Origin of the sequence: Bowmanella sp. JS7-9 (assembly GCF_004329715.1) — a bacterium.
Taxonomy (GTDB): Bacteria; Pseudomonadota; Gammaproteobacteria; order Enterobacterales; family Alteromonadaceae; genus Pseudobowmanella; species Pseudobowmanella zhangzhouensis.
Genome location: NZ_JXSY01000024.1, coordinates 56746 through 114416 on the forward strand (window position 1 = coordinate 56746; position 57671 = coordinate 114416).

The following is a 57671-nucleotide window of genomic DNA, read 5'->3' on the forward strand; positions in this document are numbered from 1 at the left end:
GCATTTGCTCACTGTCCCGCCCCCACAACAGCGTATCAACGCCGTTACGGGCAAAACATATAGCAAGGGCGGTGCCGTAAGACCCCGCCCCCAAAACCGTTAACGTTTTGTTCTGCATTGCAATTACGCGTCAAGCTTCGGCGCTTCGCCGCCTTGTTGCGCATCCTGCATACGTTTTTGCATGTACGCTGCGAAGACTGCTTCAAAGTTTACCGGTGTCAGGTTCAGTACCGGGAATGAACCACGGTTAACCAGGCTGGCAATCGCTTCACGGGCATATGGGAACAGGATATTTGGACAAGCCACACCCAGAGTGTGTACTTTGTGCGCATCTTCCATACCGCCGATAGTGAAGATACCTGCCTGCTGTACTTCAACCAGAAACGCCACATCATCACCGAGTTTGGCAGTAACCGTAACTGACAGCACCACTTCGAATAAATCGTTCCCTAATGGGTTGCTCTTGGTGTCCAGATCCAAATTGATATCCGGTTTCCACTCTTTCTGGAACATCATAGGGGTGTTTGGCGCTTCGTAGGAAATATCTTTTACATAGATGCGCTGGATGGCGAATTGTGGGCCTTGTTGCGGCGCTGCGCCGTTCTCATTTACTTGTTCTGTCATGGTTTTTCCTAGTTATTATTGTCCGGCCTGGCCGGTTAAAAGGGCGTCTAACTGACCCCGAGCGTCCAGCGCATATAAATCATCGCAACCACCAATGTGTTGCGCATCGATAAAGATTTGCGGAACCGACGTGCGCCCATTGGCACGATCCAGCATTTCACTGCGGCGGGCGGGCTCACTCTCGATATCATATTCGGTAAAATCTAAGCCCTTTTGGCTTAACAGCGCTTTGGCCCGGCGGCAATAACCACACCAGTCCCGGGTATAAATTTCAACGTTCGACATAAATTACTTACTCACTGGTAAGCTGGCACTGGTCCAGCTGCCCATGCCACCTTTCAATACACTCACCTGCTCAAAGCCGGCTTTGTGTAAACGGTTAGCCACAGGCTTGGCACTAATACCCATATTACATACCACGATAATGGGCTTAGATTTGTACTTTTCAACCTCAGCCAGGTCACCTTTAAGGATTTTATCCGACGCGACATTTTTGGCGCCCAGAATATGGCCTTTACGAAAATCGGCCTGACCACGGATATCCAGTACCACCCCATCATGCTTGTTCATCAGCTCGGTGGTTTGGTGATTATTGATTTCTTTTACTTTGGATAACGCGCCAGCGATAAAGCTATAAATCAGTGCCACGAACAACACGATCCACAGGCCACTAAGTACAAAATTAGCGGTTAGAAACTCTACAAACTCTTCCATTTCGGCTATTTCCCCTGAAAATGGTGCGAAAAACAGTAAAAAACGACCGCAGAGTATATAGAAATCGCCGCCTGATTACAGTCCCTTGCTTTTGATCCACGTTAGTTTCTTCACAATTGGAGCATCTGTGGCAGAATGCATCTGAAATACAAGTGAGTAGGATCAATAACTTGCAGGCTCGTCGCGTCTTTTTGCTATTTTTTTTAAGCTGGAATCTGCTCTGCGCCGGATACGCCGTGGCGCAGCAGGAAGAAGAAAAACTGACCGAAATCCAGCAACAAATTCGCGAAAAGCAGGCCTCACTGCAACAAGATCTGGCTAGCGCCAAGAGCCTGCAGGCACAACTTAAACAGGATGAATTGCGCGTCGCCGAAGCGGCCAAACGCCTCAATCACACGCAGACGGCCCTGCAACAAAACCAGACAGAAACAAAAAAACTCAATGCAGAGCGACAGACCCTGCAGCAACAGCTCAATCAGCAGCAAGCAGTATTAGCCGAGCAATTGCGCAGCGCCTACATGGCCGGCGATCATGACTACGCCAAGATGTTGTTTAACCTGAATAAAGCCGGTGAATTCGAGCGCATGCTTAGTTACTACCAGTACCTGAGCAAAGAGCGCCAGCAACAAATCGATACCTTCCGCACCCTCGGTGAACAGCTTGCCGCAGTCGTCGCCGAGCTGGCGTCCAGGCAGCAAGAACTGGAGACACTGGCCAGCACCCAACTGCAACAAAAATCTGAGCTGGATAAGCAACAAAAGCTGCGTGAAATTACCCTTGGCAAGCTTAACCAGCAAATCGCTTCGCAGGCGGCGCAGGTAGAGCAGTTACAAATCAACGAACAATCCCTGTTGCAGGCTCTGCAGGAAGCCCAGCAACAGCAACAATCCAGCAATCAGCAACCTGTGGCACTCAATGGTCTGGCCCGTCTGCAGGGTAAATTACCTAAGCCGGTCAGTGGCCGAATGGATACGCTGTTCGGTAAACGTCGCCAGGGACAAGTGCGCTGGAAAGGTGTGATGATTTACGCCAATGCCGGAGATCAGGTCAAAGCGGTAGACGATGCAAGGGTATTATATGCCGACTGGCTGAAAGGCTTTGGACTGGTTATCGCGTTGGATCACGGTGATGGTTATATGAGCCTGTACGGGCACAATCAGGCGCTGTTGCTTAATGCCGGCGATACCGTTCGCGGCGGGGATACCATTGCACTGGTGGGTCAAAGCGGGGGGCAAAGTTTACCCGGACTGTATTTTGAAATCCGTCACAAAGGCGAACCCGTCAACCCGGGTAAATGGCTGGTCAGATAAATGGACTAAACCGAATTGCCAGAAAACCAACCAGCACCCACAGCAGATACATCACAATACTCAACGCTTTGGCGAGCCCTTTGGTGTAACCAAAATGCAAAAACGTACGCTGGATCCGCTGTGCTGAATTTGCGCCTAACCCACCGAACACCACCATGGTAAACAGCATCATCGACGAGGCTAGCGTGGCGTCCCCGGAGATTGTCGAAGCCATCCACAACACACTGACGGCAAACACGGCACCCGATAGCATGGTCGCTATTTGTGCAAAGGATAATCGGGGGATTTTTATCGGCATGCTGAAACTCGCCAAGTCAATTGGGGGTGTTATACTCACTGCCCGTAACCTTAACCCAAACCGGTGGATGTTGTCTTGCCAAGGACGCTGATTTTCCTGCTCTCGCTGTGCATGTCCTGTTATGCCTCAGCCGCTAAAGTCGCCATCATTATGGATGACATTGGCTACCGTCAGTCTGATATAAACACCCTAAGCTTACCGGTTGCAGTGACCTTTTCGATATTGCCCTATACCCCACTTGGACAACAGATTGCCCAGCAGGCGGCGCAGCAGCAGCGTGAAATCATGTTGCATATGCCGATGGAAGCGGACAATGGCAAATATCCGGGCCCCGGGGCAGTGATGGCGAATATGTCAGCCCAATCGATTCAACAGCAATTGCAGTTAGCATTGAATGACTTACCTCAGGCAGTGGGTCTGAATAATCATATGGGCAGTAAGGTTACCCAAATGCCCGCGGCGATGCAGGCCATGGCAGAGTGGCTTGCAAAGCAGAATCTGTATTTCGTTGATAGTCGCACTACCGTGCGTACCCGAGCGGAGCAAGCGGCCCGCGCCAAAGGCATCGCGACCCTGCATCGCCATGTTTTTCTGGATAATCAGCTCAGTGAGGCTGAAATGCAGGCGCAGTTGCGTCGACTCATCGCCCTGGCAAAAAAGCAAAATAATGCCATTGCCATTGCGCACCCCCATCCACAAACCGTGGCGTTTTTGGCGGATGTTGAGCTGCGCCTGCGCAAGCATGACATCGAGCTGGTACCGGTGAGTCAATTATTCCCACCGAAGCAATTGGTACAACAATCCCACAAGCCACCAGCAGGTGACAAAGTCCATGCAACTGCGCGATAAAACGGTCTGGATCACGGGTGCGTCATCAGGCATTGGTAAAGCCCTGGCGCAGGCATGCGCTGCACAAGGCGCAAGCCTGATTCTGTCTGCCAGACGAATAGATGCGTTAGAACAGGTCAGACAAACCCTGCCTAACAGTCAGCAACATTGGGTTATTCCGCTTGATTTGGCGTTACCTGAACTGGCTGCCAAGACAATTAACGACAACCTGCCCGCGCTGCCACCCGTGGACATACTGATAAATAATGCGGGCATTTCGCAACGTAGTCGTATCGCCGATACTCAGCTTGATGTGTACCGACAAGTCATGGAAGTGGATTACTTCGGCACGGTTGCTGTGACTCAGGCACTATTGCCGATGTTAATCGCGCGCAAAGGAATGGTCGTCACGATTGCCAGCGTGGCGGGCAAAGTCGCCGGACAGGGTATGTCAGGTTATAGCGCGGCCAAGCACGCCATCGTGGCGTTTATGGATAGCCTGAGGGCAGAGACAGCAACTGACGGATTACAGGTATTAACTGTGTGCCCGGGATTCGTGCAAACCGATATCTCACGTAACAGTCTGACCGGCGATGGCAGCCAGTTCGGTGAGCTTTCGTCCTCCATTGCTAACGGCATATCCGCACAGGACTGCGCCACGCAAATTATCCGAGGCATAGAGCACAACAAACGGGAAATCATCATAGGTAAAGGACTCAGTCGCTGGGCGCCATTGATTAAGCGTTTGTTTCCGCTGTGGTTTATGTCACTTAGTGCGAAAATGGCCGGGCGCGACTAATTTTTACCCGAAGGGTGGCTTTCGCTAACCCGGGTTTTGTTATAATATAACATCCCTTTAGCCATCGACATTTATCCTATGAGCATCAGTAAAAACGGTCTTCTGGACAGATTTGGTATCTGGATCAGCAGCTTATGTGCATTGCACTGCTTGCTGTTACCTGTCCTGCTGCCAATTTTACCGCTCATTGGCGCATCCATCTTCGCAGAGGTATGGTTCGAACGTACGATCCTTACCCTGTCATTATTAGTCGGTAGCTGGGCACTGATATCCGGTTATAGCCGCTTTCACCGCCAGGCCTACCCCTTGGGGCTATTACTGGCTGGCGGCCTGATTTACTGGAACAAAGACATGTTTGGCGAGTCGATGGAGCCCTTCACCATTGCCGTTGGAGCATTACTGCTGATTACTGCCCATGTCAGCAATCTGCGTTTGTGCAACCGCTGTCAGGATTGCGAAGAATAACTCAGGGGTGACGGTTGTGCTTCTGCCGTTTGTAAATGATGAGCACGTCTGACTAACGCTCGACTGGGAACATTAGTAAACACGCCGTTAACCCCCATTGCCGCCATATCATCCAAATCCTCGATTTCATCTACCGTATAGACATAGACAGGCAAGCCCCGCTGATGGGCGTCGAAAACGAAATCAGCACTCAGACAGTCGATATCAATATGCACCGAATAGGCATTCAGTTGCTGAGCAAACGCCGCGTAATCCAGCGGACAACTGGCGGTTAGTGCACCGATCTGAATGGATGGCCGCAGTTGTTTAACGTTGAACAACAAGTGGTGATTAAACGACGACAAGATAAATTGCTCGAGACGGAAATCCAGTTCATTTACTGCCCTGTCGATATGTTGCAATACAGGCAAGACATCACTGATCCCCTTCAACTCAATATTCAGTACGCAGGCGCCATTGATGCATTGCAGGGTTTGCCATAGCGTGGGTACAACCTGACCGTTGCCGGCATCCAGCAGAGCCATTATGGCTTTGCTCTGATCTTTCACTCGCCCGGAGCCAGACGTCGTGCGGTGTAGCCAGCGATCGTGAATCACATAGAGTTCATCTTCCACTGCATGCACATCGATTTCGATGCCATCTACGCCACGTTCAATCGCAATTTGAAACGCTTCAAGGGTATTTTCAGGCGCTTCACTACTGGCGCCCCGATGAGCAAAAATCAGCATAACCGACCTTGTTACTTGGAATGTAATTTATGTGCGTTAACAGTCTCGTACAGGGCAGCACAGATAACCAGTGCCCCACCAACAAATGTTTGCCAGGTCGGTTGCTCATTGAGTACCAGCATCGCCAGAATCACCCCGTATAGTGGCTGCATACAGGCCACCAGTGAAAAGGTTTTCGCCCGGAGGTGTTTGAGGGTAGTGGCGATCAACGCATGGGGGGCGGCGGTACAAAGCGTGCCAAGGATCAGCAGTTTCCAGTAGGTTGCGGGCTCGGCTTGTGCCAGATTCGGGGACACAAACCAGATCAACACCAACACAATCACCAGCGTCTGCCAGGCCATCGCTTTGGGTCCGGAATAATGAGAAAAGTACTTACGATGCAATAGGTTGCGTAGTGCGTACAGCAGGGCCGACAACACGCCTACGGCGATTCCGAGCGTCACGTCGTTATCCAGGGAAACCTCAGGCACAATCAGAAATATCCCAATAAATACGACCAGTGCACTGACTAAATCCTGCCAAACGAGCCTGATGCCCTCAAATAATGGCTCCAGTAACACAGTGATCACCGGGAAGGTAAACAGCGCAATCATGCCCACCGATACCGATGAGTACTGCATTGAAGCAAAATAACTGACCCAGTGTGTCGCCATCAGAATGCCCAGCAACAACGCCATCAGATAATCTTTGCCACGATTAAGCCGCCAGTCACCGCCGAGCATTCGTAATAAGCCAAATAAGCACACACAGGCGATGATCGCCCGCGCTAACGTGATATCCAGCGCGGACAGAGGGATAAGTTTAGAGAACAGCGCTGTGACGCCCAGCAACACAACGGCTAGATGCAGGGCGTACAGACTTTTTTGTGCGTGATTCACGCTGGGGTGTTCAGCTCAGCGAATTTTTCACCCAGACGGGTTACCTGGCCTGCGCCCACATCAGTAAACTCCAGCATGTCTTTTTCGAACAACATGACCACAGTGGAACCCAGCTTGAAGCGTCCCATTTCGTCGCCTTTCTGCAGTTTAATTGCATTCAGGCCACTGGCCGGATATTGCCAGTGATTCACATTGGTACCGGTTGGCGGCGTCACTGTGCCTGACCAGACGGTTTCAATGCTGGCAACAATGGTTGCGCCTACTAACACCATGGCCATTTTGCCATGGGGCGTGTCGAACAGGGTCACCACGCGCTCGTTACGAGCGAACAAACCTGGCACGTTTGCTGTGGTTAACGGGTTCACCGAAAATAATTCACCCGGCACATACAGCATGTCAGTCAACTGACCCTCGACTGGCATGTGAATGCGATGGTAATCACTTGGAGATAAGTAAATCGTGGCGAATTTGCCCCCGATAAATTGCTCAGCCAGTTTGGCATCACCGCCGAGCAACGCCTGTGCGGTGTAATCGTGGCCTTTGGCCTGAAAAATCCGCCCCTGCTCAATATCGCCTAACTGACTAATCGCCCCATCCACCGGATAGACCAATACATCATCCGCTTGCTCAATTGGGCGCACGCCCTCTTTCAATTCACGGGTAAAGAAATCGTTAAAGGTTTTAAAATCTTCGGCGCGACTGAGCTTGGCTTCCGACATATTGACTTTGTATTGCTTGATGAACAATTTAATCAACGCTGTTGTCAGCCAGCCGGCGCGCGCTGCCGCGAGTTTGCCCACTAAACGTGACAACAAATGCTTTGGCAGGATGTACTGCAACTTAACTTTCAGATCGTCCAAAATCATGCTTCCTGAACTAATTAAACATACCAAACACCCAATCGGTGTCCGGATCAATTTTCGCTGTTGCGCTTATGTTTAGCACCAGCAAATGCGGGACGTTGCTCCTGCAACGCATCGCGAATTTTATGAAAGCTATCAAAGCGGCGCAGATCGATATCCCCGCGTTCAACGGCCTCCCGTAATATACAGCCGGGGTCATTTTTATGCTTACAATCACGAAATTTGCAGCCGCCGAGATAGTCACGAAACTCAATAAAGCCATTTTGCAGACGTTCTTCGGGCAAGTGCCACAGCGCAAATTCGCGCACCCCCGGCGAGTCAATCAAATCGCCGCCCTGAGGTAAATGTAATAATTTAGCCGCCGTCGTGGTGTGCTGGCCAAGCCCCGAGTTTTCTGACACATCATTGGTCAACTCATTGGCATCAGGTAACAATTGATTGACGATACTGGACTTACCCACCCCAGACTGACCAACAAACACACTGCATTTTCCGTCTAACAATTCCAGCAGGGGCGCCATCCCCTCTCCGGTTTTGCAACTAAGCAACAACACCCGATAGCCAATGTCGCGGTAGAGCTGTAATTCTTGCTCTACAACATTGCGCTCATTGTCTGACAACAAATCGACTTTATTCAGCAGGATAATCGGCGGAATGCCCACATCTTCTGAGGCAACCAGATAGCGGTCAATAATATTCAGCGACAGCACCGGCAACACCGCGCTCACCACAATAATTTGATCAATATTGGCCGCTACGGGCTTTACCCCATCATAATAATCAGGCCGGGTGAGCAGGCTCTTACGCGGTTCAACAGCTTCCAGTACACCACTTACGTTGGCGCTGTCTTTACCAGGGCGGAATAATACCCTGTCGCCACATACCACATCCTGTATATTGCGCCGAATATGGCAGCGGGTAATCTCACCTTCACTGGTTTCTATATCCGCATGCTGACCGAAACGCCCAATCACCAGGCCGGTTTGCGCATCACCCAACTGCTCATCGGCAGGCAGATCGGATTGCTGCAGGCGTTTGGACAAATTGTCCGATACCTGACGTTTCTGTCGGTTTGTCAGTTTATTGCGTTTTGCCACGATAGAAATGCTGAATTACTATTAGGCGCAAATGATAACCCGAGCGCCACGTTTTTACACGTGACAACCTTTCTAGTGAGACAATATGCAGGTAAATAATCGCAATCTGGTGTGGATCGACATGGAAATGACAGGCCTGGATCCCGACACTGACAAAGTATTAGAGATTGCCAGCATCGTGACGGACTCCGATCTGAATATTCTGGCGGAGGGTCCGGTCATCGCCGTGCATCAGCCCGATAGCGTACTGGACGGTATGGATGAGTGGTGTACCCGCACCCACGGCGAAAGCGGTCTGACCCAACGCTGCCGCGATAGTCAGGTTAGTGTGGACGATGCTACTCGCATGACCATCGAATTCCTGCAGCACTGGGTAGATGCAGGTAAGTCTCCTTTATGTGGTAACAGTATTGGGCAGGATCGCCGCTTTCTGGTGCGCCATATGCCAGAGTTGGAAGCCTATTTCCATTACCGCAATGTGGATGTGAGTTCAGTTAAAGAATTGGTGCGCCGTTGGAAACCCGAGCTGCTGGACGGTTTTTCTAAGAAAAATGTGCACTTAGCACTGGATGATATTCGCGAGTCAATTGCCGAACTGGTGTATTACCGCCAGCACGTGTTTAAGATTTAAGCAATCAGACCCTATCAGGCGCAATTCGTGCAAATTAACGCTTGCGTCTGACCGTTTTTTTTGTAAAATGCGCGTCCGCTTGGGCACGATAGTGCAAGCGCAAATCGGTACGCGGGAATAGCTCAGTTGGTAGAGCACAACCTTGCCAAGGTTGGGGTCGCGAGTTCGAGTCTCGTTTCCCGCTCCAAACTTCTCTTTTGAGTGTTTGGTTTAAATCCGGATTGTAATCACGACCCACTTTTGGTGTCACGAGGTGGAACGCCACCCCGGTCGGTCTGATTCCCTTCCAAACCGATTCAAATACCTCCTATACGCGGGAATAGCTCAGTTGGTAGAGCACAACCTTGCCAAGGTTGGGGTCGCGAGTTCGAGTCTCGTTTCCCGCTCCAAATTCTTTTTAAAGTTAAAATTCTTAGTTACCTTCGAGCTATTCGATCTCGCTCCACTATTTGTTTGGGGTCGCGATGGTTCGACACATCGACCGAGCGTCGGCCGGTTCAGTCTCGTTTCTCCGATTAGTTTAAATTATTTCGCTCCGCTTTTTTTGTTGGGGTCTCGAGGTGGTGCGCCACTCCGCTGGGGTGCCAGCCAATCAAGTCTCGTTTCCCCAGTGCGACGCTTCGACTCCAAATTTTTGAAATCATTGAAGTATTATTTCACCCAACGGTTCAGAAGAACTCGCTCCACTATTTATTGGGGTCTCGAGGTGGTGCGCCACTCCGCTGGGGTGCCGGCCAGCGGGACGCCGCCCGGTTCAATCTCGTTTCTCGGGTTCGACGCATCGACTCCAATTTTTCACAAGTTTCTAATTAATACTGACTGTTTTTAACCACGCATCCACTGTTGGGAACCTAAACAAATTAGGTGCGTCAGATGAATACAAAAATCATTTGTTACTGAACAACCTGAAAAGATAATTTTTATTTATTTTTCAATAACATTGTAATTTTTTGCTATTGAATAAATATGCTGCACAAATTCAGTGCACCCCATATCAACAACCTTCGTTAACATAATTCGTTCTATTTCAGTTACAGCCAACACTTATTGTCGCGACTTTTTATGCATTTTGATTGCATAAAAATCTTGATGAACCCCCTGCATACCGTTACATTTCGCAACCTTTTTGGTTGGCAAGGTCGGCAAACATCTTGCAGACTGCTAGAAACCTAACATCGTTTTGACACTCAAACAGGACACTCAAATGAAAATCAAAAAGTCGTTACCGTTTGCAAAAACTGCCCTGTCATTGGCCGTTGTTGCCACGTTTAGTGCAGATATTGCAGCGCAGGAAGTGGAGCAAGGTGGTATTGAGACCATTCAGGTGACTGCAACCCGACGCACCGGAACAGTGCAGGATGCCCCACTAAACATCACCGCGCTGAATTCTGATGTAATGGCTGAGCAAAATATTGGCGATTTAGACGACATCGCCCGTTGGGTGCCAGGTTTGACCGTAACCGACCAGGGCGGCCGTTCTGATTCCCCGATTATTGTGCGTGGCTTAAACACTAACTCTTCCGGCCCAAGTTCAGATGGCGGTACCGTCGCGACCTACGTAGGTGAGATTCCGCTTTTCATCAATCTGCGTCTGACCGACATTGACCGGGTTGAAGTCCTGATCGGCCCGCAAGGTACTCTGTACGGAGCTGGCACTCTGGGTGGCGCAATTCGCTATATTCCTAAGAAAGCAGACATGGATTTCACCAGCGGCAAAGTGTTTGGTGACATTTTCTCATTAAGCCAAAGCGACAGTTTGGGTGGCGAAGGTGGTTTTGTTTTCAATACCCCGATAATTGAAAATAAACTGGCGGTCAGAGCATCGGTTAACTACTTCAATAACCCAGGATTCATCGACTACAACTATGTGGTCAAAAATCCTGGCGTTTCTTTGCCAGACCCGGATTGGTCTGACGCTAGTGCGGTAAGCGATAACCTGAAGCAGGTTAAAGATGCAAACGGCGAAGAAACGCTGACCGCCCGTGTCGCGCTGCGCTGGTTACCTACAGACGATATCGATGCAACGCTGGCCTACACTTATCAAAATCAACAGGTCGAAGGCCGTTCAATCACGCAATATGGTGCATTGGATAGCTCCAATCCACTTTCTCAGGTGATTGGTAAATATGAGTCTGCTTATCGATACGAAGAGCCGCGTGAAAAAACGGATGAATTATTAAGCCTCGAAATCACTGCAGATTTAGATTTTGCCGAACTGGTGTCCGCAACCGGCTATTCAAAATACAGCGCCGAGGGCCAACGAGACCAGTCTGATCTCTTGATTCGCCTGGCGTATAGCTATGAAGAGTTCCCGGCATTTGCCGCATTTACCCGTGAAGTGGAAGATGTTGAGATCATCACTCAGGAAATCCGTTTAGTTTCAAAAAACACTGACAAACTGTCATGGATCGTAGGTGCGTTCTACAACAATCTGGATTCGTTCGGAGACAGCTCTGAATTTACCCCAGGGTTTGCTGAATACGCGCTGGATGTGTGGGAAGCTGGCGGTAATCCGCGTCCGGACATGCTGGAATACTATTCCGTCGATTACACAGAAATCACCGAGAAAGCAATTTTTGGTGAGCTTACCTACGTCATCAATGATAAATGGGATGTGACCTTGGGCTTACGTCAATATCAATACGATATTGAGTCAAGTTCTGCCATTGACCTGCCTCTCTACTACACCGTGTTTGATGGTCGTGAATCAGATTCTTTGGAACTGGAGTTTGTTGACTTGGCAGCAGATGACAGTGGCAGCCTATTCAAATTCAACACTAGCTACGACTTCAGCTCAACCGTAATGGGTTACCTGACAGTGAGCGAAGGCTTCCGTATCGGTGGGACTAACGGCGTACCTGCGTGCCCACCTGATGTTGACGACAGTTTCCAGAGTGTTTGTGCACTGCCTGATGAGGTTGCCTATGCGCCGGACACGACTACCAACTACGAGTTAGGTTTCAAGAGCACCTGGTTGAAGAACAAACTGCATTTCAACGCCGCCGTATTTAAGACTGAATGGGAAGATGCACAAATTTCTGGTGCAACTTACTTCGGTCAGCAACCCATTCTGGCTAACGCGGGCAGTGCTGAAACTCAAGGTTTGGAAATTTCCTCGCGCGCGCTGTTAGGTGATCACTTCACGGTTTATGGTACTTACTCTTACACCGAAGCTAAATTAACCTCTGACGCAGATGGCTTATTTATCCGATTCGAAGCAGATGAAGATGTCACACAAGAAGTACGCGACTATTACTCAGCCAAGTCGGGTGATCGTCTGCCTGGTTCACCTGAGCATCAATTCTCCTTTGGCGTGAAGTACAGTCAGGATCTGATGGACGACAAGGTGCTGGAAGTGGTGTATGGCCTGACCGCGCAGAGCGACGTTATTACCAAAGTAGGCTTACGTGCAGATGGAGAAACTCTGCCAGGTTATGCATTGAGTAACCTGTCTGCCAGCATCAAAGCTGACCAATGGGCGGTAACACTGTATATCGATAACCTGTTCGATAAATACGCGTTCACCTCTACCCGTCGTGATGTGAGTGATATTGGCATGGCGGCCTATCCGGACTTTAATGCCAACCGTACCGACCTGCTGCGCAACTATGGTCATTACCTGACCCAACCGCGTAAAGTCGGGGTTAAATTCACCTATACTTTTGGTGAATAATCCCCCTCACAAGGTTAAGATAAGGGCATAATTTTTATGCCCTTTTTATTATGTCACACCCTCTCCACCAGCAGGCAATTCAACTAATCAATCAGGGACAATTTGTTCAGGCACACCCTTATCTGGTGCAACTGGTGAAAGACGTTCCCACCCATGCTGATGGTTGGTTTTTACTGGGTATTATCAATCTCGAAGTCGGTCAGATACCCAAAGCCATTCAATTAATCGAAAAAGCCAACGGATTAGCTCCCAGCAGTGAATATCTGGCTCATTTAGCACGTGCTTATTCACTGATTGGCGATTTACATCAGGCGCGCCAAGTGGCCGAAAAAACGCCAGCCAGCCATTTGTCATCCGCACTCACATTAGACACCTTGGGTGTGGCATTGAGTCGGGTGGGGCTGCACGAACTGGCGCTGACATACTTTAATAAAGCCGTAGAGAATGCACCGGAAAATCCGGCCTTTTTGTACAATCAGGCCGTCTCGTTAAAATTTATTGGCGACTTTGATTCGGCCAGACAAGCTTTTGAGCGCGCAATAAGCATCAACCCCAATCACTATCGCGCTCATTATGCGCTGAGTGAAATTCGCGAAGATAGCAAAGATATCCAGATCCTCTCACGCCTTCAGCAGGCCTACACCGACGCGGACAGTGTCGATGCTAAGTTGCATCTGGCCCATGCCATGGCGCGGGAATTCGAACGCCGGCACGAATATCGTTGCGCATTTGATGCATTGACCGATGCCAAACAAGCCTATCTGCAGCACCCAAAGTTTGCATCAATAGACGATTCGCCATTGTTTGACCTTGCCATCCGTCAGTTGGCCCTGCCAACGTCAGGTGGCCACAGCAATGCTGAGCCCATCTTCGTGTTAGGCATGCCACGCTCGGGTACAACCTTGGTAGAACGAATCTTGTCCAGTCACAGTCAGGTCACCAGTGCCGGTGAACTGCAGGATTTCGGCATGGCAGTTAAGCATCTGAGTGCAACGCCCAGCCGCATGGTGTTAGACCCCGAGACATTGCAACAAGCCGAAACGATTGCTCCTGAGATATTAGGGCAAGACTATCTGTCACGTACCCGTGTGGTTACCGGCAAAACACCGCGCTTTGTGGATAAGTTGCCGTTTAACTTTTTTTATCTGGGCCTGATAAGACGCGCACTACCGAATGCCAAAATTATCTGTTTATTGCGCGATCCTCTCGACACCATTATTGGCAATTATCGACAGCTATTTTCTATTCAAAGCCCCTACTATCGATATGCTTATGACATTCAGCATAGCGCTGAATTTTACGGCCGCTTCTATCATCTGGCCCATCAGGCCAGCCGCCATTTAGATTACTTTTTGTTGCTGGACTATCAACAGTTAGTCAGTGACCCTGAGCACCAAATCAGACATCTTCTGACGTTTTGCGATCTGCCATTTGAAGCCGCCTGTCTGAACGCAGAGCAGAACACCGCGCCGGTTTCTACCGCCAGTAAAGTGCAGGTGCGCGAGGCGATTAATACCCGTTCTATCGGGCGTTGGCGACGCTATGCGGATGAATTGGCACCAGCAGCGGCTATCCTGGAGGCACAGGGCATACCGTTCGATGCTTAACACTTGATTTCTGAGTGTGGTCAGTGCCACACTCTAACTGGTCTAACCAGAGGAAATTCTATGCCTGTGTCTAACCCACTCAGAAAGTTTGTCGACCGTGTAAATCATTATCCGTCGTGGCTCAGTGCCAAATTAATGACCTGGGTGTTTCGCAACAAAGTCAAATTAGCCGGCACTGCCAAAATCGATATTCTGCGTACCGATGGCCGCAGCGTGACCTTTCGTCAACGTAACATCAAACGTACGCAAAACCACATTGGTGGTGTGCATGCTGCCGCAATGATCTTACTTGCCGAGTCGGCGACAGGATTTATTTGTGGAATTAATCTTCCCGGCGATAAGTTACCGCTGGTTAAAAGTATGAACTTTCGCTTTGTGCGTCGTTCTGTGGGCGACATGCAAGCCGTTGCCACCCTGACAGATGCGCAAATAGAACAAATGCAGCGCGACGAAAAAGGCGCCATTACTGTAACGGTGGTGGTCACCGATCAAAGCGGCGAACAACCTATCGAATGCGATATCGTCTGGGCATGGGTACCTAAAAAGCCCAAAGCGGCATAATCGTTTGTACTCTAAATAAAATTTCACTTCATGAAATCGCTACAGGCCATGCCCAACGTGGCCTGTAGCCATGCCAGTTTTTTTATCAATTTGCGCATTTTTTATTGACAGCTTTAAAAATTGAGCCTATTAAGTGCGTGTTTATGGACTGGGTCCAAAAACATTCCTGATGTTTAATTTTTGAGTTGGGGATGCCTGCTATGGCACAGAAAACTAGAGAAGATTACTTAAAGGCGCCATTTAACGATTACAAGAATTACCCTTATGGTTTTTCTCGTTCTGGTGATTTCTCCATTAAAGAAGCACAGGCCCTGCATAAATATGGCAACCTGATTTGTGCTTTAGCCGATGGAATACTCGCACCAGAAAACAGTGAAGATGATGCGCTATTAGCGGTTGCCCAAGGTGTGAAGGAACCAACCACACCGGCTGAAAAAGCCTGGTTGCGTTATCAGACCCGAATCAACCGCCCCAAAGCGGCCAGTATCTATGGTCGTCGCCCTGCTGCTGAAGAAGACGACAGTGCCCCAAGCATTGAGCTGGAAGCAGAGATCGACGATTAATCGATGCATCCGAAAAATACGCGCTCCGGCGCGTATTTTTTTGTTCATTTCACCCCCAAGTTGGCAATTTCATCCTACGCTACGCAATATTAAGAATATTTATCCCCATTATTAGCCATTTCACGGTTTAATATTGCACTTTGCTCACGTATAGTCGAAATCTGGGCTAATGCCCTTAGGTCTGAGTTAATCCTCAGCAAACACGAATCGCTCGCAACCTAAAACACATAAGGAGACACCTGAGTGGAAATGATGTCAGGCGCTGCCATGGTGGTGCGTGCACTTAAAGATGTAGGCGTAACCCATGTATTCGGTTACCCAGGCGGAGCGGTTCTGGATATTTATGACGCGTTGTTTGCCCAGGATGATGTAAAGCATATTCTGGTTCGGCACGAGCAAGCCGCGGCACATATGGCAGACGGCTACGCCCGTTCAACCGGCCAGACAGGTACGGTATTGGTTACTTCTGGCCCCGGCGCAACGAATACCCTAACCGGAATTGCCACCGCGTATATGGACTCCATCCCCATGGTGATCCTGTCCGGCCAGGTACCTTCACAGCATATTGGTGAGGATGCATTTCAGGAAACCGACATGGTCGGGTGTTCCCGTCCTATCGTAAAACACAGCTTCCTGGTCAAACGTGCTGTGGATATCCCTGAAGCGATCGCCAAAGCCTATTATATTGCCAATACAGGTCGTCCCGGCCCGGTAGTGATTGATTTGCCGAAAGACATCGTCAATATCAATGATGTTCATCCGTATCACTTCCCTGAGTCAGTGCGGATGCGCTCATACAATCCAACAGTGCGTGGGCATGGCAAACAGATCAAAAAAGCGGTGGAGCAGATTAAGGAATCTTCGCGTCCGGTGATTTACGTAGGTGGTGGGGCCATTGCCAGTAATGCCAGCAGCTTGGTCACCGAATTCGCCGAAATGCTCAATGCGCCGGTCACTACCACCCTAATGGGGCTGGGCGCCTTTTCCGGCACCCATGAACAGTTTGTTGGCATGCTGGGTATGCACGGTACCCTGGAAGCCAACAAAACCATGCATAACGCAGACTGCATTATTGCGCTGGGTGCTCGTTTTGATGACCGCGTCACCAACAACGTCGAAAAATTCTGCCCGCACGCCAGTATTATCCATGTGGATATTGATCCCGCATCGATCTCCAAGACCGTTCACGCGCATATCCCGGTGGTTGGCTCGGTCGACACAGTACTGGAGCAGTTTAATGAACACTTCGATGGCTTCGATCGCGCGGCGCAAAAAGCCAAGCTAAGCGACTGGTGGAAACAAATCAAACAATGGCGTGAGCGCCAGTGTCTGACCTATCAGCGCAGCGACGAGCAGCTAAAACCCCAACAGGTGGTGGAAGCCGTTTATAAGCACACACAGGGCGATGCGTTTGTCAGTTCAGATGTCGGCCAACACCAGATGTTTGCCGCGCTGTACTATCCATTCGCCAAACCACGTCGCTGGATCAACTCCGGGGGCCTAGGCACCATGGGCTTTGGCTTACCGGCGGCCATGGGCGTACAAATTGCCCATCCGGACGCGGTATCGGTGTGTATTACCGGTGATGGCAGTATCCAGATGAATATTCAGGAACTGTCTACCTGTTTGCAGTATGGCCTGCCGATAAAAATCATCTCCATTAACAACCAGGCGCTCGGTATGGTGCGTCAATGGCAGGATATGATTTACAAGGGGCGTCACTCCCATTCTTACATGGAATCACTGCCGGATTTCGTCAAGCTGGCTGAAGCCTATGGCCATATTGGCATTCGGGTAGATAAACCGGAAGAACTGGATGATGCGCTGGCGCGCTGCTTTGCTGCTAAAGACCGTCTGGTGTTTATGGATATTCGTGTCGATCAGAACGAACACGTTTACCCTATGCAGATAAAATTTGGTGCCATGGATGACATGCGCCTGAGCAAGACGGAGCGCACCTGATGAGACGAATCATATCAGTTTTGATGGAAAACCAGCCTGGCGCGTTATCCCGCATCGTTGGCTTGTTCTCGCAACGTGGCTACAACGTTGAAACCTTGTGTGTGGCGCCAATTGACGATGGCACGTTGTCGCGCCTGACGATTACCACGTTCGGCGATGATAAAGTCATTGAGCAGATCACCAAGCAAATCAATAAGCTGGTCGATGTACTCAAGGTCGTTGATTTGACTGATGGTGCCCATGTGGAACGCGAGTTAATGCTGATTAAGCTCGCCACCCGCACCGAATTTGCCCGTGAAGAAGTAAAACGTACTGTCGATATATTTCGAGCACAAATCATCGATGTTCACAGCAAAAACTACAGCGTGCAAATTGTCGGCCCATCCGACAAGCTGGATGCCTTTATCGCTGCCGTGTCTGAGGTAGCAGAGGTGGTCGAAACATCCCGCAGCGGGGTGTGCGGAATCGCTCGCGGTACGGTATCACTAAGGCCCTGAGTAACCTACCAACAAGCCGCCTGCATGGCGGCTTTTTATTTTTGTCACCACTGTTTTATTAATGGTAGGCTGACAAAAAAATAACCAAAAGTCTGCACACATGGAAGTACTCATCATCCTTCTGGTACTGGGCATCTTGCTTGGATCTTTGTTGGGATTTATCGCCTTTTTCAGAATCAGTTCACTGGAGAGACAACTCAAGGCGTTAAAGTACAGCTTACAGAGCGAGCGCTACTCTGCTAAGTCGGTCACGCAACCCATCATAAGCGAAAACAAAAATAGTGCATCACCACGCCAACCTGACAGACCATTCCAACCCGCCCAGCCACCGACGCACAGTCACGTGGCCCTTACTCCACAGCCACCAACACCTCAGGAGCCGGGCTGGCTGGATAAATTAATAATCAATGTTCGCAATAACTGGTTGATTTGGGTTGGCGGTGTCAGTCTTGGGTTAGCGGGTGTCTTTATGGTGCGATACTCAATTGAAAACAACCTGCTTAGTCCGTTGGCGAGAATTATCCTCACCACCATTACTGCGCTGACATTGCATGCCGGAGCAGCCTGGCTGCGTATACGCGGTACACGATACACGGATATTCTGTCTGCCGTTGCCGGAGGCGCCAGCATCATGTTGTATGCCTGCATCCTGGCCGCTTTACACCTCTATTCATTACTATCAGCAGAACTTAGTTTTGCGCTGCTGGCGATAGTTAGTTTCCTTACCATGTTGCTTGCTCTTTACTACGGACCGGTATTGGCTGCGCTGGGTATTTTGGGAGGCTATGCAGTGCCTGTTCTGGTCAGCACCGGCAGTAACGACCTGACTGCGGCACTGGTTTATAGTTTTATCATTACTGCGGCTGCCCTGGCGCTGATTCATTTTGTTTACCGACGTTGGTTATGGATTGGAGTGATGGTCGGCGCCGGCTTCTGGTGGGTAGCCTCTCTTCCCCATCACAATGTCGATTTGGCTCGTTTGATCTATCTGTTGGCGCTGATATATCTGCTTCCGGCCATGCATACCTGGCACTGGCGTCTGACAAATGGCGAAGTACCACCTGCTACTAACGATACTAGCTTGCTGGGCTTATTTAACGGCCAACGGGCAACGCTCTTACATGGTATTGGTCTGGAATTCACACTCATGCTCTATCTTTTGCTGTTGGCATGGACGCTCACCCTGACCAATGTAACAATTGATCCTGCTATGTCTGTGGTGGTTGTAGCATTCAGCGGCTTGACTCTCTTTATCGCATCAAAATTACCGGGGCTAAACATGCTTGGCTGGTTGGGCTTGGCAGCCACACTGGCGGGCATGTTGTTGCGATATCTGCTTAACGGGGTGGTGCAGGCAGATTTTGTCCAGAGCTACCTGATCATGATGCTGGTAATGCTCAGCGGATACCTGCTGATTGCCCGACGTTTGTCCGAAGGCAGCGAACATGGCTACTGGGCATCACTGGCTTATTTGAGTCCCGGTCTGTTGCTTGCGACCGGCTATACCACAGTGCCAACTTTGTCGCAGGAGATCTATTGGGCACTCGTTGCATTGATGGCAGGAGCCGGACTATTACAGCTATTACAACTGGCCCGCAAAACACACGCTACGCCATCGGTATTGGCTAGTTTGATTCTGGGTGCACATTTGTGTTTGTTGCTGGTCGCAGTGGTAATGTTGCAGGAAGCCACCCTGACACTAGCACTTGCCGTGCTCGTCATTTCACTGGTTTGGCTGGATCGATATTTTACCTTAACCGCCCTGACTATTGCTGCCAAGCTGGTCGTCGCCAGTATTATTCTCAGGCTTACGCTTAACCCATGGTTACTCAGCTATGACCACTCAACACACTGGACACTTTGGACAGGCGCTGGCAGCGTAATTTGTTTACTCGTTGCTGCCCGGCAATGTGGGCCAACAAGGCATAGCCTGTTGCAATGGCTGATTGCTGCGGCAATGCATCTGTTTGCCCTCACACTCGCCGCCGAGGTTCGATTCCAACTGTATGACGGCGATGTGTTTGCTAACCAATACAGCTTCATCGAAGCCGCCATTAACACCTTTAGCTGGGGGCTGATGGCGTTAGCGTATTACTATCGCCAACGCGTCGCCGGACAAATGGAAACGCTGTATCGCGCAGCGGCCACACTGTTTGCCAGCCTTGCCGCAGGTAACTATGTGCTGGTGCTGCTACTGAGTAAAAATCCTTTTTTCCATGATGTAGACTATGGCCAGAATCCCATTTTTAACTTGTTGTTGCTGGCCTATCTTGCGCCGGTTATTTTATCCGCGATTGGCTACTGGCTGGTTCACGAGGCACCGCTGAGGCGCTTGTTGGCACTGGCAACCGGCGTTTGCCTGTTTGTGTTTGTAAACCTGGAAATCCGTGATTTATGGAATGGCGCGGCCCTCATCGATATCCCAATTAGCGAGGGTGAAATGTACACCTACTCCACCGTTTGGTTACTCTTGGCCATCGCAGCCATCATTGCCGCTAGTTTGTTCAATCAGTCCAGGCTGTATAAGACCGGCATGAGTACCCTGTTAATTGTGGTTCTGAAAATATTTCTGTTCGATACCGCCGATCTCGACAATCTGTGGCGCGTCGCGTCTTTTATGGGATTAGGCATCTGTTTGCTGCTACTGGCATGGTTTCATCAGCGCTTTGGGCTGCCACCGACAAAATCTGACGCAGATGGTACAATCGGCGTCCCGCGATGATGCTGACAATAGAACATGAAGTTACTGGTAATTGGATATGTGTGGCCCGAACCCAATTCGTCGGCGGCGGGCAGCCGCATGCTGGATTTAATCCGAGGTTTTCAGGGGCGCGGTTGGCAGGTGGATTTCGCCTCGGCGGCAGAGCTGTCACCCCATCGCTTTAAACTCAGTGATATTGGAGTAACAGAACACAACATCGCACTCAATTGCAGTAGCTTTGATGCCTTCGTTGAGGCGTTGCAGCCTGACGCCGTTATGTTCGACCGTTTTATGCTGGAAGAACAATTTGGCTGGCGCGTCGCCAACAGTTGCCCCAATGCGCTGCGTATTCTCGATCTGGAAGACTTACATTTTCTGCGCAACGCGCGCCATGATGCGGTAAAACAGGGCATTGACCCGTTTAACGCAGACTTGCAGACAGATATGGCGATTCGCGAAATCGCCGCGATTTATCGGTGTGATATCACCTTAGTAACCTCACCGGCGGAGATGGACATCCTGACTGGGCACTTCGGCGTACCTGAGCAGCTACTGTGCTATGCCCCGCTGACCGCAAATGTGCCAGATACCTCTCCCATTGTGGAATTTAGTGAGCGCCAGCATCTGGTCAGCATTGGCAATTTCCGTCACGCGCCAAACTGGGATGCCGTGCTGGAACTCAAACGCCTGTGGCCACAGATCCGTAAACACCTCCCTGAAGCCGAGCTACATATTTACGGAGCATATCCGCCCAAGAAAGCCACCCAGCTACATAATCCACAACAGGGCTTTATGGTCAAAGGCTGGGCGGACGATGCTTTTACTGTAATCAGACAAGCACGAATGTTAGTTGCCCCACTGCGCTTTGGTGCAGGCCAAAAAGGCAAACTATTGGATGCCATGGTGTGCGCTACCCCCAGTGTCACGACAGCGATTGGTGCGGAGGGCATGCAAGGCCAGACAGATTGGCCTGGTGCGGTGGCAACAAGCGAAGAAGACTTTATCCAACAAGTTGTGCGCCTGTATCAGCATGAATCTGATTGGCAGCTTGCCAGTCAGCGCTGCCTTGCCCACCTGCAGGCACTATTTGAACCTACCACTCATCAACAGCGGATAATGACAACTATCCATCATTTGCTGGTGACTCTGCCGCAGCATCGCCGCGCCAACTTCACCGGGCGCATGCTACAACACAATACCATGCACGCCAGCCGCTATATGACCCAATGGATTGAGGCAAAAAACAAATAAAAAGCCGGCTATCGCCGGCTTTTTTTCAATCGTGGTTACCTTGTGGGACTAGTGACTACTCTTTTTCACCTGAATCACTTCTTTACTGCCATCGTAACTGGTCGGCTTTGGCCCCAGCAAAAACTCCAGGCGCACAACCTGTTCCGTGCCTTTTGCATCAGGATGGTAACGCCACTTTTGCAGGGCTTTGATAGCCACTTGGTCAAAAACATTCTCAGGTTTAGCCGTTATGACATGAATATCGCTGGTTGAACCATCTGAATTGACGACAAACGACAAATCTACATAGCCTTCTACGCCATCTTTAGCAGCTTGAGCCGGGTATTTAGGTTCAATACGAACTAATGGTTTCGCGTTATTCTCTGCTTTTGCGTTGTTTTCCAGACCCGCATGGGCGGTGGCCATCACGCCCATCAGTAACGTGCCAGCCAATATGCTCCAGACTTTTGTTGGACGGTTCGATGTTGCCAGTTGCAGGATTCGTTGTTTTAACATGTTTTTTTCTCCGTAATGTAGGGTGGCAAAGTGGCGTAACTCAGGTGTCGCAGATACGGCAACCATTGCCTCGGCATAGCAGATGCGCGTCGTCTTGGGCGCGCCATCCAGTACGTGAGCATCGCACGACATTTCCTGGGCGATACGAAACTGTCGGTAACCCAGCCAGCACAGCGGGTTAAACCAGAACATGGCAAGTAAGAATGTCGCAATACCATTGGCAAGGTGGTCACGGCGATGCCAGTGAGCCAGTTCGTGCTGAATAATCAATTGCCGGCTCTTTGCATCGAAACGTTGAAAAAAGTCCAGCGGTAACAGAATGATGGGCTGGACCATGCCATACAGTATCGGTTGGCTGACTTCACACTGATACACAGACAATTGATCAGTGAGTCCATTAACCCGCGTGGCACCGCGCAATAGCTGTCGACGTTCAGCCAAATGCGCAATCGTCATCAGGCCAGCCAAAAGAAAACTGCTTGCCAGCAAGCAAAGCCCGGGCGACAGACTCGCCTGTTCAATCAACTGCAGACTTTGGCGTCCACTGGACAGCGCAACGCTGAAGCTTTGTGGAATGATAGATAAATCAGTATGCACTCGTGGCAGTGCAGCCAGCAGTAACATCAGAGGCGACAGGCACCAGAGGGCATACATACCCCATGCGCCAAGTAACTTAAGCAATGGTTGCCGCGCCAGGATCAGTAGCGCACACCATACGGTCAGATAGACCGCAGACGTCATTAACCATTCAGTCATTGGTCTGCTCCCATTGTTTGATCAGATCTTTTAATTCCTCAATATCCTGCTGGCTCAGCTGTTTGCGGCTGGCAAAGGCCGATACCAGTGGCGAGACGCGCCCATCAAACAGACGATTGAGGAGTGAGGTGCTCTCCTTGATACGGTATTCATCGCGACCAAACAACGGCTTATACAGATACCGCCTGCCGTCCTTGTCAAAACCCAAAGCGCCCTTTTTCACCAGGCGATTCAGCAGGGTTTTCACGGTTTTCTCATGCCAGTCGGTTTGGTTATCTAACCGTGCTACCACATCCGCGGCCGTGCAAGGTGCGCCCTGCCATACCGCATTCATCACTTCAAATTCTGCTTTCGAGATCTCCATCGCCCAATCCGATTACAAATGTAATTCTTAAATTAAGATTACACACGTAATCATATTGTGCAAGCGGATTTTTCAAACAGAGTTTTCCCACACTGGGTAAACGTCGAATAACAAAAAAGCCGGCGAGAGCCAGCTTTTTAAAATGATGAACTGCGTTACTTCGCGTAAGTACGTGCAAAGTTTGGCAAGGTACGGCCATTGCAGTAAATGTTATTCAGTTCTTCACGTGGCAGTTGCAGGGCACCAACACCTTCTTTTACGGCACGCACGCACAGCGCAGATTCTGGCTGATCATTGGCGGCAATCACCTTGTAAGTCACCGGCAAAACGGGTTCTGCCGCAACTTTGATTTTTCGTGCAAAATCAGCAATCAACTTACCATTACAACGAATAGTTGCATCAAATTCTGCGCCGCCTTGTTGCTGGGCAGCCTGTAACCCTTGTACCGCCGCAACCACACACAAATTGCTGTAGATACTTTCATCTACTGGCACATAACGCACTTCAGATGCGTTAACCGACGCTGACACCAACATAGCAACAACAGCTAAAACCTTTTTCATACCCACACCTCACAACAAATCAGGAAACTGTGCGCATTATAGTAATAAAATTACACAAATCTAGGTATTTATTGTAATTTAATTACATTTTATCGGTTATTAACGCATTTTTAACTGGATTTAAGCGTTTTAATTACAGAATTAATGTAATTTATTTTCACAATAAACTTTGGATACAAAAAAGGCTGCCGATTGGCAGCCTTTCATCGAGTCAAAAATTCTTACATGGCACGAATAAAGTCGTTCAACTTCTTACCATTACAACGAACAGTGGCCAGATCTCGCTGACTAAACTGACGATGTGGGTTCTCGATAGCCTGCATACAGATCAGGGTTTCACGATTACCATCCTCTGCGCTGTAGGCAGGTTGTTGACTCACGTCAACGGTGCGCATTTGGCGAGCAAATTGGTTAATTGGCTGGCCATTGCATTCAATTCGTGATGAGAATTGACGCAAAAATTGCTCACGCGCTGCATCAATGCCCTGCGTGGCAGCCACATAGCAAACCTGGCTATATACAGACTTATCTGCCAATTCGATCCCTGCATTTTTTGGCGTGGCTTGTACATTCACACTAACCAAAGCCATGGTCAGCGATACAAAAATTGATTTCACAACTACCTCAAACAAAAAACAAGACACATTCAAACCGGCGCGCATTGTATGCGGATTCATCGACAGGTAAAGCCTGATTAGGCTAAATATCCTAACTTTTGGAGTAAGTCATTGCTCACATTGGTAATTTTTTTGAATGTTTTTTTAGCAATTTGCACAAAAAAACCGCCCGAGGGCGGTTTTTGCATAACTGGGTAATGTTTAGGGTAGTTGCTGTACACCCATATTGAACAGAGTGAAGCCAAAGATATCCGCATATTGCTCAATAATTTTGCTGGTTGGCGTCCCTGCGCCGTGACCGGCGTTGGTTTCGATGCGGATCAGGACTGGATTATCACCCGCCTGCTTAGCCTGTAATTCCGCGGCAAACTTAAAGGAATGCGCCGGCACCACGCGATCATCATGGTCACCAGTGGTGACTAAAGTAGCAGGATAAGCGACACCCGCTTTGACGTTGTGCACAGGTGAATAACCTAATAAATATTTGAACATTTCTTCACTTTGCTCTGACGTACCATAGTCATAAGCCCAGCCCGCGCCGGCAGTAAAGGTGTGATAGCGCAACATATCCAATACGCCCACTGCAGGTAACGCCACTTTCATCAGGTCCGGACGTTGGGTCATTACCGCCCCGACTAACAGGCCACCGTTAGAACCACCGCGAATCGCCAGATAGTCTTTAGATGTGTAGTTTTCAGATTGCAGATATTCCGCAGCCGCGATGAAATCATCAAATACATTTTGCTTTTTGGTCTGAATACCCGCGTTATGCCAGGCCTTACCATATTCACCGCCACCGCGCAGATTAGCAACAGCGTATACGCCACCCAGCTCCATCCATACCGCGTTTGCTGAGCTGAAGCCCGGGTTAAGGCTGATGTTAAAGCCACCATAACCGTAGAGAATGGTTGGGTTTTTACCGTTTAGCTCGATTCCCTTTTTGTGGGTAATGATCATCGGTACTTTGGTGCCATCTTTTGAGGTGTAGAACACCTGAGTTGACACATATTGCGAGGGGTCAAAGTCGATAGCTGGCTGATTGTAGACCGCACTTTCACCGGTTTTGGGATTCAGGCTGTAAATCGTATAGGGCGTGGTGTAACTGGTGAATCCAAAATACAGCGTGTCCTGCTCTTTCTTACCAGAGAAACCTGATGCACTGCCTTTACCCGGCAAAGTGATCTCTCTGATTAGGTTACCCTCGAAGTCATATTGTTTAACCTGAGATACCGCATCGACACGATAGTTTGCAAAGATATAGTCCGCGCCAGTCGCCACATTCAATACATTGTCGGTTTGTGGGATCACATCCTGCCAATTTTGTGGACGCGGATCGCTGACATTCACTTTAACCACGCGTTTATTCGGCGCATCCAGGTTAGTGATCAAATAAAGCGTGTCACCTTTGACTTCCAACACATCCGTATCTGAGTTGGTGTCGTCAAGTATGGTTACCCATTCACTATCGGCCTTTGTCAGATCACGCATAAACAACTTGTTACCTGAGGTCGACACCGCGGCGGAAATAAACAGGAAGCGCTTATCTTCGCTTACCTCTGCGCCAACATAACGGTGCTTTTCAGCTTCTGTGCCACCAAAAACAAGAACGTCGGTGTCTTGCGGCGTGCCCAGCTTATGGAAGTAAACTTTATGCTGATCGGTCTTGGCGGATAGTTCGCTGCCTTCTGGCTTATCGTAACTGGAGTAATAGAAGCCTTCATTGCCGCGCCAGGAGATACCGCTGAATTTGACATCCACCAACTGCGGTTCAAGCTGCTCTTTCGTCTGTGCATTGAGCACAATGACTTTGCGCCAGTCACTGCCGCCCTCTGAAATTTGATACGCGAGCAAACTGCCATCTTTTGAGAAAGAAACACCGGCTAATGAGGTAGTACCGTCTTCGCTGAAAGCGTTTGGATCGAGAAAGACCTCCTGTTGACCTTGCTGATCAACGCGATACAGCACGCTTTGGTTCTGTAAGCCGTCATTCTTATAGAAGTAGGTATAGTTGCCTTCTTTAAATGGCGCGCTGACTTTCTCGTAATCCATCAAAGTGGTGAGACGTTTCTCAATCGCTTCGCGATAGGGAATTTGATTAAGATAATCAAATGTCACTTTATTCTGCGCTTTTACCCATGCCCCGGTTTCCTCACTCATATCGTCTTCCAACCAACGATACGGATCGGCAACTGTGGTACCAAAATACGTGTCCACCTGATCATCTTTGCGGGTCATCGGATACGCAATGGATTTAACTGCAACTTTTGCTTGCTGCACCTGTTCACCTGTTTGTTCTGCTACCTGTGGCTGGCAGCCAGCCAACGCCACCAGTAGGGTACTGGCTAATAATTTTTTCATGTTATCTGCGCCTCATTGTTATTGTTGAATGAACCAATCGCGTTGCAAGTTAACTCCAAACAGCAACGGAGCATAACGTTCATAAGCGTTACGATTGGATTCACATTGAATATTCTTTTTGTAATTCACTTTCCAGGGATCATTGATTAGGTACAACTTGCTGCCGTCCCATGCCAGCCCCTCGATACTGGCATTGTCCATACGCTCATAGGCCGGGCATAGCTCACTGGCGGTAGGCGCCCAAAACGACATCGGAATCACTTGTGCCTCGGCGTGACCTGCCAAATCAATCATCCATAATTCATCCACATTGCGCGCAAATGCGGCCAGATAGCCCGGATGATTATCGATCGGAATATACTGCAGAGCATTCAGCGGATGCTGACCATCGCCCGGCTGTGGAAACCGTAACCGAGGTTCTGTCACGGTGGCAAAACCATTGTCGTTCCAGAAGCCTTCCGTCAGGGACAAGCTCATAATACGCGGATTGTTGTGTGTGTCTTTTTCCAGCGCCAGATACAAGGTTCGAGCCGTACCCATGGCTAAACCCTCAATGCCATCATTGGCAAACTCGCCAATTTCCATAGAGGCTGGGAATTGGATAGGGCGAATGTGAGTAATCACAAACTCATCATCACGCAACTCGCCACGCAATAATAAAAATGGATCGGGCGCAGACCCTGTCGGTTGCCATTTCGCTGCACAGTCAGACGTCAGAGGCGAATAACTCATGTCCTCCGTCACCATGTAGAACACAGATGAATCGTCCGTGTCCATCACCAGCGCCTCATAATCCGGCATATTGCTGACATACTCAAAAAAGCAGCTCTGCTGTAACGAGGCGTCAACGCGAATTGCGTATGCAGGATAGATCAATGCGCCAGTGTCAGGCGCTAATCGATGAATCTTCTGTTGCTGTTCAATATCGGCGCTACGATCGGCGATAAACAACAATTCATCGTCCCGAAAAATCAGACCAGAAGGCTGTGGATTGGCCATGGCCTGCCCACTCCTGTCCATGACCCATTTCCCTTGGCTATTGAGTTGAACGCTCGCCGCGCTGGCACTGATTGCCAGACATGACGCGAGCAGCAGTAACACTGAACGTTGCATATTAATTCCAGAAAATTGAAGAAGGTACGCGTGGACTGGCAAGTAAGCGAGCAAAGCGCTGCCAGCGCTCGTCCTCACTCTTTGCCTGCTCAACATAGTCTTTGACTAAGTCTTTACCCCAATTGTAATTAATCACATACGCGCCATACGTATCAAAGAAACGTATGCGCTGGGCCGCTTTTTCGGGTGAATAGAGGCTGTAGGTTTGGAGTAACTCGATTGCTTTTTCAGCCGGCAATGTGCCTGCCAGATACTGTCTGGCTACTTCGTTACTGGCATACGACAGCTCCGCCTTTAAACGGTTAAATTCAGCGTATTGCTCCGCCAGTTGTGGGTCAATTCCCGCCAGAGGAAACAAAACGTCACGTTCAAACTGTTCTTTTTGTTCGCCTGGGAACGCCAACTCAATACCATAGTTAGCGCTACCCTCGGCAATCAGGGATTGAGGGCTATACAAAGGGTAAACCGAGAACTCCAGCCAGCCTTTTTCGTTGACCAGATTGTTTTCTAATAATGCATTGTAAGTATGGTGGCCGGGATAGCCTTCATGGCAGCCCAAATCGACTGCACGGGAGATTTCAATGGGTAGTTCAACGTTCAACTGAATCAAACTCTGCGCATTACCCTGATACCAGTTATATCCACTCCACGGCTTATCCTGTACATATTCCAGTGTGAAGTTCTCGTGCATTGGCAATTGAATATGCGCCTTTGTGCGCGAACGGCATTCTTCAATGGCCCGCGCGAATACTGCATCCTGTTTTTCGCGTGGGATATAAAACTGCATCAAGAACGTCTCGACTCGCTGATTAAGCGGCGCATCCCCCGGCAATAATGCCTCTAATTCCGCCAATGGTTGGGCGAAGTGTTCAAATGCATGTGTCGGCGCGACGGTATCGTACAAACTTTGCGACTGACTATCGAACGCAGCGCGTTTGCCGCTTGCAATCGCGTTGGCGTGAGCTTGCAAGGCGACTAATTGTCGATCCAGATAATGCCCACGTAGTTTTTCCATTTCTTCATCGTTATCAACCAGTGCCGCCAATTGCTGATGCAACTGCTTAGCCTGACCGGCAATTTGTTGCGCGGAAAGGTTCATTTTCTTCGCGTCGGTTACCCAGCTATCAGGGCCATAATAGGCATCTACATAGCCTGAATCATGTTCACCCAGTGCGAGCACCAGTTTTACATAGCGCTCGGCTAATTCATCCATCGAAGCAGGACCCTGACTACAGGCGCTTAGTAACAGTGTTAAGAGTGAAATAAATGTAATGCCGGTCGACTTCATGCTTATTTTTATTGAATAAATAGAGGGACTTACCTTAGCAGGAAAGTCCCCTGAACGTCAGTGATTTAACGCCCGATAGCCGCCAAATGTAGACAGATAAATGCTGGCTATAAAAAAGCCGGCAAATAAGCCGGCCTTTTTAATCAAAAAGGATTGATTAGTTGTCCAACTGGGACAACCACACCACTAAATCAATAAAATCATTAGGCTTCATGCCACGGGCAAACTGTGCTTTGTACTTACCGTTAACGATAAAGGTCGGTACTGAATGTACAGCTTCACGGAACTCAGTAATCTGATTATTGTTCTGACGCACCATGTTTTTTACGCCAAAACTGTTAATCAGTTTGTCGAACTGCTCACCATCTACCCCGTTAATAATGAAGATGTTTTTCAAATCTTTCTGCGCGCTGATAGCACCGCGCTGAACATGAATGTATTTGAAAATTGCTTCGTTCAGTTTAGCTTCCTGACCCATGCTACGACCGACCATCATTGCGGCGGTGGCCATTTCCTGTACATCAGGTGTGGTGAAACCCATAAAGTTTACGTGGACTTTATCGAATTTAACATCTGCAGGTAATTTGGCCTGAATGTCTTTTACCAAACCTTCAAAACGGAAGCAGTGCGGGCACCAGAATGAAAAGAACTCCTGTACCTGACGGGTCTGTGTCGCCTTATCCGCGATCACTTCGTAATGTTCACCTTCTTTCCACTGTTCCTGCGCACAGGCTTGCAGAGGTAAAATCAACATAAAGGCAAGTAAACCAAACAACTTCTTCATCGTACTTTTTCCTTGATTAAGATCTGCGACAGCCTAGCATAAAGCGCTGGCGTGCTTCCAGCGCTCAAAGGCCGTTGAATCAACCATTTACAAATTCACATTAATCCCCGCAAACCAGCGTTGCGGTTGTCCGCGATAACCTACTAAATCCTGATATTGACGATTCAGCAGGTTCTCTGCACGAATCGTTATCCCCAATCGTTCAGTCAACGCATAGTGCAGGTTCATATTCACCAACCAATACGCTGCCAAATCCACACGTTGCTGGTAAGGCGGCTCAGGCGGAAAGAACAAATCCTGATGAGAACCGTTATACGCCGCTGTTGCCACCACGGTTAATTTATTGATTGGGGTGACACTTAACTGCACGCTGCCAGTATGTCTGGGACGCCTTAACTCGGGCTGAATGACCCCAAAGGCGTCTTCTTCACGGGCATCCAAATAGGTATAGCTGGTCTGCAACTGGAACAAATCGGTGTGCCAGTTGAGACTGGTCTCGACACCTTGCCTGCTGCTTTGCTGAGATTTGTTTATTGCGGTGGTCGCAGCCAGCGCTGAATCGTAATAGAAACCATCAATTTCATTATCTAACGAGGCATCAAACCAACTCACTTGCCATGCCACATCCGATCGTTGCCAATTGGCGCCTACCTCGCGGCTAAAACTGCGCTCTGGTGCCAGATCAGGATTGCCAATAAAAGGGTACAGTGAGGTTTGGTAATAGCCGAAACGTTCTACAAATGACGGATTTTTTACCGCCACACCCTGACTTAAATAGACGCGCCACTGTGGATTAAGCTGCGTCGATGCGCCCAACTTATAGCTACGACTATTAGCAAATACCTGGTTATCATCGTATCGACCACTGGCTGTTAATGTCAGGTTGCTGCTTAGCGCGTGTTGCCAGTCGATGATTACACTGCGGCTAGTATTTTGTTGCTGCTGATTGGGATCGCCATAAGCACTGACCTCTCCACGCTGGGTAAAACGTTCCTGCGCCAGTTCCCAGGCAAACGTCAGCGCGTTTTCGTCACGATAATGCCAGGTGGTCTGCAGGACTCCGCGTCCGGTCTGGCTGTGATTCTGTCCGTTACTTTGATTATTGCTGACACTATCATTTTGATTACGTTGCCAGTTCAGCGCCAGTTGATGTGAAAAAACCTGTCCCTCATAACGCCACATCATTTGCGCACCTTGTTGCGACACATCTGTGTAATCATCAGAATCGGCCGGATAGCCAGTGAGATAATCCACCGAATCAAAGTCACTGCGGGACAAACGCTGACGTGCCGAAAAGGATACCGTCTGCGCATCACTTATCTGCCACTGCAGATTGCCATTGATACTGGTATTGCGATGTCCGTCAGGTTCTGAACCAGTAAAACTCAGGTTGCTACCTGAGGTTTTAAACGCGGATACATTGAGACCGGCCAGGACAGTGTCGAATTGCTGTTGCCAGTTGATCGCTGCGCGATAACTCTCGTCCTGACCGGCAGACAGCGATATGCGCCGTGCTGTAGCCTGCGTAGTTGTGATACTGATCACCGCGGCCAACGCACCATTGCCCCATAACGCACTTTGCGGGCCACGCAGAATTTCAATGCGGATGACGTCGTCGAGTGTTAAATGACCAAAATCAACCAGCCCGCCCTGTCCAACGTCATTAATGGCAACACCATCAACCAACACAAGTACGTGATTGGTTTCACTGCCACGTACCCGTAACTCGGTCAACGCGCCACTTCCACCAGCCTGACTGACCGCAAAGCCAGCCTGCATCCGCAATAATTCAGACAAAAATGCCGCGCCACTGGCACGGATAGTTGATTCATCCAGCACGGTCACGGCGCCTGCCACACGATACTGCTCAATATCTGAACGTGAACCTAAAACACTGATGGTTTCGATTGGAGAGTTTGCCAATAACGGCGTACTGGCGATCGCCAGCAAAAAGCTTACAGAATATTTCATTGATGATGATTCCTGGTGTGCTCCCACCGAGCACAGGGGATTTCCGGCGTTGCCGGGCCTGATTCAGGCCGGTATCCGGGCTTACCAGTGGAGTGACTCCGTATTGTCGCCTTCCCATCCTTTGACAGTGGCATGATGACAATACTTAGCTGGTTTACCGTTGCGGGGGCAGCGTCTGCTTTGCACAGACTTCCCGTTTAACTAAAAAGCACCTGATTCCCGCGCAGTATAACGAAGTGTTCTAACTGAGCAATGCTTTATTCTATTTTATTGATGTAGCGACAGCGCTGGCTCATGTAATGCGGCGAGTTGTTCTTTTAATGCCAAAATTTGCTGTTCCCAGTATTTATCTGAAGCAAACCAGGGAAACGCACGAGGAAAGGCCGGATCTTGCCAACGTACTGCCAACCAGGCCATATGGTGTACCATGCGCATGGCACGCAGCGGCTCAATCAAACGCAATTGTTTAGCATCAAATGGCATAAACTCTTCGTAGGCCTCCAGTAGCACATCCAACTGCAGTAAGCGCTCATGACGCTCACCTGAGAGCATCATCCACAAATCCTGAACCGCAGGGCCCATACGGCAATCATCCAAATCCACAAAGCTTGGCCCATCGCGCCACAGAATATTACCCGGATGGCAATCACCATGCAGGCGGATGGCCTTAGCATCTTGATATTGCGACGCTGCCAGTGCACATACCTGCTCGAGAATTGTATAAAATGCAGTACTCAGGTGCATTGGCACCAACTGCGATGATTGGATGTGCTGTTGAGATTCAGTCAGATAGCTGTGGGTATCGATTCGCGGACGCACGGCAAACGGTTTAGCGCTGCCGACCTGGTGGATACGACCGATAAATCGCCCCATCCATTCCAGCTGTTCCAAATTATCATTTTCAAACTGGCGCCCGCCAACGGAGGGGTAAATCGCAAAACGATACCCTGCATAATGATGCAGACTACGGCCCTCAAGGAGTAGCGGTGCGACCAATGGTATGTCATGCCCTGCCAATTCGGCGGCGAAATCGTGCTCTTCCTGAATCTGCGCGTCGCTCCAGCGCGCTGGACGATAGAACTTCACCACATAGCGCTGACGGTCGTCGGCAACAAATTGATATACCCGATTCTCATAACTATTTAACGCCAGCAAACCGGAGTCGACCCGAATTGGCGTCGACTCAATGGCGTCCAGAATAAGATCAGGCCCGAGGCCTGCGAAACTGAAGTCGTCCTGCATCAGTGAAACAAAAACTTGGTATCTTCTTCAGCGACAGAGTCACTGTCGTTGACGTCCACTACGCGGATGACTAAATCATTAATCGCTTTCAGATCCCAGGCGTCTGCGGCCACACTGATAGGCAGTGCCAAAATCTCGCCCCCCGCCAGGGTAATTTTGGTTTTACCAGTAATTTTCAAGTCTTTCAGGCCGTCCACTTCTATCCGATAGGTTTTCTCAGTTTGGGTACGGTTCATGATTTTCAGGGTATAGACGTTCTCAATCAGCCCGTCTGACGTCTCGCGGTACAAGGTATTGCGATCACGAATGACATCCATGTCCAGCGCGGGACGATTGGCCAATTGCACACCCAGTAAAACCGTCATAATCAGCATGACCACCGCATAGCCAACCAGCTTTGGTCGCAGAATATGCGTTTTTTCACCTTTTAACTTGTGCTCAGAGGTAAAACTAATGAGATCTTTTTCATAGCCCATTTTGTCCATGGTCTCATTACAGGCATCGACACATTTCCCGCAGCTAATACACTCATATTGCAGGCCGTTACGAATATCGATTCCCGTAGGACAGACCTGCACACACAGGTTGCAGTCTACGCAATCACCTAAACCTTTCTCCTTGCGGGTTTCTGCATCCATCTTACGCGAGCGCGGGCCGCGACCTTCGCCGCGCTTGGCATCATAAGCCACAATCAGCGTATCTTTGTCGAACATGACCGACTGAAAACGGGCATAGGGGCACATGTGAGTACACATGATTTCACGCATCCACCCGGCATTCCCATAGGTACAGATGGTGAAAAAGATCACTGTGCCTATTGCCATACCACTGGCTTGCCAGGTAAAGAAATCAACGAATAGTTCACTAATCGGAGTGAAATAGCCCACAAACGTCAATGAGGTCAGCAACGCCACCATGATCCACGCAAAATGCTTGAGGGATTTGCGCCAGAATTTGTCAAAATCCATGGGACGCTCATCCAATTTGATACGCTTGTTACGGCTTCCTTCAATCTTTTCTTCAAACCAGATATAGATAAACGTCCAGGTGGTTTGCGGGCACATAAACCCACACCACACGCGGCCAGCAAAGGTCGTGACAAAGAATAGCCCGTAAGCAGAGACAATGAGTATCAAGGCCAGTAGCGTCAGATCCTGCGGCCATAAGGTCAGCGAGAATAAATTGAACCGTTGCTCGTAGAGATCAAACAAGATCGCCTGATGGCCATCGTAGGTAAGCCAGGGCAAGATCGCGAAAATACCAACGAATATCAGCCCAAAAAAACGGCGGAACAATTCTAACGGCCCTTGCACGGCGCGCACATAAATATGGCTGCGCGGTGTGTAGGCATCACTTTGCTTGCTGGGTTCCGGTTTATGAATTTTTACCGTTGGAATATTTTTTACCGGAATTTGATCGTTCATGGCGTTTAGCTACTTCTTCGATATTGTTCACGAGTATATCAGTTTACTTAAGATTTCTCTTAATAACCTGCGTTAAATCAAATCTATCTCACGTCGCAAAGGAAAAACCTGAGTATTGTCCTGCATACGCTCAAAATCTGTACATCCTGTATTATGCACTTGTCCGGGTCCGTTTTGTTTATTGTTGTAGGTGAGTTATGAAAAAGTCGTTCATCATAATGGTAGAGGTTGCAATACTCTATATGGTGTTGCGATCAGCTTTTGTGAGTTACATGCTGGAAGACATACACAGCACCCTGGCTGACTGGATGCTCGAAGTCGCAGAAATGCCCAAGCAAGAATCGTTAGCTGACGTCCGCCGTTCAATCGAGCCGGACGCCATGCAATTTAACGAAAATCAGATGCGTTATCTGAATGACGTCACGTCTGATTCTCATCGGGCGATTCGCTTTCACCAGTTATATTGCGTCGAAGGCGATAAAAATCCCTATATCTACGGGCAGACACTTTACAAAATGTGTAGTGCACTTGGCCGTAATAAGACCAGATTACAATCCTGAGGCATTGCCCTATACGCGAGGGATCGCGTAAGCTACACATTCAGCGATAGGGATTCTCAGGCAATGTACGAACAGTATTACGGGCTACACAGCAAACCTTTTCAATTGACGCCGGATCCGGCGTTTTTCTTCGCCAGTAAACTGCATAAGCGGGCATTGTCTTACTTAGAGTACGGGCTGGCACAAGCGGAAGGGTTTATCGTCATCACCGGCGGCATTGGCACGGGTAAAACCACCATCGCTAATAGCCTGCTCAATGATATCGATGAACAGAACATCGTTGCCGCTCAGATTGTTACCCCCAAACTCTCGCCAGACGAGCTGGTGCGCATGGTCGCGCAAAAGTTCGGGATTAAAATCGCCGAACAAACCAAAACTGAAACCCTGAATGCATTGGAAGAGTACTTAACCGGTTTACATAAGCAGGGCAAACGCGCCTTGCTATTGGTGGACGAGTCGCAAAACCTGCCACTGGAAACCATTGAAGAACTGCGAATGTTGTCTAACTTCCAGGCCAAGGGTAAACCTTTGCTGCAAAGCTTCCTGTTAGGCCAGGATGAACTGCAGGACATTTTGCGTGCACCGAATATGGAGCAATTCCGCCAGCGTATCGTTGCGTCCTGCCATTTGTCTGCATTGAGTGAAGATGAATGTAAAAACTATATCGAATACCGCATGTATCATGCCGGCTGGAATGGCAATCCATTGTTCACGCCAGAGGCCTATGCCAAGATTTATGAATTCACCACGGGCATTCCTCGTCGGATCAACACATTTGTCGATCGCGCCTTGTTGTATGGTTTTCTGGAAGAGCAACAAGAGTTAGATGCCGCCGCAATTGGTGAAGTGGCCAAAGAAGTGTCAGACGAAATGTTCGTACAAAAAGATACGCCTGTGAAAGAAGCCGGCGTAGCTACCAGCGGTGATCTCAAGGACATTGATTACTATAAGGGAATGCTAATGGAGCTGGTCGATACACTCGACAATGCCCTACAACACAAGATTAAGCTAACCCGCTATATCGATAATCTGCTGCGCAAAAAATATAAGGCTTATATCCGGCTGAAATCGGACTAATTCGGACACAAAAAAAGCAGCGATTATGCTGCTTTTTTCTTGTCTGATTTTACGCCTAAAACTGATACGTAATAGCAACTGATAATTTATTTTCACGCAGGGAATAAAATGCATTGTCTGCTGTTCTATCCAAAAAACGATAGTTCACTGCGAAATCAAGATGGCGACCTAATTGGCGCGTATGTCCAACTGCCAGACTAATACTTTCACCCTCTAGAATACCACCTTCACCCTGATCATCCCGCCATGTCAAACTTGCGTTAATGTTAGATGACTTATTTAAGCGATAACGCCAGAACAGATTCGCACTGTCAGTTTCTCGTAATCGATTAGTTTCAAGGTATAGAGTTTCACTATGGTTTAGCCCAAGTCCCAAATTGGACTTGGCGGTAACATCCCACGCGAAGTTTGCGAAAGTTCTTTTGTTAAAGCGAACTTCTTCATTCACCTCAGCAATATTGTCTATGGTGTTAATCAGGAACTCTCCCGGCAACGGCACATAGTCACCCTCGGCGCGATTACAATCAAACACCCCGGCTGCGTCGATCGGACAAACATAAACCGCTATATCTTGCTCAACACCCAAACGAGAGAATGTGGAAATATCTTCTTTATGACCAATGCTTGATGTAAGACTGCGATTTTCATGACGTATTGTCAGTGACTTCGCCGTGCCATAAAAACGCTTCCCATAATCTGCTGCGACAGACGTCCGCTCGGAAAACGCCCAAGCCAAATCAACGCCCACGTAACTCTCTCGATCCTCGAGGCCAGCTCTGTCCGCACTGTTATAGGTCACGGCAATAAACTTCTTCGCTGAACGACGCCATTCAAGGCCCGCACCATAAGAGGTTTGATCACGATATTGCAGACCACCAAAGTTGGCATTAATGCCGTCCACATCATATTTTTCGTGTGAGCCTTGTACGCGCATAAATAGCTGCTGATAGAGGGGAGCAGAAAACTGAGCTGCAGCACTTACCGATTCATAATCACTGTAGGCTTCACGTTGAATGTACGCCTGATTCGCGGACACCGCCCAAAAAACGCCCTGCGCGCCTGGCGCGGCTAGCTGAAGATAAGCCGCAACCGATTTGTTATCAAAATTGGTGAAAAACGACTGTGTACCTTTGATTAAATCCGAGTTTGTCTCACCGTATCGAGCACCAAGGGTGCCAACTACGCTGCGGTTATTCAGGATGAATTCGGTACCCGCCTGATACGTCGTTATCTCAGATAAACTATCGGTATTGAAATAGCGCCCGCCTAATGCATTGTCAAATGGATTGGTGGTGCGATAGTTGCGATTTGCTGACAGGGTTACCTTCCACCAGTGTAAAGGCTCCGCAATCAGGCTCGCTGAAAAATCCGTATAATGCTGATTATCGATGACGGATTGGTCATCTGACCCTAACTGCGTATGGGAAACCACAAACGCCAGATCCAGTTTATTACCGTCTACGGTATACGCTACCGTGGGTGAAAGTTCGTAGGTAAGCGCCTCAAGCGTAGTACCGTCATCATACTTTCTCTCAGTAAACGTAATATCGGCGCCGGCACTAACTTTAATCTCACTAGTTGCAGCATCTGCATTGACACTGACGGCCATCACCAGCGCGACATGCCATGCAAGTTTGTTGTGTAAGCGGCGCTTATTGGCCGCTTGCGTAGTAATGTCCATAGCCATAGCCATATCCATAGCCGTAACCACTCCCTGCCGAACGCTGTGACTTATTCACGATAAAGCCTTTTGCCATATCGGGATTAAGGTTTTGTACCGCAGCCTGAATTTCGGTGAGTTTGGTTTTGCCTTCTTCAACTACAATTACAGCCTGTCCGGCCAGGTTTGTCATAATCAGTGTTTCATTGATACCAAGCAGCGGCGGGCAATCAATGATGACTACACGATCAGAATATCGATTTGCAAATTCAGTCACTGTTTGCAGCATCTTTTCGCTGGCCAATAGCTCAGTCGAGAGATGGTGTTTTTTACCTGCAGGAATAATGCGCAACTTATCGATGTTGGTATGGTAAATCACCTCGCTCAAATCACTGACTTCTTCAAGCAGGTATTCCATCAGACCGTTCTCGTACTCGGCACCCAAAGTACGCATGACATTTGGTTTAAGTACGTCAGCATCAACAAGTAATACTGTTTTATTTTGCTCAAGAGCGATACTCAGCGCTAAATTAACTGCACTAAATGTTTTGCCTTCACCGGGGTTCGCACTCGATACCATTACGATATTGGCATTTTTCAATGTTTTAGACAGCGGTCCGAATGCGGTATCCAATACTTTTCGCTTAATAGCACGAAACTCTTCGCTTAAATTGCTCCGACTATTTTCACTGGTAACGAAGCGAGTCGCATCAGTGAGGTCCAAATCTAAATACAGATTTGAATCTCTGGGTGCAGAAGCGGCAACAGGCTGTTGTTTGTCCGCGGACGCTTCAACCGCAGGTACACTGTCTTTTATTTCTTCGCCCTGAGGTTTGTTCTCCGCAGATGCTTGTTGTTGAGCTTTCTGTCTGGATAACGCTCTTTCTATTGTGCTCATATAAATCTCCCAATCAGCTCAAATGGCGTATATCCGTAGGATAGCTCCAAAACCATTATTGCGATGTAGGCCATCACTAACATCGAGCTCGTCACCGTAAAGATCATGACGTTCCGCTTGTGCGCCCTTTGCATGCGTGGTGCATCGAAGTGCGAAACTGCACCCAACACAGGGATATTAAATTGTTCAGTAATTTGACGAGTACTGAATACCACCGCGTTCAGCTGGCTGATGATAAATGCCAAGGCTAAACCGGCTCCAAACCCTACGAACAGAACCAAGGTGTACAACAGCAGACGAGGAGGTCCACTTGGTTTACTTGGCAATAACGGCGGATCTATGACGCGGAATTGCACGTCGTCGGTTGTGGCTTCCGCTTTTCTGGAAAGCTGTGCTGATTCGCGACGATTGAGTAACTCCTCGTAACGAGATTTTTTGATTCCATAGTCACGGTTAAGTGCCTGAAACTCGGCTTCAATCACGGGCACAAGGTTAATTTTATCCTGCAACTCATTAACCGAGGCCTGGAAATTATCCACCCGTACTTTGGTAGACGCGATTTCACTCTCGATCCGAGCTACGTTTAACTTCAGCTGCTGATATACAGGGTTTTGATTCAAACCACCGAAAGAATTATATGAACCCGTATCTTTCGCCACTTGGCTCATCTTACCCAGCAAATCATTTCGTTCACTTCTGAGATGTTCAATCAGACCACGGGTTTTCACCACATCAGGGTGTTGATCGGTATACTGAATCAACAGCTCGTCGAGTCTTGATTCCAATGCTGCAATACGGCTGTCATATTGAGTGGATACCCCAGACGATTGCACTCCAGTTTCAGGTTCTACTAACCCAAACACAGGCTCCTCGCCGGCCAACTGTGCTTTCGCTGAAACCAACTGAGACTCAAGTTCTTCTAATCTGAGCTGCGCTTGTTTCAGCTGGTCTCGTTGGTTTTGAAGATTGGTAAAATAGGCATCCGCGGTCGATGGCGCCCTTTCCATACGGCTTCGCTTAAATTCGGCTAAGCGTTGTTCTGCTTCCAACAACGCAACCTCATATTCAGCAATCTGTTTGTTCAAAAACTCCTCGGCTGTGTCACCATTTCGGCGAGACGACCCCAGGGAGTTTTCCACAAATTCGTTTAGGGTAATTTGCACGATTTTCTGCGATAACTGAGCGTTACCCGATTCGTAACTAATGGTGTAGATGTTTCGTTCACGAGTTGTTCGCAGCGACAGATTCGCCTTTAAACTACCCAAAATCTTATCGAACTCACCCTTAGTTTTTGCCTTGATATCGAGATCAGCCTCACGGGCAATTTTTTCCAGCGTAGGTCTGCTCAGCAGCGTGTCTGCAACCATTTTTACTTGGTTTTCTGGATTTGTATTAAAGGCGAGGCCTCGCAGCAGAGGCCGTAATAAGCTGTTTGTATCAACATACAAGCGCGCGCTGGATTCATATTGATCCGGCATGGATGCCACACCCATCCATCCGATAGGACAAATCAACCAGGAAGAAATAAGCACGTACCGCTTCTTGATCCAAATTCCTTTTAGATAGGTCGTTACCTGATCCAGTACCTGCTGAATTCCCATCATAACTGCTACTACTTCCTAACTAAAACCAAGCCTCTGGGATAATCAGAATGTCGCCTGGCAAAATATCTACGTTTGCGCTGATGTCGCCATCTTTCACTAACGAACCTAAGCGCACAGTGTACTCTTTTTGCACACCATCCACCACGCGAATTAATTTCGCATCATTGCCGTCAGCAAACTCCGTCAGACCGCCAACCTGGATCATTAAATCAAGCAAAGTCATATCTTCACGATAGTTCACTGCCATCGGGTTGGTGGCTTCGCCCACGACTCTGACCTGCTGACCGAATGGGCCAACGAAATTACCCACACTTACCGTTACAATTGGGTCCCGAATATACTTAGACAGGATTTTTTCCATCTCCCGTGCGACCATGGTGGGAGTTTTCCCTGTCACTGAGACGTCCTCTACCAGAGAGGTGGTAATTTTGCCGTCAGGTCTGACCTGAAAATTTCCGGACACCTCAGGATTTCGCCAAACAAAAATGTTCAGGGAGTCTCCCGGGCCGATTAGGTAATTGTAATCATCGACATTGCTTGTCATCGATGCGCGAACAGTTGCCTGTGGCAACGAGTTAGACTGACATCCTGCCAAGCCAATAACCGCGAAAAACAATCCAACAACAGGTGTTATTTTTATTTTCATCATGTACAGTTCCACTTGCGCCACAGTAACGATATTCGCTAGTTTTATCAGATTACGCTTTAGAAGCAACAAAAACTAAATTTAAATTCTGGTAATTCTAAAAGTTTCAAGCTGTTACGTTTAAATTAAAAAATAACATTAAATAAAGCAGTCATTTACACGAGATCAGAATGAGCCCGGGGAAAGGAAAACAGGTCAAACGCTCCAATATATTGGTTATTTTTGAGGCGGTTCTGATCGCCTACTGTGCCCATCTAGCCAATTGGATCCTTAAACAATCCGTCAATATTCAGCCGGTTGAAGATGTCGTCATGGCGCTCAACATAGGCTTAATCGTGGTTTTCACACAACTCGCGGCTTTGTCAGTTGGTTTATATGAACCGAAGTTACGTGAGACTTATCGAGGCGTAGTACGACGAATTTTCGTCAGTGTCGCCATTGCCTACTTTGTTATGGAAGTGCTCACTGGCGCAATCTTTAGCGGCATTTCAATCCATCCTTATTACCTGCCTTTAACCTCTGGGTTGATTATTTTCACCTTGTGCCTGTTTCGATACTTTTCAAACAAAATGGGCGCATTGGGACTGGGCAAAAGCCGGATAATCGTAATTGGTGCCGGCGAGCGCGCATCAATCATAGAGCGTCGCATGCGCCGTGATGTTGACCGTCAAGGTTTTGAGCTGGTCGGCTTTATTCCCATCCCCGGGGACAATCGTGAACACGGCATCAAAAACGAAGAAATCATTAATGTTCCGATCGATGAAACGTTCCGACAGTTTCTTGCCGAAAATGAAATTGAAGAAATTGTCATCGCCTGCGATCAGCGTCGCGGAACTTTGCCCATCGATATCTTATTTGATTGCCGCATTCGTGGTATCGATATCGTCGACATTCTCGATTTTATGGAGAGGGAGTCAGGACAGATCGCAGTTAACATGATATATCCGAGTTGGGTCATTTACTCAAATGGCTTCCACACGCATAACTACCTGCGCGACGCCCTCAACTTCGGCATCAACGCATTCCTGGCGTTTATCATTTTGCTGTTTACCTGGCCGTTAATGCTATTTGCAGTTCTCGGCATCTGGATAGAAGAAGGCATTAAAGCACCATTGTTATACAGCCAGGACCGTATCGGCTTAAATGGCAAAGTATTCCGTATTTTCAAATTCCGCAGCATGCGCACTGACGCCGAAAAAGACGGTGCTAAATGGGCAACGAAGAACGATTCTCGGGTAACTCGCATCGGCAATATTCTGCGTAAATACCGGATTGATGAATTACCGCAACTATGGAACGTATTGCGCGGTGACATGGCGTTTATCGGTCCTCGCCCGGAGCGTCCGGAATTTGTGGAACAATTGATCCGGGAAATCCCATATTACAACCAGCGCCATAACGTGCGACCTGGTCTGGCAGGTTGGGCGCAGTTGAATTATCCCTACGGCGCGAGTATTGAAGACTCGATGGAGAAGCTTAAATTTGACCTGTATTACGTCAAACACCAGAGCTTCCTGCTGGATATTCTGATTCTTATCCGTACCGTAGAAGTCGTATTGTTTGGAAAAGGCCGATGAGTACAAAGTTATCCCCCACCATCAATGCGATGACGGTAGATGTAGAGGACTTTTTCCAGGTTTCCGCATGGGATGGTGTCATCAACCCAAATGATTGGCAGCAATACACACCTCGTGTTGCGGAAAATACTCGAAAGCTGCTTGACCTGTTTGATAAATATCAGGTGAAGGCAACGTTTTTTACGCTTGGCTGGGTGGCCGAACGCTTTCCAGAATTGATCAGGGACATCGACAAACGCGGGCACGAAGTGGCAAGTCACGGCTACGCACACCGGCGCGCGTCTTCGCAAACTCAGGAAGAATTTTACGCCGATGTAAAACGTTCCAAAGATCATTTAGAAAACTTGCTCGGCAAAGCGATTATTGGCTATAGAGCACCTAGCTTTTCGATTGGCTACACCAATGAATGGGCGTTTCAGACTTTGGTAGACCTGGGTTTTAAATACAGTTCAAGCACTTACCCAGTTAAGCACGATTTATATGGTACGCCTGAATGGCCCAGATTCGCCTATAATCGCCCGGAAGGTATCACCGAGATCCCAATTCCTACCTATAAGTGGCTTGGCAAACAAATCGCCATAGGTGGTGGTGGTTATTTCCGCCTTTATCCCTACGGTTTATCACGCCATTTAATTCAACGTTATCTGAAGGCAGAGAGCCAACCATATTCATTTTATTTCCACCCTTGGGAAATCGACCCGGAACAGCCAAAGGTAGAAGGCGGCTCCTGGAAGTCCAACTTCCGTCATTATGTAAATTTGGATAAAACCTTTGATAAGCTGGAAAAACTGCTGCAAGACTTTCATTGGTCAACCATGCAGGACGTGTATGGAGTAAGCTAAGTGTCTGAATTGGTTATTAAAACGTTAGGTCAGGATAAGACTGAACAGCAAAAGTGGGACGCGTTTGTTGACCAATGTCAGCTCGGCACCTTCTTCCACCTTAGTGGTTGGAAAACCGTCATTGAAAAAAGTTACGGACATACCTGCCATTTTCTTTATGCCAATCAAGACGAGCGGATAGTCGGTGTGCTGCCTTTGGCACATCAAAAAAGCATCCTATTTGGTAACGCTCTGATTTCATTGCCTTTTTGTGTGTATGGCGGTGCCGCTAGCGATGACCCTGATGTGATGAACGCCCTTGAAGATGCGGCCATAGAATTGGCGCAGAAGTTGGGCGTGGATTATCTGGAAATGCGTTACCCGTTTGGACGACAAAACCGGTTAAGCGAGCGCTGCGCACATTCGACCTTTGGCTGCGACCTCGGCGATGATGACGCTGCGATTCTTGCCGGTGTGAAAAAGAATGAGCGTGCTGTTATCCGTCATTCGTTGAACAACGGTTTGGAATACACCGTAAGTGGTGATGTGAAAGAATGTTATGAAATTTACTCGGAGAGTGTACGAAATCTTGGCACCCCGGTGTTCCCCAAGCATTATTTCAGTACATTAAAAGACGTTTTCGGTGAGCGCTGCGAAGTGCTCACAGTAACCAAAGAGGGAAAGTCAGTCTCTTCGGTACTGAGCTTTTACTACAAAAATGAAGTCTTGCCATATTACGGCGGAGGTACCCCACAGGCGCGCGAGTTAAAAAGTAATGACTTTATGTATTATCAACTCATGTGCCACGCCCGCAATGATCGTGCGTGTCATCGATATGACTTTGGTCGCAGTAAAAACGACTCCGGCGCGTTTAAGTACAAAAAAAACTGGGGTATGGCCCCTGTACCGCTTCACTACCAGTTCTATCTGGTTAAAGCGGAGGCTTTACCCAATCTCAGCCCGAATAATCCCAAATATCAACTCTTTATTCAGATGTGGAAACGACTTCCCATTTGGTTAAGTCGTTTAATGGGGCCTTTTCTGTCTAAATATCTGGGGTAGTCATGAACAAGCCACCATTGTTGTACCTTGTTCATCGCATTCCTTATCCGCCAAACAAAGGCGACAAGATCCGCTCTTACAATATTCTGCGTGAACTAAACAAACACTTTACCGTGCATGTCGTGTGCTTTATGGATGATCCTCATGATGCGCAGTACATTCCAGCGCTCGAGCAGGAATGCGCCAGTTTATATGTAGAGTCGCAAAACAAAATTTGGTGCCTGGCTAAAGCTGCGTTTGGGTTGATTACCGGCAACCCCTTATCTTTGCCCTATTATGCGTCACGTGCGATGCAGCGACAGGTCAACAAACTCGTCAATCAACATCAGATAAAACACGCACTGGTGTTTTCCTCCACTATGGGGCAATTTATTTATCCCCAGCCAGAGTTACGGGTCGTGACCGATTTCGTCGATGTGGACTCAGATAAATGGCGTCAGTATGCGTTACAAGGCAATTTAATTAAGCGCTGGATTTATAACCGTGAACAACGCACGCTACAAAAAGAAGAACAAAATCTGTGTTCTCGCTCCGCGTTTTCTACCTTTGTCTCGCCGCAGGAAGCCGAGTTATTCAGGCAACTAATGCCCACTTCGCTGCATGATAAAATCGGACATTTATACAACGGGGTTGATGTTAGCTACTTCAACCCTAGTGGTGAGTTTGCCCCGTGTGAACAACCAATAGACGTATGCTTCACCGGTGCAATGGACTATTGGGCGAATGTGGATGCCGTATTGTGGTTTGCGCAAAATGTTTGGCCTTTAGTACGCCAACAAAAACCTGATGCCACATTTTATATTGTAGGCGGCAATCCCAGTGACAAGGTATTGGCATTAGACGGAAAACTTGGCATCCGTGTAACTGGGCGTGTCGCAGACGTCAGACCATATGCCATGAAAGCCAAGATAAATGTTGCACCATTACAAATTGCACGTGGAATTCAAAATAAAGTTCTGGAAGCCATGGCACTTGCAAAACCTGTAGTCGCAACCAGCCTGGCCATCGAAGGCATTAACACAGATGCCCCGGCGGTATTTATTTCTGACCAGCCATCTGATTTTGCTGACATTGTTTTGACACAAATAGACACGCCCGCAGAAGCGTCTTCAAGCCGGGAATGGATAATCCAAAATTTGCGCTGGGACAATGCGCTGAGCAAGTTACCTGGCCTGATCAAAGGAACAGAAAATCAATGAGAGTGTCTCCCTTCACTTATCTGCTGTCGGTCGTAATTTTGTGGGGAGCCCTATTTTACGAGTCTGTTTGGTCAACCATTCTTATTTGGGAACGTTCACCCACTTTTAATCACGGCTTTCTTATTGCGCCGATATGCATTTACCTGGTTTATCAAAAGTGGGAAATGCTCATTCGACTACCTTTTGCGGTGGCATGGCGAGCCGTCATTGCAATCATACCCGCTGTTTTTTTATGGGTAGCGGGTCAACTTAGTCATATTGCCTTCGTTGAACAGTTTGCAGCGTTCTTACTTTTGCCCATGATGCTTTGGTTTTTCTGTGGTAATGCATTCATAAAAGAGCTGCTATTCGTATGTTTCTTTTGGATGTTTAGTGTCCCGGTGGGTGAGTTCCTTGTACCCGATTTACAAAATATTACCGCGGATTTCACGGTCTTCTTTTTAGAGTTATCCGGTGTCCCGGTTTATCGCGAAGGGTTGTTTATTGCCATTCCAAATGGCTTATTTGAAGTTGCAGCGGCATGCTCAGGCATTCGTTACCTGATCGCATCATTCTGTCTAGGTACATTATATGCCTATCTGAATTACACAAAGTGGAAGAAACGGCTCGGTTTCGTGGCTTTTTCATTAGTACTACCGATTATTGCCAACGGCATTCGTGCCTATGGCATTATCTTAATTGCGCACTTGAGTAATATGGAGTACGCCACAGGCGTAGATCACATTATCTATGGATGGATTTGGTTCGCTGTTGTGCTGTTGATTATGTTCAGCGTTGGTAATCGTTGGCGAGATCCAATAAATCAAACGCCGGCTCACACAACACCAGTGCCATCCAAACAGATTAACCTTTCATTCCTTGCGTCTTTAGTGGCATTTGGCGTTATATTCGCTATGCACTTGGTATATCTGAATGTCGCTGGTCACCCAGCACTCAAGCCGGTTCCCGCGTTTGCACAGCAGTTTGCGGAAGAATATCAGGGTGAGAGAACTTGGCTACCCGTTTTCAAGGATCCTGACTTCGAACTCATCCGCACAAGCGACGATGTTGATATGTACCTAGCGTATTATCAGCACAACCGTGACAGCAAAGAACTCATAAAGGGCACACACAAACCTTATAACGATCTCCGCTGGTCGCTGGAACAAAGTCAAACCTTTGATACTTTCAGACTTATCGAGATAACCAGTCCGGGTGGCGCTAAACGCCTTATTGCCTATGCCTACGTGATAGACGGCTTGATCACTCCCAGTACTGCAAAAGTAAAACTCAGCCAGCTAAAACAGGCGGTACTGGGGCAAACACAAAATGGTTTCTTTATCGCTTATTCGATACGTTACGATGGGAGTAACACCCGAAAGCAGCAATTTATTGAAACGGTGAAACCCTTGCTGTCAGCCAATCTTTTGGACGAATTGGATGGCGACTAGCATGCATGTTGTCCATATCATTTACCGCCTGGATACCGGCGGGTTAGAAAACGGTCTGGTAAATCTTATTAATCGTTTACCAGCCACTGAATATCAGCACAGCATTATCACGTTGAATGGTCAAAATCCCGAATTTGCCCAACGAATTCAGCAATCTAACGTCACAATTGTCGACGTCGCGAAGAAGCCCGGACGTGATCTCGGCTGCTATTGGCGAATATTTCGCGCATTGAAAAAACTGCAACCTGATATCCTTCACACCCGCAACCTCACGAGTATTGAATACCAATGTATTGGTTGGTTGGCCGGCACTCCAAATCGTCTTCATGGAGAGCATGGTTGGGATGCGGATGACATTGGGGGTATTAGTACCAAGAATCAAAAAATACGCCGCCTGTTTAAACGCTTCATTCACCATTTCATCGGATTATCAAGCGAGTCCATACGCTATCTCAATCAAAAGGTCGGTGTCGCATACAGCAATATCACCCATATATGTAACGGTGTAGATGTTGAACGCTTCCGACCCAATCGTGCCGCCAGGTTAAATTTACCGTTCGATTTTCAGGACGAAAAGCGCATTGTATTTGGAACTGTCGGCAGGCTTGCTGCAGTAAAAAACCAAACTTTACTGGTTGATAGTTTTATTCAGCTATGGCAAAGATTTCCGACCCATCGGCCCCATTTGCGTTTGGTCATTGTAGGTGATGGAATATTGCTGCCTGGACTGAAAGATAAAATAAGCAAGGCTGGGCTAGATCACGCAGTTTGGTTCGCCGGCAACCGCAATGATGTAGCTCAGTTACTTCCGGCTATGGATGTGTTTGTTTTACCCTCGTTAGCAGAGGGCATCTCCAACACCATTTTAGAGGCGATGGCGTGTGGCGTGCCTGTTATTGCAACGGATGTAGGGGGCAACCCTGATTTGATTGCACAACAGTTTGCCACCACCCACCTGGTGAGCAGTCAGCAACCAGACGAATTAACTAAAGCCATGGCGCGCTATGTTGAGTCGCCAGAAAAAATTCGTTCTGACAGTGAAACCGTCAGGTTACACTGTCAGCAGCATTTCAGTATTGAGGCCATGGTCGAAAAATATCATGGTGTCTATCAGGCGCTAAGCCAGAGAGGGTAAGGATTATGTGTGGTATAGCAGGGATATTTCATTTAGCGGGTAATACACAGGTTGACCCGGGCGTTATCGCCAAAATGAATGATATCCAGCATCATCGCGGACCAGATGCAGGCGATTATTATTTTGGTGAAGGTGTCGCACTGGCCCACCGTCGCTTGTCGATCATCGACCTTGAAGGTAGCCCGCAACCCATGCAAAGTGCCTGTGGGCAGGCCGTCGTGGTGTTCAATGGTGAAATTTATAATTTCAAGGATCTGCATCAGGAACTGGCTGCAAAAGGTTATAAGTTTAATACTGACGGCGATACCGAAACCATTCTCAACGCTTGGCTGGAATGGGGAGTGGACTGTGTTCACCATCTGCGCGGCATGTTTGCTTTCGCCATCTGGGATAAAAAACAGCAGTGCTTGTTTATTGCCCGTGATCGATTAGGCATCAAACCTTTCTTTTACTCTTTGCTACCCAGTGGCGAAATGCTGTTCGGCTCAGAATTAAAAGTCCTGACCCAACACCCGCAATTCGACTCAACTTTGCGCAACACAACAATCGAAGACTACTTCACATTTGGCTACGTGCCAGAACCTCATACTGTGTATCAACACAGCTACAAACTGGCACCAGGCCACCGTATGTTGATCCAACGTGGCATGCGTGAATTACCAGAACCGGAAGAATATTGGGATATACCTACCCATTTCGACCACAGTATGGACGAGAATGAGGTTCAGGCTGAACTTATCGATCGGCTCAAGCAAGCGGTAGACATTCGCATGGTGGCGGATGTACCACTGGGCGCATTCTTATCTGGTGGCGTCGACTCAAGTGGTGTCGTCGCGCTGATGTCCCAATTGCAATCTGACCCGGTCAATACCTGCGCCATCGGCTTTGATGTAAAAGCCTTTAATGAAACCGAATTCGCGCAAATGGTCGCCGACCGCTACAAAACCAACCACAGGGTAGAAACCGTTAGCCAGGATGATTTCGACCTGATTGATAAGCTGGCGTTTTTGTATGATGAACCCTACGCCGATAGCTCCGCGATGCCCACCTACCGGGTCTGCGAACTGGCACGCAAACATGTGACGGTGGCGCTCAGTGGTGATGGCGGGGATGAGTTATTCGCCGGTTACCGTCGCTATGCGATGCATATGCATGAGGAACGTATTCGCAATATGCTTCCGCTGGGCATTCGTAAGCCTATTTTCGGACCACTGGGGGCGTTATATCCTAAGCTGGATTGGGCACCAAAGTTTTTGCGCGCTAAAACCACTTTTCAATCCATGGCGATGGATACCGTCGAGGGCTATCACAACTCCATGAGTTTGTTGCGCGCCGATGAGCGCAAAAAGCTATTCTCAAATGACTATCAACAAAGCCTTAATGGCTACTCGAGTCTCGAAGTATTCCGCCGCTATGGCGATAAAGTGAAACACTTAGACCCGATGAAAATCGCTCAGTATATCGATATGAAGACCTACCTGGTGGGCGATATTCTGACCAAGGTCGATCGGGCATCAATGGCACACTCTTTAGAGGTACGTGTGCCAATTCTTGACCACAAGTTTGTTGAGTGGGCATTCAATACACCATCGAGCCACAATCTGCACAAAGGTATTGGCAAATATTCATTTAAAAAATCCCTCGAACCACATTTGCCCCATGATGTGCTTTACCGCAAAAAAATGGGATTTGCAGTTCCATTAGCAGACTGGTTCCGAGGCCCGTTGAAACAGCGTCTGTATGATGGATTACTGTCACAACAAATGCGCGAGAGTGGTTATTTCGACGAAAAACAACTCAAACGATTAGTGGATGACCATGTGAAAGGCTTGCGTGACAACAGTGCGCCACTGTGGACCCTGATGATGTTTGAAGCGTTTTTACGTCAGCGTAAGGTGCCTGCATGAAAATATTGCACGTCTTAGACCACAGTATTCCGCTGCACAGTGGCTACACGTTTCGAACACGTTCGATTTTAAAACAACAGCATGCTCGTGGGTGGCAAACAGTACAGGTCACCAGTCCTAAGCAAGGTAATGACAGCGCCACTATCGATGAAGTCGACGGGCTGACCTTTTATCGTACCGCTCCGCCTGGCGGGATCGCGACAAAGTTACCTGCGCTCAACCAATTAGCGTTGGTGCCACCGTTGGCAAAACGTATTCTGGATGCAGTCAAAGACCATCAGCCTGATGTTATTCATGCCCATTCACCCGCGCTAAACGGTCTCGCGGCGCTCAAAGCTGCCAAACAATGCGGCTTACCTGTGGTGTATGAAATTCGTGCTTTTTGGGAAGATGCCGCAGTTGACCATGGTACCTGCAAGGAAGGTGACCTGCGTTACAAGATGACCCGCATGCTGGAGAATTATGTGATTAAGCATGCCGAGCAGGTCACCACTATCTGTGAGGGTTTACGACGTGACCTGATTCAGCGTGGCGTACCCGACACCAAAATCACTGTTATCCCTAACGCAGTCAATATCGAGCAATTTAATGTAATCACCAGCAAGGACTTGGCACTGGAACAAGAGTTAGGCTTACAGGGCAAGCAAGTGCTGGGATTTCTGGGGTCATTTTATGGCTACGAAGGGCTGGATCTGTTGGTCGCTGCCCTGCCGCAGATCAAGCAACACATTCCCAACGTTGCGCTACTGTTAGTAGGTGGTGGCGTTCAAGAGGCCAATCTCAGAAATCAAATAAAGCAATTGGGTCTGGAAAACGATGTCATTATGCCAGGACGTGTACCCCATGCTGACGTTGGCAAATATTATAGCCTGGTAGACCTGTTAGTATATCCGCGCAAGAACATGCGCCTGACCGATTTAGTCACCCCACTCAAGCCTCTGGAAGCAATGGCTCAAGGTAAGTTAGTGCTCGCTTCAGATGTAGGCGGACACAAAGAATTGATTGAGCATAATAAAACCGGATGGCTGTTTAATGCAGATAACGTTGACGATTTGGCGCGCGCCGCGGTCGATATTTTGTCTGATCAAGCTCATTGGCCGGCAGTGATTGCGCAGGGGCGTCACTTTGTGGAACAGGTACGAAACTGGCAAAATTCCGTTGCCAACTATCAATCAGTCTATCCTGGCTTGAAAGGGTAATTCATGCGCATTTGTGTTGTTGGCCCGATTCCGCCGCCATCTGGCGGCATGGCAGTGCAAACCCGACAATTAGTCGAGTTGCTTACTGCCAGAGGGAATCAGGTTAACTTAGTGGCCACCAATGCGCCCTATCGGCCAGCGCTTATCGGCAACATTCCGGGACTTCGCGCACTATTTCGACTTGTGCCTTACATCATCAATTTGCTGCGACAAATTCGCCAGGCGGACGTTGTGCATATGATGGCAAACAGTGGTTGGTCCTGGCATCTTTTCGCCGCGCCTTGTATATGGATTGCGTATTTGCTGCGCACACCTGTGGTAGTGAACTATCGTGGCGGTCACGCCGATGTGTTTTTCACGCGTTCATGGCGTTGGATTGCCCCTACGATGTCAAAAGCCACCGACATTGTGGTGCCTTCCGGCTTTTTAAAAGATGTCTTTGCCGCCTACCAGATTAACGCGCGAGTGATACCCAATATTCTCAACAGTGAGCTGTTTAAACCTGTAAAAGGTGAGCCGCGCTCAGGGTTCCACCTGATCAGCACACGAAATCTTGAAAAAATTTACGGCAACGATATCGTGCTGGCTGCATTTGCCAAAGTGTGTCAGACCCACCCCTCCAGTAAACTGACGGTTGCAGGTTCCGGACCGGAAAAGGACAACTTACGCGCACAGGCAAAACAACTGGATATTGCCGACGCCGTGACGTTTTGTGGTCGATTGGACCAGGCCGAGATGGTGCGTTTATACCAAAGTGCAGACATCCTGCTCAATGCCAGCCGTATCGATAATAGCCCTAATTCATTAATCGAAGCCATGGCCTGTGGTGTCGCCGTTATTTCCACCAAAGCGGGCGGCATACCTTATCTGGTCGATCATCAACGAACCGGTATACTGGTTGACATTGACGATACCAATGCAATGGCTGAGGCTGCCAATACTCTGATGCAAGACCCCTCTAAGCTCACACAATTGTGTGAGGCGGCGCTGCGGCGGAGTGAGGATTTTCATCAGGAAAAAGTGCTGGCACAATGGCAGGCATTGTATGAGAAAATCTCGCCACTCAGGGAAGCAAAACACTGATGTCTTTCTATACCAAGCTTGTATCCGGACTGATGTTCCCGCTGCACGAAAAGCTGAAAAAGCACAATACGGTGGCGATCAAGCAATCCCTCGAAGCCAGTCAATGGTGGCCAAGGGATAAATTAATCGCTCAACGCAATCTCCGTTTACAGCGCTTTATACAGAAAGTCTGTGAACACATCCCCTATTACCGGGATACCTTCGCCCAGTTAGGTTTGACACCTGCAGACATTCAATCACCAGCAGATTTAACCAATTTACCGTTTCTGGATAAGCAAACCATCAAAGATAACTTTGAACAACTCAAAGACCCGCTAGCGACCTCATTGGCCCGTTTCAATACTGGCGGATCTAGCGGCGAGCCTCTGGTGTTTATGTTAAGTAATGAACGCGTATCACACGACGTTGCAGAAAAATGGCGTGCAACCCGTTGGTGGAATGTGGATATTGGTGATAAAGAAATTGTTGCCTGGGGCTCTCCCATCGAATTGGGTGCGCAGGACAAGGTGCGTTTATTGCGGGATAAACTGTTTCGTTCAACACTAATACCCGCGTTCGATATGAATGAGGAGAAAATTCTCGCGTTCATTGAACATATTCGTGCAACCCGTCCCGCCATGTTATTTGGTTATCCGTCGGTGTTTGATTTGATCGCGAAAACTGCCAATCAACACGGCATCGATATGAAGAATCTGGGAATAAAGGTTGCCTTTGTCACTTCCGAGCGACTTTATCCTTATCAACGTGAAAACATCCAAACCACATTTGGCTGTCCTGTAGCCAACGGCTATGGTGGCCGTGATGCCGGCTTCATTGCGCATGAATGTCCCTCCGGAAACATGCACTTATCCTTTGAGGATTTAATTGTCGAGATCATCGATCCCAACGGTAATCCACTCCCGGTCGGTGAAAAAGGCGAAATCGTGGTAACCCACATGGCCACCTCTGAGTTTCCGTTCATTCGCTATCGCACAGGCGATATCGGCGCATTGAGCGACAAACAGTGTGATTGTGGTCGCACTTTACCGATTCTCGAAAGCATTGAGGGTCGCAGTACCGACTTTGTCATCGGCGCTGACGGCACAATCATGCACGGCCTGTCGCTCATTTATATCCTGCGTGATATTCAGGACATAAAGACGTTTAAAATTATCCAGCACAGTGTTGAAGAAACCGAAGTTCAATTGATTCTCAAAAATGCTGCCGATCTTCACGACGATATGCGTCACGCCATCATCGCGAAGTTTCAGCAACGGTTGGGTGAACAGGTGTCGATTAATGTGCATTGCGTAAAAGATATCCCCGCAGAAAAATCAGGTAAGTATCGCTATGTCATCAGCAAGGTAACCAGTGCATGATTGATAGTCTGTTTTTGCTCGCTGACGTTGCTGCAGTATGTATTCTGTTTTACTGGGCAAATAAAGAGGACATGTAATTGCGCGATCTTATTCTGGTGGCGTTTCTTTTTATCGCCATCTACTACAGTTTTAAAAAACCCTTTATCGGCGTGGCAGCGTGGGTATGGATTGCATTGATGGCTCCCGCTTCATGGGCGTTTGGGTTTTCACAAAGTTTTCGACTAAACCTGACAATCGTGCTGGTCACTGCACTCTCCTATGTCTTTGTTTTTAAAGGTAAAGCATTTAAATTCACGCGAATTCATTTTTGGGTATTTTTATTTCTACTGTGGACGTTAATTTCAACCGCCACTAATTTGAACGTCGATCCTGATTGGGTGTGGGACTATTGGTTCAACTTCCTAAAGATATTAATGCTGTTCCTGTTTGTTACGCTGGTCGTCACACGTCGCATACATGTGGATACCGTGATATGGGCAATCGTATTGTCCATTTCAGCTTATGCGGGCATGGAAGCGCTAAAATTTTTACTGTCAGCGGGCAGTCACAGAATTACCGGTAGAGCAGGCATCATTGCAGATCGAAATGACCTGGCAGTGGCTATCAACATGTCGATTCCATTAATTGTTTATTTGCTTCAGGTCAGTAAGCACAAATGGGTCAAACGCGGCCTCTCTATCCTGCTAATACTGAATATTTTAAGTATCGTTGGAACATACTCCCGGGCAGGATTTATCGGTTTGATGATCCTGGGGACAGCACTTTGGTGGAACTCAAAACACCGTGTAAGTATTTTGTTGGTTGCAGTCGTTTCTATTCCCCTGTTATATGGTGCTGCTCCGGATTCTTGGAAAGAGCGACAAAGCACCGTGTCGACCGCAGCGGAAGAAGATCTTTCCTTCATTGGACGATTGTGGGCATGGAAAATTTCTACCATGATCGCCGTGGATCATCCTTTTTTCGGAGGGGGTTTTGCCGCAGTCCGCGATCCGATTCTTTGGGCACATTATGGCGCCAGAACTCCACACTATCCGCCCATTTATACTCGCCCTATTCCAGACACCATTATCCCTAAGGCCGCGCATAACATATTTATGCAAGTGTTAGGCGACCACGGGTTTGGCGGGCTATTTGTCTTTTGTATGATTCTGTTCTCTGCCTGGCGGGTGAATCTTATCACCCGTAAAAAGGCCAGAGAGCATAACCAGGATTGGTTGGTAAAGCTTACAACTATGCTAAACCTTTCGTTTTTGGCTTACGCCATTAACGGCTGTAACGTCAGTCTCGCGTATTTTGACGAGTTTTATGCGTTAGCGGGTTTAGTGGCAGTATTATTCGCTAATCAACTTTGGAAAGAGTCTACCGACAAGTCGGCCAAGCAAACTACGCCCGGCCACGACCATCACGTAACGCGTAGTTTTTAACGTAAACCGCCAGCGCTTCAAACCAATCTTTGAAGCGCTTTGACTTCTTATAAAGTGGTTTATTGTAAACGCGGTGAAGGTCTTCCATGGTCAATTTGAGTCCCAGTTGTTGATTCAAACGTTCAATGGTCTGCTCGGGTCTTAGTTGCAGATCCTCGAATTCAAATTCACTATATGATTTACCGCGCTCCGTTAAAAACCGCTTAAAGGAGTCTGTCACCGATTTATTGTAACGTCGGGTAAAACTGAGGCTTTGTATATGTCGTCGTTGGTTCGAAGTAATCCATGATTGCATATCATCACGAGTTAGAATGATGAATTCCACACTATCAATGTCAACAAAACGCATCCAGGCGCGAATCGTCAGTGCAAGCCTGGGATCTTTCCAAATCCAGGGTTGGTTTTCTGAAAGCTTTTCTGCAAATGCTTTATACGGTGACGGGTCCAGCATCGCTATCTTTTGGGTCACGTCCAATACAGCTTGCTCAGTAAGAATTTCATGCTCTCTGTCACCCGTGTAGCCAGCGTCAGCAATCATCTTGTTATTCAGTGCGACTAATTCAGAGTTTTCATAGGTGTTATAGTCAATCTTCTGAAATGTCTCATCCCCTAACCAATATTGCCCCTGAGATATCAATGCCGTAAATGCAGAACTCCCGGTCCATCCGTGAGTCAGAATTATTACGTTCTTTTTCATGTCAAATCCTCTGCCATAAACCAGTACCCTACAACATCTAAAATCTCGCAACTAACTCATCCAGCGAGCGGGTTGCACTCCAGCACAATTCCAAACTGATGTTTAATTTCTTTTTACGTCTTACTCAGTTCATTTCAGATTTGTGATTTTTATTTAATTTTTTTCACCAATTTAAGCAAAGACTCAAACATCTGCTGGCGCCATTCTTTGCGGGAGAAACTGTGGTCAGCATCAGCCAGCATGTGATTGCTTACATTGTCACGTGCGAGTATTTTTTGCCAAATAGAAGATGAAGCGGCGTAGTCATTAAATTCCTGTGCGATAAAATCCTTTCCGCTCGTCAGAATCTGGATCGGGCCGCAAAATTGTTCGGTACTTCGGGTCAGCCGCAAGGGTAAGGATAATCCGCTAAAATCCTGGCTATTGGTCTGCGATTGGGATTTATCTGACGACTTACGCGCTTGCGCCGCTACGCTAAAAAAGCCCGACATTGACTTAATCACATTGAATTGGCCGCTGAACACTTTACGCCACAATGACTTACTCAATAATCTTTGTAGGTAGTAGTGTTTAATATATGTTTTTGCTTGCCCTTCATCAGTTCTTATCCACGGATTAGCAAGAAACAGGGCTTTGACACGCTCATCCTGATAGCCATAAAACGCGCAACCAGATGCAGATTCACATTCTCCCCACAAAACCACACCACGCAGATGTGGAAAGGCATCGGTGAGTAAATCAATGGCGCTGCGGATATCTGCATGCATATCGATAAAGCCGCGATTTTGTCCACCGCTATCACCTACACCGCGATGGTCAAAACGTAGACACGGAATATGATTGGAAGCTAAATAGCGTCCCATATTCACAAATTGTCGACTCACACCGACCCGATATTGAGGGCCTCCCGCAACCACTATAATCACACCAATATCAGCAGGCGTGTCGCTGCTGTGTATGATTCCAACAAGTGGAGAGCCCTCACAATCAAAAACTCTGGCATGTTCTATCATCGGCTGGCCACCTGCGTTGCAGTAGCGGCAACCAATTCAGGAACTAAAGTCCGCTCATGTGCCTGCCAAAAGGCCGGGCCGATAATGCTATGAGTAACAAACTGCTTATTGAGTTGTGCCCAACTTTGCTGAATTTTCAGATCCGCCCGACCCGGTTGTCGGTCTGCGCTGGGCAAAATTGAATACCAATGTATCGGACAAGAGGGTACATCCGCCTTCTGATGATTCACCTCATTTAACTCACCAAAAAGTGTCGGTGAAATCGCATAACCCGATACTTCAACAGGCTGTCCTGC

General features: G+C 48.3%; 53 protein-coding genes, 2 tRNA genes and 1 riboswitch (2 of these 56 only partly in view). Of the genes, 28 read left to right on the plus strand and 27 right to left on the minus strand.

What is annotated here, in order from left to right; translation table 11 throughout:
* The 4 genes in view from gpsA to TK45_RS13470 are tightly spaced (at most 15 nt apart) and all read right to left on the minus strand, a layout consistent with a single transcriptional unit that may run on beyond the window.
* Positions 1–124 carry the beginning of an NAD(P)H-dependent glycerol-3-phosphate dehydrogenase gene (gene gpsA / locus TK45_RS13455; RefSeq protein ID WP_371414282.1) on the minus strand. Its footprint begins 890 nt before the window's first position, so only the first 124 of its 1014 coding nucleotides appear in the window; it begins with the start codon at positions 122–124; the stop codon falls past the left edge of the window.
* On the minus strand, positions 124–624 hold the full coding sequence (gene secB, locus TK45_RS13460; protein ID WP_131259363.1) for a protein-export chaperone SecB: 501 nt from the start codon (positions 622–624) through the stop codon (positions 124–126). Before secB ends, gpsA begins: the two co-directional genes overlap by 1 nt.
* A gap of 15 nt (positions 625–639) precedes the next feature.
* Entirely contained in the window at positions 640–909 is a 270-nt protein-coding gene (gene grxC, locus TK45_RS13465; protein WP_131259364.1) for a glutaredoxin 3, read from the minus strand.
* A 3-nt stretch (positions 910–912) separates the two neighbouring features.
* On the minus strand, positions 913–1338 hold the full coding sequence (locus tag TK45_RS13470; protein ID WP_131259365.1) for a rhodanese-like domain-containing protein: 426 nt from the start codon (positions 1336–1338) through the stop codon (positions 913–915).
* Between the two features lie 152 nt (positions 1339–1490).
* Between TK45_RS13470 and TK45_RS13475 the strand changes: the two genes are divergently transcribed.
* Positions 1491–2648 carry a murein hydrolase activator EnvC gene (locus TK45_RS13475; RefSeq protein WP_254426623.1) on the plus strand — a complete coding sequence of 386 codons (1158 nt, stop codon included), beginning with the start codon at positions 1491–1493 and terminating at the stop codon, positions 2646–2648.
* Here the strand turns inward: TK45_RS13475 and TK45_RS13480 are convergent.
* Positions 2641–2946, minus strand: a complete 306-nt coding sequence (locus TK45_RS13480) for a hypothetical protein (protein WP_131259366.1) — start codon at positions 2944–2946, stop codon at positions 2641–2643. The genes TK45_RS13475 and TK45_RS13480 overlap by 8 nt on opposite strands.
* Positions 2947–3021: 75 nt before the next feature.
* Here TK45_RS13480 and TK45_RS13485 point away from each other — a divergent pair, with 75 nt between their 5' ends.
* From TK45_RS13485 to TK45_RS13495, 3 genes are all read left to right on the plus strand, one after another.
* Positions 3022–3795 carry a divergent polysaccharide deacetylase family protein gene (locus TK45_RS13485; RefSeq protein ID WP_131259367.1) on the plus strand — a complete coding sequence of 258 codons (774 nt, stop codon included), beginning with the start codon at positions 3022–3024 and terminating at the stop codon, positions 3793–3795.
* Entirely contained in the window at positions 3779–4573 is a 795-nt protein-coding gene (locus tag TK45_RS13490) for an SDR family oxidoreductase (protein WP_131259368.1), read from the plus strand. The genes TK45_RS13485 and TK45_RS13490 overlap by 17 nt, the downstream gene beginning before the upstream one ends.
* Before the next feature lie 78 nt (positions 4574–4651).
* Positions 4652–5038 carry a MerC domain-containing protein gene (locus TK45_RS13495; RefSeq protein WP_131259369.1) on the plus strand — a complete coding sequence of 129 codons (387 nt, stop codon included), beginning with the start codon at positions 4652–4654 and terminating at the stop codon, positions 5036–5038.
* On the opposite strand, the gene TK45_RS13500 is transcribed toward TK45_RS13495, so the two are convergent.
* The 4 genes from TK45_RS13500 to rsgA are packed head-to-tail and all read right to left on the minus strand — an operon-like array spanning position 5020 to position 8604.
* Positions 5020–5766: a glycerophosphodiester phosphodiesterase family protein gene (locus TK45_RS13500; protein ID WP_131259370.1), complete on the minus strand. Its 747-nt coding sequence runs from the start codon at positions 5764–5766 to the stop codon at positions 5020–5022. The genes TK45_RS13495 and TK45_RS13500 overlap by 19 nt on opposite strands.
* An 11-nt stretch (positions 5767–5777) precedes the next feature.
* Complete coding sequence (locus tag TK45_RS13505) at positions 5778–6644, minus strand: DMT family transporter (RefSeq protein WP_131259371.1); 867 nt, start codon at positions 6642–6644, stop codon at positions 5778–5780.
* Positions 6641–7504 (minus strand): archaetidylserine decarboxylase, encoded by an 864-nt coding sequence (asd, locus tag TK45_RS13510; protein WP_174719790.1) that lies wholly within the window; start codon positions 7502–7504, stop codon positions 6641–6643. Before asd ends, TK45_RS13505 begins: the two co-directional genes overlap by 4 nt.
* 53 nt (positions 7505–7557) lie before the next feature.
* Positions 7558–8604, minus strand: coding sequence for a small ribosomal subunit biogenesis GTPase RsgA (gene rsgA / locus TK45_RS13515; RefSeq protein WP_131259372.1), 1047 nt, complete (start codon positions 8602–8604; stop codon positions 7558–7560).
* A gap of 85 nt (positions 8605–8689) precedes the next feature.
* On the opposite strand from rsgA, the gene orn reads away from it, so the two are divergent.
* The 11 genes from orn (at position 8690) to TK45_RS13570 (ending at position 22050) form a co-directional block, all read left to right on the plus strand.
* Positions 8690–9235, plus strand: a complete 546-nt coding sequence (gene orn / locus TK45_RS13520; protein WP_131259373.1) for an oligoribonuclease — start codon at positions 8690–8692, stop codon at positions 9233–9235.
* Positions 9236–9346: 111 nt separating this feature from the next.
* A tRNA-Gly gene (locus TK45_RS13525) sits at positions 9347–9422 on the plus strand.
* Positions 9423–9548: 126 nt separating this feature from the next.
* Positions 9549–9624 (plus strand) — tRNA-Gly (locus tag TK45_RS13530).
* Between the two features lie 815 nt (positions 9625–10439).
* Complete coding sequence (locus TK45_RS13535; RefSeq protein ID WP_131259374.1) at positions 10440–12908, plus strand: TonB-dependent receptor; 2469 nt, start codon at positions 10440–10442, stop codon at positions 12906–12908.
* A 50-nt stretch (positions 12909–12958) separates the two neighbouring features.
* Positions 12959–14515: a sulfotransferase gene (locus TK45_RS13540; protein WP_131259375.1), complete on the plus strand. Its 1557-nt coding sequence runs from the start codon at positions 12959–12961 to the stop codon at positions 14513–14515.
* Between the two features lie 60 nt (positions 14516–14575).
* Positions 14576–15076, plus strand: a complete 501-nt coding sequence (locus TK45_RS13545; RefSeq protein ID WP_131259376.1) for a DUF4442 domain-containing protein — start codon at positions 14576–14578, stop codon at positions 15074–15076.
* A gap of 200 nt (positions 15077–15276) precedes the next feature.
* Positions 15277–15639, plus strand: coding sequence for a DUF413 domain-containing protein (gene maoP, locus TK45_RS13550; RefSeq protein ID WP_131259377.1), 363 nt, complete (start codon positions 15277–15279; stop codon positions 15637–15639).
* A gap of 243 nt (positions 15640–15882) precedes the next feature.
* Positions 15883–17601, plus strand: a complete 1719-nt coding sequence (locus TK45_RS13555) for an acetolactate synthase 3 large subunit (protein WP_131259378.1) — start codon at positions 15883–15885, stop codon at positions 17599–17601.
* A complete protein-coding gene (ilvN, locus tag TK45_RS13560) occupies positions 17601–18098 on the plus strand; it encodes an acetolactate synthase small subunit (RefSeq protein ID WP_131259379.1) in 498 nt (165 codons plus the stop codon). The genes TK45_RS13555 and ilvN overlap by 1 nt, the downstream gene beginning before the upstream one ends.
* Before the next feature lie 100 nt (positions 18099–18198).
* Positions 18199–20820 carry a DUF2339 domain-containing protein gene (locus TK45_RS13565; RefSeq protein ID WP_131259380.1) on the plus strand — a complete coding sequence of 874 codons (2622 nt, stop codon included), beginning with the start codon at positions 18199–18201 and terminating at the stop codon, positions 20818–20820.
* 15 nt (positions 20821–20835) lie between these two features.
* Positions 20836–22050 (plus strand): glycosyltransferase, encoded by a 1215-nt coding sequence (locus TK45_RS13570; RefSeq protein ID WP_131259381.1) that lies wholly within the window; start codon positions 20836–20838, stop codon positions 22048–22050.
* A 48-nt stretch (positions 22051–22098) separates the two neighbouring features.
* Here the strand turns inward: TK45_RS13570 and TK45_RS13575 are convergent, their stop codons facing one another.
* The 11 genes from TK45_RS13575 to ccoG form a co-directional block, all read right to left on the minus strand.
* Positions 22099–23301: a TonB family protein gene (locus TK45_RS13575; protein WP_131259382.1), complete on the minus strand. Its 1203-nt coding sequence runs from the start codon at positions 23299–23301 to the stop codon at positions 22099–22101.
* A complete protein-coding gene (locus TK45_RS13580) occupies positions 23294–23665 on the minus strand; it encodes a BlaI/MecI/CopY family transcriptional regulator (protein WP_131259383.1) in 372 nt (123 codons plus the stop codon). Before TK45_RS13580 ends, TK45_RS13575 begins: the two co-directional genes overlap by 8 nt.
* Positions 23666–23820: 155 nt before the next feature.
* Positions 23821–24228 (minus strand): hypothetical protein, encoded by a 408-nt coding sequence (locus tag TK45_RS13585; RefSeq protein ID WP_131259384.1) that lies wholly within the window; start codon positions 24226–24228, stop codon positions 23821–23823.
* 221 nt (positions 24229–24449) lie between these two features.
* On the minus strand, positions 24450–24845 hold the full coding sequence (locus tag TK45_RS13590) for a hypothetical protein (protein WP_131259385.1): 396 nt from the start codon (positions 24843–24845) through the stop codon (positions 24450–24452).
* Between the two features lie 201 nt (positions 24846–25046).
* A complete protein-coding gene (locus TK45_RS13595; RefSeq protein WP_131259386.1) occupies positions 25047–27203 on the minus strand; it encodes a prolyl oligopeptidase family protein in 2157 nt (718 codons plus the stop codon).
* Positions 27204–27221: 18 nt separating this feature from the next.
* The gene (locus TK45_RS13600) at positions 27222–28316 is read right to left on the minus strand and encodes a hypothetical protein (RefSeq protein ID WP_131259387.1); all 1095 of its coding nucleotides are present in this window, start codon (positions 28314–28316) and stop codon (positions 27222–27224) included.
* Position 28317: 1 nt separating this feature from the next.
* On the minus strand, positions 28318–29529 hold the full coding sequence (locus tag TK45_RS13605) for a hypothetical protein (RefSeq protein WP_254426624.1): 1212 nt from the start codon (positions 29527–29529) through the stop codon (positions 28318–28320).
* A gap of 232 nt (positions 29530–29761) precedes the next feature.
* Positions 29762–30388 (minus strand): thiol:disulfide interchange protein DsbA/DsbL, encoded by a 627-nt coding sequence (locus tag TK45_RS13610; RefSeq protein WP_131259389.1) that lies wholly within the window; start codon positions 30386–30388, stop codon positions 29762–29764.
* An 87-nt stretch (positions 30389–30475) separates the two neighbouring features.
* Positions 30476–32359, minus strand: a complete 1884-nt coding sequence (locus tag TK45_RS13615; protein ID WP_131259390.1) for a TonB-dependent siderophore receptor — start codon at positions 32357–32359, stop codon at positions 30476–30478.
* Positions 32360–32407: 48 nt separating this feature from the next.
* A riboswitch (cobalamin riboswitch) is annotated at positions 32408–32590 on the minus strand.
* Positions 32591–32626: 36 nt separating this feature from the next.
* Positions 32627–33601 carry a serine/threonine protein kinase gene (locus TK45_RS13620; RefSeq protein WP_131259391.1) on the minus strand — a complete coding sequence of 325 codons (975 nt, stop codon included), beginning with the start codon at positions 33599–33601 and terminating at the stop codon, positions 32627–32629.
* Positions 33601–35025, minus strand: a complete 1425-nt coding sequence (gene ccoG, locus TK45_RS13625) for a cytochrome c oxidase accessory protein CcoG (RefSeq protein WP_131259392.1) — start codon at positions 35023–35025, stop codon at positions 33601–33603. Before ccoG ends, TK45_RS13620 begins: the two co-directional genes overlap by 1 nt.
* 197 nt (positions 35026–35222) lie before the next feature.
* Here ccoG and TK45_RS13630 point away from each other — a divergent pair, with 197 nt between their 5' ends.
* Both TK45_RS13630 and TK45_RS13635 read left to right on the plus strand, forming a co-directional pair.
* Positions 35223–35585: a hypothetical protein gene (locus TK45_RS13630; RefSeq protein ID WP_131259393.1), complete on the plus strand. Its 363-nt coding sequence runs from the start codon at positions 35223–35225 to the stop codon at positions 35583–35585.
* Between the two features lie 63 nt (positions 35586–35648).
* Positions 35649–36662, plus strand: a complete 1014-nt coding sequence (locus tag TK45_RS13635; protein WP_131259394.1) for an XrtA/PEP-CTERM system-associated ATPase — start codon at positions 35649–35651, stop codon at positions 36660–36662.
* Positions 36663–36717: 55 nt separating this feature from the next.
* Here TK45_RS13635 and TK45_RS13640 read toward each other — a convergent pair whose 3' ends face one another.
* Genes TK45_RS13640 through TK45_RS13655 form a run of 4 tightly spaced genes read right to left on the minus strand, consistent with a single transcriptional unit; the run spans position 36718 to position 41473 of the window.
* On the minus strand, positions 36718–38349 hold the full coding sequence (locus tag TK45_RS13640; RefSeq protein WP_131259395.1) for a hypothetical protein: 1632 nt from the start codon (positions 38347–38349) through the stop codon (positions 36718–36720).
* On the minus strand, positions 38315–39220 hold the full coding sequence (locus TK45_RS13645) for an XrtA-associated tyrosine autokinase (RefSeq protein ID WP_131259396.1): 906 nt from the start codon (positions 39218–39220) through the stop codon (positions 38315–38317). The genes TK45_RS13640 and TK45_RS13645 overlap by 35 nt, the downstream gene beginning before the upstream one ends.
* The gene (locus tag TK45_RS13650; RefSeq protein WP_131259397.1) at positions 39217–40824 is read right to left on the minus strand and encodes an XrtA system polysaccharide chain length determinant; all 1608 of its coding nucleotides are present in this window, start codon (positions 40822–40824) and stop codon (positions 39217–39219) included. The genes TK45_RS13645 and TK45_RS13650 overlap by 4 nt, the downstream gene beginning before the upstream one ends.
* 19 nt (positions 40825–40843) lie before the next feature.
* Positions 40844–41473 (minus strand): XrtA/PEP-CTERM system exopolysaccharide export protein, encoded by a 630-nt coding sequence (locus TK45_RS13655; RefSeq protein ID WP_131259398.1) that lies wholly within the window; start codon positions 41471–41473, stop codon positions 40844–40846.
* Between the two features lie 167 nt (positions 41474–41640).
* Here TK45_RS13655 and TK45_RS13660 point away from each other — a divergent pair, with 167 nt between their 5' ends.
* The 11 genes from TK45_RS13660 (at position 41641) to TK45_RS13710 (ending at position 55665) form a co-directional block, all read left to right on the plus strand.
* Entirely contained in the window at positions 41641–43047 is a 1407-nt protein-coding gene (locus tag TK45_RS13660) for a TIGR03013 family XrtA/PEP-CTERM system glycosyltransferase (RefSeq protein ID WP_131259399.1), read from the plus strand.
* Entirely contained in the window at positions 43044–43889 is an 846-nt protein-coding gene (locus TK45_RS13665) for an XrtA system polysaccharide deacetylase (protein ID WP_131259400.1), read from the plus strand. Before TK45_RS13660 ends, TK45_RS13665 begins: the two co-directional genes overlap by 4 nt.
* Positions 43890–44930, plus strand: coding sequence for a FemAB family XrtA/PEP-CTERM system-associated protein (locus TK45_RS13670; RefSeq protein ID WP_131259401.1), 1041 nt, complete (start codon positions 43890–43892; stop codon positions 44928–44930). It abuts the gene before it with no gap.
* A 2-nt stretch (positions 44931–44932) separates the two neighbouring features.
* Complete coding sequence (locus tag TK45_RS13675) at positions 44933–46129, plus strand: TIGR03087 family PEP-CTERM/XrtA system glycosyltransferase (protein ID WP_131259402.1); 1197 nt, start codon at positions 44933–44935, stop codon at positions 46127–46129.
* Positions 46126–47559 carry an exosortase A gene (gene xrtA / locus TK45_RS13680; protein WP_165490789.1) on the plus strand — a complete coding sequence of 478 codons (1434 nt, stop codon included), beginning with the start codon at positions 46126–46128 and terminating at the stop codon, positions 47557–47559. Before TK45_RS13675 ends, xrtA begins: the two co-directional genes overlap by 4 nt.
* Position 47560: 1 nt before the next feature.
* The gene (locus TK45_RS13685; RefSeq protein ID WP_254426625.1) at positions 47561–48694 is read left to right on the plus strand and encodes a TIGR03088 family PEP-CTERM/XrtA system glycosyltransferase; all 1134 of its coding nucleotides are present in this window, start codon (positions 47561–47563) and stop codon (positions 48692–48694) included.
* A 5-nt stretch (positions 48695–48699) separates the two neighbouring features.
* Complete coding sequence (locus TK45_RS13690; protein WP_131259405.1) at positions 48700–50601, plus strand: XrtA/PEP-CTERM system amidotransferase; 1902 nt, start codon at positions 48700–48702, stop codon at positions 50599–50601.
* Positions 50598–51800, plus strand: a complete 1203-nt coding sequence (locus tag TK45_RS13695) for a TIGR04063 family PEP-CTERM/XrtA system glycosyltransferase (protein WP_131259406.1) — start codon at positions 50598–50600, stop codon at positions 51798–51800. Before TK45_RS13690 ends, TK45_RS13695 begins: the two co-directional genes overlap by 4 nt.
* A 3-nt stretch (positions 51801–51803) precedes the next feature.
* Positions 51804–52883 carry a glycosyltransferase family 4 protein gene (locus TK45_RS13700; protein ID WP_131259407.1) on the plus strand — a complete coding sequence of 360 codons (1080 nt, stop codon included), beginning with the start codon at positions 51804–51806 and terminating at the stop codon, positions 52881–52883.
* Positions 52883–54241, plus strand: coding sequence for a phenylacetate--CoA ligase family protein (locus TK45_RS13705; RefSeq protein WP_254426626.1), 1359 nt, complete (start codon positions 52883–52885; stop codon positions 54239–54241). The genes TK45_RS13700 and TK45_RS13705 overlap by 1 nt, the downstream gene beginning before the upstream one ends.
* 77 nt (positions 54242–54318) lie before the next feature.
* Positions 54319–55665, plus strand: coding sequence for a putative O-glycosylation ligase, exosortase A system-associated (locus TK45_RS13710; protein ID WP_131259409.1), 1347 nt, complete (start codon positions 54319–54321; stop codon positions 55663–55665).
* On the opposite strand, the gene TK45_RS13715 is transcribed toward TK45_RS13710, so the two are convergent.
* From TK45_RS13715 to TK45_RS13725, 3 genes are all read right to left on the minus strand, one after another.
* Positions 55625–56362, minus strand: coding sequence for a hypothetical protein (locus TK45_RS13715; RefSeq protein WP_131259410.1), 738 nt, complete (start codon positions 56360–56362; stop codon positions 55625–55627). The two genes, TK45_RS13710 and TK45_RS13715, sit on opposite strands and share 41 nt — an antisense overlap.
* A 149-nt stretch (positions 56363–56511) precedes the next feature.
* Positions 56512–57375: a hydrolase 1, exosortase A system-associated gene (locus TK45_RS13720; RefSeq protein ID WP_131259411.1), complete on the minus strand. Its 864-nt coding sequence runs from the start codon at positions 57373–57375 to the stop codon at positions 56512–56514.
* Positions 57372–57671, minus strand: partial view of a hydrolase 2, exosortase A system-associated gene (locus TK45_RS13725; protein ID WP_131259412.1) — the end only. It continues 528 nt past the right edge of the window; the window shows 300 of its 828 coding nt (coding positions 529–828); the start codon falls outside the window, past its right edge; its stop codon occupies positions 57372–57374. The genes TK45_RS13720 and TK45_RS13725 overlap by 4 nt, the downstream gene beginning before the upstream one ends.

Excerpts from the sequence above, each read along its gene's own strand:
- TK45_RS13610 (WP_131259389.1), bottom strand. The coding sequence starts at position 30,388 with ATGAAGAAGTTGTTTGGTTTACTTGCCTTTATGTTGATTTTACCTCTG.
- TK45_RS13575 (WP_131259382.1), bottom strand. The coding sequence starts at position 23,301 with ATGACTGAATGGTTAATGACGTCTGCGGTCTATCTGACCGTATGGTGT.
- TK45_RS13630 (WP_131259393.1), top strand. The coding sequence starts at position 35,223 with ATGAAAAAGTCGTTCATCATAATGGTAGAGGTTGCAATACTCTATATG.
- TK45_RS13495 (WP_131259369.1), top strand. The coding sequence starts at position 4,652 with ATGAGCATCAGTAAAAACGGTCTTCTGGACAGATTTGGTATCTGGATC.
- maoP (WP_131259377.1), top strand. The coding sequence starts at position 15,277 with ATGGCACAGAAAACTAGAGAAGATTACTTAAAGGCGCCATTTAACGAT.
- TK45_RS13705 (WP_254426626.1), top strand. The coding sequence starts at position 52,883 with ATGTCTTTCTATACCAAGCTTGTATCCGGACTGATGTTCCCGCTGCAC.
- TK45_RS13635 (WP_131259394.1), top strand. The coding sequence starts at position 35,649 with ATGTACGAACAGTATTACGGGCTACACAGCAAACCTTTTCAATTGACG.
- TK45_RS13535 (WP_131259374.1), top strand. The coding sequence starts at position 10,440 with ATGAAAATCAAAAAGTCGTTACCGTTTGCAAAAACTGCCCTGTCATTG.
- TK45_RS13565 (WP_131259380.1), top strand. The coding sequence starts at position 18,199 with ATGGAAGTACTCATCATCCTTCTGGTACTGGGCATCTTGCTTGGATCT.
- TK45_RS13540 (WP_131259375.1), top strand. The coding sequence starts at position 12,959 with ATGTCACACCCTCTCCACCAGCAGGCAATTCAACTAATCAATCAGGGA.
- TK45_RS13490 (WP_131259368.1), top strand. The coding sequence starts at position 3,779 with ATGCAACTGCGCGATAAAACGGTCTGGATCACGGGTGCGTCATCAGGC.
- TK45_RS13690 (WP_131259405.1), top strand. The coding sequence starts at position 48,700 with ATGTGTGGTATAGCAGGGATATTTCATTTAGCGGGTAATACACAGGTT.
- TK45_RS13615 (WP_131259390.1), bottom strand. The coding sequence starts at position 32,359 with ATGAAATATTCTGTAAGCTTTTTGCTGGCGATCGCCAGTACGCCGTTA.
- TK45_RS13645 (WP_131259396.1), bottom strand. The coding sequence starts at position 39,220 with ATGAGCACAATAGAAAGAGCGTTATCCAGACAGAAAGCTCAACAACAA.
- TK45_RS13595 (WP_131259386.1), bottom strand. The coding sequence starts at position 27,203 with ATGAAAAAATTATTAGCCAGTACCCTACTGGTGGCGTTGGCTGGCTGC.
- TK45_RS13665 (WP_131259400.1), top strand. The coding sequence starts at position 43,044 with ATGAGTACAAAGTTATCCCCCACCATCAATGCGATGACGGTAGATGTA.
- orn (WP_131259373.1), top strand. The coding sequence starts at position 8,690 with ATGCAGGTAAATAATCGCAATCTGGTGTGGATCGACATGGAAATGACA.
- TK45_RS13470 (WP_131259365.1), bottom strand. The coding sequence starts at position 1,338 with ATGGAAGAGTTTGTAGAGTTTCTAACCGCTAATTTTGTACTTAGTGGC.
- TK45_RS13600 (WP_131259387.1), bottom strand. The coding sequence starts at position 28,316 with ATGCAACGTTCAGTGTTACTGCTGCTCGCGTCATGTCTGGCAATCAGT.
- TK45_RS13585 (WP_131259384.1), bottom strand. The coding sequence starts at position 24,228 with ATGAAAAAGGTTTTAGCTGTTGTTGCTATGTTGGTGTCAGCGTCGGTT.
- TK45_RS13640 (WP_131259395.1), bottom strand. The coding sequence starts at position 38,349 with ATGGCTATGGACATTACTACGCAAGCGGCCAATAAGCGCCGCTTACAC.
- xrtA (WP_165490789.1), top strand. The coding sequence starts at position 46,126 with ATGAGAGTGTCTCCCTTCACTTATCTGCTGTCGGTCGTAATTTTGTGG.
- ccoG (WP_131259392.1), bottom strand. The coding sequence starts at position 35,025 with ATGAACGATCAAATTCCGGTAAAAAATATTCCAACGGTAAAAATTCAT.
- TK45_RS13580 (WP_131259383.1), bottom strand. The coding sequence starts at position 23,665 with ATGGAGATCTCGAAAGCAGAATTTGAAGTGATGAATGCGGTATGGCAG.
- TK45_RS13700 (WP_131259407.1), top strand. The coding sequence starts at position 51,804 with ATGCGCATTTGTGTTGTTGGCCCGATTCCGCCGCCATCTGGCGGCATG.
- TK45_RS13605 (WP_254426624.1), bottom strand. The coding sequence starts at position 29,529 with ATGGATGAATTAGCCGAGCGCTATGTAAAACTGGTGCTCGCACTGGGT.
- TK45_RS13655 (WP_131259398.1), bottom strand. The coding sequence starts at position 41,473 with ATGATGAAAATAAAAATAACACCTGTTGTTGGATTGTTTTTCGCGGTT.
- TK45_RS13480 (WP_131259366.1), bottom strand. The coding sequence starts at position 2,946 with ATGCCGATAAAAATCCCCCGATTATCCTTTGCACAAATAGCGACCATG.
- TK45_RS13660 (WP_131259399.1), top strand. The coding sequence starts at position 41,641 with ATGAGCCCGGGGAAAGGAAAACAGGTCAAACGCTCCAATATATTGGTT.
- TK45_RS13685 (WP_254426625.1), top strand. The coding sequence starts at position 47,561 with ATGCATGTTGTCCATATCATTTACCGCCTGGATACCGGCGGGTTAGAA.
- TK45_RS13695 (WP_131259406.1), top strand. The coding sequence starts at position 50,598 with ATGAAAATATTGCACGTCTTAGACCACAGTATTCCGCTGCACAGTGGC.
- TK45_RS13650 (WP_131259397.1), bottom strand. The coding sequence starts at position 40,824 with ATGATGGGAATTCAGCAGGTACTGGATCAGGTAACGACCTATCTAAAA.
- TK45_RS13545 (WP_131259376.1), top strand. The coding sequence starts at position 14,576 with ATGCCTGTGTCTAACCCACTCAGAAAGTTTGTCGACCGTGTAAATCAT.
- TK45_RS13675 (WP_131259402.1), top strand. The coding sequence starts at position 44,933 with ATGAACAAGCCACCATTGTTGTACCTTGTTCATCGCATTCCTTATCCG.
- TK45_RS13620 (WP_131259391.1), bottom strand. The coding sequence starts at position 33,601 with ATGCAGGACGACTTCAGTTTCGCAGGCCTCGGGCCTGATCTTATTCTG.
- secB (WP_131259363.1), bottom strand. The coding sequence starts at position 624 with ATGACAGAACAAGTAAATGAGAACGGCGCAGCGCCGCAACAAGGCCCA.
- grxC (WP_131259364.1), bottom strand. The coding sequence starts at position 909 with ATGTCGAACGTTGAAATTTATACCCGGGACTGGTGTGGTTATTGCCGC.
- TK45_RS13715 (WP_131259410.1), bottom strand. The coding sequence starts at position 56,362 with ATGAAAAAGAACGTAATAATTCTGACTCACGGATGGACCGGGAGTTCT.
- TK45_RS13570 (WP_131259381.1), top strand. The coding sequence starts at position 20,836 with ATGAAGTTACTGGTAATTGGATATGTGTGGCCCGAACCCAATTCGTCG.
- TK45_RS13500 (WP_131259370.1), bottom strand. The coding sequence starts at position 5,766 with ATGCTGATTTTTGCTCATCGGGGCGCCAGTAGTGAAGCGCCTGAAAAT.
- TK45_RS13720 (WP_131259411.1), bottom strand. The coding sequence starts at position 57,375 with ATGATAGAACATGCCAGAGTTTTTGATTGTGAGGGCTCTCCACTTGTT.
- ilvN (WP_131259379.1), top strand. The coding sequence starts at position 17,601 with ATGAGACGAATCATATCAGTTTTGATGGAAAACCAGCCTGGCGCGTTA.